Annotated in this window: 49 protein-coding genes and 3 tRNA genes (1 of these 52 cut by a window edge); 10 read left to right on the plus strand and 42 right to left on the minus strand. The window is 69.0% G+C overall.

The window, feature by feature from the left end:
• The 8 genes from AB8810_RS15195 to AB8810_RS15230 all read right to left on the minus strand — a co-directional run.
• Positions 1-969: the 5' portion of a DUF885 family protein gene (locus tag AB8810_RS15195; RefSeq protein ID WP_369914102.1), read on the minus strand. The gene continues 861 nt to the left of window position 1, outside the view; 969 of the gene's 1,830 nt are visible here — the first part of the coding sequence; the start codon lies at positions 967-969; its stop codon lies beyond the left edge, outside the window.
• 64 nt (positions 970-1,033) lie between these two features.
• A complete protein-coding gene (locus tag AB8810_RS15200) occupies positions 1,034-2,242 on the minus strand; it encodes a M24 family metallopeptidase (protein WP_369914103.1) in 1,209 nt (402 codons plus the stop codon).
• Complete coding sequence (locus tag AB8810_RS15205; RefSeq protein WP_369914104.1) at positions 2,239-3,831, minus strand: aldehyde dehydrogenase family protein; 1,593 nt, start codon at positions 3,829-3,831, stop codon at positions 2,239-2,241. Before AB8810_RS15205 ends, AB8810_RS15200 begins: the two co-directional genes overlap by 4 nt.
• A gap of 1 nt (position 3,832) precedes the next feature.
• The gene (locus tag AB8810_RS15210; protein WP_179563881.1) at positions 3,833-4,738 is read right to left on the minus strand and encodes a dihydrodipicolinate synthase family protein; all 906 of its coding nucleotides are present in this window, start codon (positions 4,736-4,738) and stop codon (positions 3,833-3,835) included.
• Between the two features lie 4 nt (positions 4,739-4,742).
• On the minus strand, positions 4,743-6,083 hold the full coding sequence (locus AB8810_RS15215; RefSeq protein WP_369914105.1) for an FAD-dependent oxidoreductase: 1,341 nt from the start codon (positions 6,081-6,083) through the stop codon (positions 4,743-4,745).
• On the minus strand, positions 6,076-6,312 hold the full coding sequence (locus tag AB8810_RS15220; protein WP_179565526.1) for a (2Fe-2S)-binding protein: 237 nt from the start codon (positions 6,310-6,312) through the stop codon (positions 6,076-6,078). Before AB8810_RS15220 ends, AB8810_RS15215 begins: the two co-directional genes overlap by 8 nt.
• Positions 6,313-6,320: 8 nt before the next feature.
• On the minus strand, positions 6,321-7,421 hold the full coding sequence (locus tag AB8810_RS15225; protein WP_191824685.1) for an FAD-binding oxidoreductase: 1,101 nt from the start codon (positions 7,419-7,421) through the stop codon (positions 6,321-6,323).
• On the minus strand, positions 7,418-8,359 hold the full coding sequence (locus AB8810_RS15230; RefSeq protein ID WP_179563878.1) for a 4-hydroxyproline epimerase: 942 nt from the start codon (positions 8,357-8,359) through the stop codon (positions 7,418-7,420). The genes AB8810_RS15225 and AB8810_RS15230 overlap by 4 nt, the downstream gene beginning before the upstream one ends.
• 177 nt (positions 8,360-8,536) lie before the next feature.
• Between AB8810_RS15230 and AB8810_RS15235 the strand changes: the two genes are divergently transcribed.
• From AB8810_RS15235 to AB8810_RS15250, 4 genes are all read left to right on the plus strand, one after another.
• A complete protein-coding gene (locus AB8810_RS15235) occupies positions 8,537-9,244 on the plus strand; it encodes an AraC family transcriptional regulator (protein ID WP_179563877.1) in 708 nt (235 codons plus the stop codon).
• Positions 9,245-9,420: 176 nt separating this feature from the next.
• Positions 9,421-10,782 carry a signal recognition particle-docking protein FtsY gene (gene ftsY / locus AB8810_RS15240; RefSeq protein ID WP_369914106.1) on the plus strand — a complete coding sequence of 454 codons (1,362 nt, stop codon included), beginning with the start codon at positions 9,421-9,423 and terminating at the stop codon, positions 10,780-10,782.
• 162 nt (positions 10,783-10,944) lie between these two features.
• Positions 10,945-12,006, plus strand: coding sequence for an A/G-specific adenine glycosylase (mutY, locus tag AB8810_RS15245; RefSeq protein ID WP_369914107.1), 1,062 nt, complete (start codon positions 10,945-10,947; stop codon positions 12,004-12,006).
• Between the two features lie 30 nt (positions 12,007-12,036).
• Positions 12,037-12,315 carry an oxidative damage protection protein gene (locus tag AB8810_RS15250; protein ID WP_369914108.1) on the plus strand — a complete coding sequence of 93 codons (279 nt, stop codon included), beginning with the start codon at positions 12,037-12,039 and terminating at the stop codon, positions 12,313-12,315.
• A 139-nt stretch (positions 12,316-12,454) separates the two neighbouring features.
• Here the strand turns inward: AB8810_RS15250 and AB8810_RS15255 are convergent, their stop codons facing one another.
• Entirely contained in the window at positions 12,455-12,913 is a 459-nt protein-coding gene (locus AB8810_RS15255) for a DUF6491 family protein (protein ID WP_369914109.1), read from the minus strand.
• Positions 12,914-13,088: 175 nt separating this feature from the next.
• Here AB8810_RS15255 and AB8810_RS15260 point away from each other — a divergent pair, with 175 nt between their 5' ends.
• Positions 13,089-14,861, plus strand: coding sequence for a von Willebrand factor type A domain-containing protein (locus tag AB8810_RS15260; RefSeq protein WP_369914110.1), 1,773 nt, complete (start codon positions 13,089-13,091; stop codon positions 14,859-14,861).
• An 81-nt stretch (positions 14,862-14,942) separates the two neighbouring features.
• Here AB8810_RS15260 and AB8810_RS15265 read toward each other — a convergent pair whose 3' ends face one another.
• Together AB8810_RS15265 and AB8810_RS15270 are read right to left on the minus strand one after the other, a co-directional pair.
• Positions 14,943-15,854 (minus strand): M48 family metallopeptidase, encoded by a 912-nt coding sequence (locus tag AB8810_RS15265; RefSeq protein WP_191824691.1) that lies wholly within the window; start codon positions 15,852-15,854, stop codon positions 14,943-14,945.
• Positions 15,855-15,936: 82 nt separating this feature from the next.
• Positions 15,937-17,829: an SUMF1/EgtB/PvdO family nonheme iron enzyme gene (locus AB8810_RS15270; protein ID WP_369914111.1), complete on the minus strand. Its 1,893-nt coding sequence runs from the start codon at positions 17,827-17,829 to the stop codon at positions 15,937-15,939.
• A 103-nt stretch (positions 17,830-17,932) separates the two neighbouring features.
• On the opposite strand from AB8810_RS15270, the gene rnd reads away from it, so the two are divergent.
• Complete coding sequence (rnd, locus tag AB8810_RS15275) at positions 17,933-19,018, plus strand: ribonuclease D (protein WP_191824693.1); 1,086 nt, start codon at positions 17,933-17,935, stop codon at positions 19,016-19,018.
• A 292-nt stretch (positions 19,019-19,310) separates the two neighbouring features.
• On the opposite strand, the gene AB8810_RS15280 is transcribed toward rnd, so the two are convergent.
• Entirely contained in the window at positions 19,311-19,715 is a 405-nt protein-coding gene (locus AB8810_RS15280) for an H-NS family nucleoid-associated regulatory protein (RefSeq protein ID WP_191824694.1), read from the minus strand.
• Positions 19,716-19,973: 258 nt separating this feature from the next.
• On the opposite strand from AB8810_RS15280, the gene AB8810_RS15285 reads away from it, so the two are divergent.
• Positions 19,974-20,049: transfer RNA gene (locus AB8810_RS15285), tRNA-Ala, on the plus strand.
• Between the two features lie 114 nt (positions 20,050-20,163).
• On the opposite strand, the gene AB8810_RS15290 is transcribed toward AB8810_RS15285, so the two are convergent.
• From AB8810_RS15290 to AB8810_RS15310, 5 genes are all read right to left on the minus strand, one after another.
• Entirely contained in the window at positions 20,164-20,331 is a 168-nt protein-coding gene (locus AB8810_RS15290) for a hypothetical protein (RefSeq protein ID WP_191824700.1), read from the minus strand.
• Positions 20,332-20,565: 234 nt separating this feature from the next.
• Positions 20,566-21,084: a chemotaxis protein CheW gene (locus AB8810_RS15295; RefSeq protein WP_179563866.1), complete on the minus strand. Its 519-nt coding sequence runs from the start codon at positions 21,082-21,084 to the stop codon at positions 20,566-20,568.
• A 10-nt stretch (positions 21,085-21,094) separates the two neighbouring features.
• The gene (locus AB8810_RS15300) at positions 21,095-22,753 is read right to left on the minus strand and encodes a methyl-accepting chemotaxis protein (RefSeq protein WP_369914112.1); all 1,659 of its coding nucleotides are present in this window, start codon (positions 22,751-22,753) and stop codon (positions 21,095-21,097) included.
• A 487-nt stretch (positions 22,754-23,240) separates the two neighbouring features.
• Positions 23,241-27,608, minus strand: a complete 4,368-nt coding sequence (locus AB8810_RS15305; RefSeq protein WP_369914113.1) for a DEAD/DEAH box helicase — start codon at positions 27,606-27,608, stop codon at positions 23,241-23,243.
• A 241-nt stretch (positions 27,609-27,849) separates the two neighbouring features.
• The gene (locus tag AB8810_RS15310; protein ID WP_191824703.1) at positions 27,850-28,161 is read right to left on the minus strand and encodes a hypothetical protein; all 312 of its coding nucleotides are present in this window, start codon (positions 28,159-28,161) and stop codon (positions 27,850-27,852) included.
• A gap of 31 nt (positions 28,162-28,192) precedes the next feature.
• Here AB8810_RS15310 and AB8810_RS15315 point away from each other — a divergent pair, with 31 nt between their 5' ends.
• Positions 28,193-28,507 (plus strand): DUF3175 domain-containing protein, encoded by a 315-nt coding sequence (locus tag AB8810_RS15315; RefSeq protein ID WP_179563862.1) that lies wholly within the window; start codon positions 28,193-28,195, stop codon positions 28,505-28,507.
• Between the two features lie 119 nt (positions 28,508-28,626).
• On the plus strand, positions 28,627-30,000 hold the full coding sequence (locus tag AB8810_RS15320) for an EAL domain-containing protein (protein WP_369914114.1): 1,374 nt from the start codon (positions 28,627-28,629) through the stop codon (positions 29,998-30,000).
• Positions 30,001-30,238: 238 nt separating this feature from the next.
• Here AB8810_RS15320 and pnp read toward each other — a convergent pair whose 3' ends face one another.
• The 25 genes from pnp to tpiA form a co-directional block, all read right to left on the minus strand.
• Positions 30,239-32,347, minus strand: coding sequence for a polyribonucleotide nucleotidyltransferase (gene pnp, locus AB8810_RS15325; RefSeq protein ID WP_179563860.1), 2,109 nt, complete (start codon positions 32,345-32,347; stop codon positions 30,239-30,241).
• 164 nt (positions 32,348-32,511) lie between these two features.
• Positions 32,512-32,772, minus strand: a complete 261-nt coding sequence (gene rpsO, locus AB8810_RS15330) for a 30S ribosomal protein S15 (RefSeq protein WP_003467392.1) — start codon at positions 32,770-32,772, stop codon at positions 32,512-32,514.
• Between the two features lie 215 nt (positions 32,773-32,987).
• Positions 32,988-33,914: a tRNA pseudouridine(55) synthase TruB gene (gene truB, locus AB8810_RS15335; protein ID WP_179563859.1), complete on the minus strand. Its 927-nt coding sequence runs from the start codon at positions 33,912-33,914 to the stop codon at positions 32,988-32,990.
• Positions 33,915-34,159: 245 nt separating this feature from the next.
• The gene (gene rbfA / locus AB8810_RS15340; protein ID WP_179563858.1) at positions 34,160-34,567 is read right to left on the minus strand and encodes a 30S ribosome-binding factor RbfA; all 408 of its coding nucleotides are present in this window, start codon (positions 34,565-34,567) and stop codon (positions 34,160-34,162) included.
• A gap of 113 nt (positions 34,568-34,680) precedes the next feature.
• Positions 34,681-37,389: a translation initiation factor IF-2 gene (infB, locus tag AB8810_RS15345; RefSeq protein ID WP_191824706.1), complete on the minus strand. Its 2,709-nt coding sequence runs from the start codon at positions 37,387-37,389 to the stop codon at positions 34,681-34,683.
• 92 nt (positions 37,390-37,481) lie between these two features.
• Positions 37,482-38,993 (minus strand): transcription termination factor NusA, encoded by a 1,512-nt coding sequence (nusA, locus tag AB8810_RS15350; protein ID WP_179563856.1) that lies wholly within the window; start codon positions 38,991-38,993, stop codon positions 37,482-37,484.
• Positions 38,990-39,637, minus strand: a complete 648-nt coding sequence (rimP, locus tag AB8810_RS15355; protein ID WP_369914115.1) for a ribosome maturation factor RimP — start codon at positions 39,635-39,637, stop codon at positions 38,990-38,992. The genes nusA and rimP overlap by 4 nt, the downstream gene beginning before the upstream one ends.
• Positions 39,638-39,842: 205 nt before the next feature.
• A tRNA-Met gene (locus AB8810_RS15360) sits at positions 39,843-39,919 on the minus strand.
• Positions 39,920-40,129: 210 nt separating this feature from the next.
• The gene (gene nuoN / locus AB8810_RS15365) at positions 40,130-41,605 is read right to left on the minus strand and encodes an NADH-quinone oxidoreductase subunit NuoN (RefSeq protein ID WP_191824842.1); all 1,476 of its coding nucleotides are present in this window, start codon (positions 41,603-41,605) and stop codon (positions 40,130-40,132) included.
• A 37-nt stretch (positions 41,606-41,642) separates the two neighbouring features.
• A complete protein-coding gene (locus tag AB8810_RS15370; RefSeq protein WP_179563854.1) occupies positions 41,643-43,145 on the minus strand; it encodes an NADH-quinone oxidoreductase subunit M in 1,503 nt (500 codons plus the stop codon).
• A 20-nt stretch (positions 43,146-43,165) separates the two neighbouring features.
• On the minus strand, positions 43,166-45,322 hold the full coding sequence (gene nuoL / locus AB8810_RS15375; RefSeq protein ID WP_369914116.1) for an NADH-quinone oxidoreductase subunit L: 2,157 nt from the start codon (positions 45,320-45,322) through the stop codon (positions 43,166-43,168).
• 7 nt (positions 45,323-45,329) lie between these two features.
• Complete coding sequence (nuoK, locus tag AB8810_RS15380; RefSeq protein WP_179563852.1) at positions 45,330-45,635, minus strand: NADH-quinone oxidoreductase subunit NuoK; 306 nt, start codon at positions 45,633-45,635, stop codon at positions 45,330-45,332.
• Positions 45,632-46,282 carry an NADH-quinone oxidoreductase subunit J gene (locus AB8810_RS15385; protein ID WP_179563851.1) on the minus strand — a complete coding sequence of 217 codons (651 nt, stop codon included), beginning with the start codon at positions 46,280-46,282 and terminating at the stop codon, positions 45,632-45,634. Before AB8810_RS15385 ends, nuoK begins: the two co-directional genes overlap by 4 nt.
• A 9-nt stretch (positions 46,283-46,291) precedes the next feature.
• Complete coding sequence (gene nuoI, locus AB8810_RS15390) at positions 46,292-46,780, minus strand: NADH-quinone oxidoreductase subunit NuoI (protein ID WP_003467418.1); 489 nt, start codon at positions 46,778-46,780, stop codon at positions 46,292-46,294.
• 3 nt (positions 46,781-46,783) lie between these two features.
• Complete coding sequence (gene nuoH / locus AB8810_RS15395; RefSeq protein ID WP_206257419.1) at positions 46,784-47,875, minus strand: NADH-quinone oxidoreductase subunit NuoH; 1,092 nt, start codon at positions 47,873-47,875, stop codon at positions 46,784-46,786.
• Positions 47,872-50,124: an NADH-quinone oxidoreductase subunit NuoG gene (gene nuoG / locus AB8810_RS15400; RefSeq protein ID WP_191824712.1), complete on the minus strand. Its 2,253-nt coding sequence runs from the start codon at positions 50,122-50,124 to the stop codon at positions 47,872-47,874. Before nuoG ends, nuoH begins: the two co-directional genes overlap by 4 nt.
• Positions 50,121-51,464, minus strand: a complete 1,344-nt coding sequence (gene nuoF, locus AB8810_RS15405) for an NADH-quinone oxidoreductase subunit NuoF (RefSeq protein ID WP_145700758.1) — start codon at positions 51,462-51,464, stop codon at positions 50,121-50,123. Before nuoF ends, nuoG begins: the two co-directional genes overlap by 4 nt.
• Positions 51,465-51,469: 5 nt before the next feature.
• Entirely contained in the window at positions 51,470-51,997 is a 528-nt protein-coding gene (gene nuoE, locus AB8810_RS15410) for an NADH-quinone oxidoreductase subunit NuoE (protein WP_179563848.1), read from the minus strand.
• The gene (locus AB8810_RS15415) at positions 51,994-53,301 is read right to left on the minus strand and encodes an NADH-quinone oxidoreductase subunit D (protein WP_145700762.1); all 1,308 of its coding nucleotides are present in this window, start codon (positions 53,299-53,301) and stop codon (positions 51,994-51,996) included. Before AB8810_RS15415 ends, nuoE begins: the two co-directional genes overlap by 4 nt.
• Positions 53,298-54,047 carry an NADH-quinone oxidoreductase subunit C gene (locus AB8810_RS15420; protein ID WP_369914117.1) on the minus strand — a complete coding sequence of 250 codons (750 nt, stop codon included), beginning with the start codon at positions 54,045-54,047 and terminating at the stop codon, positions 53,298-53,300. Before AB8810_RS15420 ends, AB8810_RS15415 begins: the two co-directional genes overlap by 4 nt.
• A 34-nt stretch (positions 54,048-54,081) precedes the next feature.
• Positions 54,082-54,636: an NADH-quinone oxidoreductase subunit B family protein gene (locus AB8810_RS15425; protein ID WP_003467428.1), complete on the minus strand. Its 555-nt coding sequence runs from the start codon at positions 54,634-54,636 to the stop codon at positions 54,082-54,084.
• The gene (locus AB8810_RS15430; protein ID WP_179563846.1) at positions 54,627-54,983 is read right to left on the minus strand and encodes an NADH-quinone oxidoreductase subunit A; all 357 of its coding nucleotides are present in this window, start codon (positions 54,981-54,983) and stop codon (positions 54,627-54,629) included. Before AB8810_RS15430 ends, AB8810_RS15425 begins: the two co-directional genes overlap by 10 nt.
• Positions 54,984-55,089: 106 nt before the next feature.
• A tRNA-Leu gene (locus AB8810_RS15435) sits at positions 55,090-55,174 on the minus strand.
• A 48-nt stretch (positions 55,175-55,222) separates the two neighbouring features.
• A complete protein-coding gene (gene secG / locus AB8810_RS15440; RefSeq protein ID WP_369914118.1) occupies positions 55,223-55,660 on the minus strand; it encodes a preprotein translocase subunit SecG in 438 nt (145 codons plus the stop codon).
• A gap of 65 nt (positions 55,661-55,725) precedes the next feature.
• The gene (tpiA, locus tag AB8810_RS15445) at positions 55,726-56,481 is read right to left on the minus strand and encodes a triose-phosphate isomerase (protein ID WP_179563844.1); all 756 of its coding nucleotides are present in this window, start codon (positions 56,479-56,481) and stop codon (positions 55,726-55,728) included.
• A 127-nt stretch (positions 56,482-56,608) separates the two neighbouring features.
• Between tpiA and AB8810_RS15450 the strand changes: the two genes are divergently transcribed.
• Positions 56,609-57,409, plus strand: a complete 801-nt coding sequence (locus tag AB8810_RS15450; protein WP_369914119.1) for an SDR family NAD(P)-dependent oxidoreductase — start codon at positions 56,609-56,611, stop codon at positions 57,407-57,409.
• Positions 57,410-57,525: the final 116 nt, after the last annotated feature.

Here is a 57,525-nt window from a genome sequence, read left to right on the forward strand (position 1 = left end):
CTGCTTGGCGATGGCGCTCATCTCGCCTTCGATGCGCGCCACTTCGGCCAGGCCGATCTGATGGATCTGCTCGGGCGACTTGTCGGTGGTGGTCTGGGTATGGATCGCGTAGCGGTAGCGGCGCTCGCCATCGGGCAGCGACCACAGTCCTTCCTGCGCGCGGCCCTGCGGCGCGTATTCGTCGGCGACGAAATCGGCCAGCTTGGCGTAGGCCGGACGCACCTGCTGGTCGATCGCCGCGAGCATCGCCTCGCGCAGGCGCGTGCGCTCGGCCGCCGGCACCGCGTCGGGGAAGCTCTTCAGCGGCAACGCGAACGGGCTGTCGGCGCCGGCCGGCGCGGCGATCGCGCGCACCTGCGCCGGGATCCGCTCGAGCAGGTATTTCGGCTGCACCAGCCCGTCCTTGGCGCCGGCGCGCGACAGCGCCACAACCTGGTCGAGCAAGACCGGGATCGCCTGCAGGCGCTTGATGTAGTCCTCGTAGTCCTTGACGCTGGCGAACGGGAACGCCTGCGCGTAACCCGGCAGCGCCAGCTGGATGCCGCCGACCGGCTCCAGCGGCATCTCGTCGTTCTTCAGCGCGATCGCTTCCAGCCGGTCGCGCAACTGGCGCAGCATCATCTGCAGGCTCAGCTGGTCCTGCGCCGACAGCGCCTTGCCGTCGATCGCCTCGAAACGCTTCAGGAAATCCGCGGTGGCCTGTCGTTCGGCCTGCAACGCCGCCGGCGAGTAATCGCTCCAGCGGTCGTTGTAACGGGTGTCGCCGATGATGCTGGCGAACTCGGGATGGTGCTCGAGCTGGTACTGCCACTGCGCGTCGAGCAAGGCGGCGAAGGCCTGGCCCGGCTGTTGCGCCGGTGTACCCGCCGCGGCCGCCGGCTGCGGCGAGGCGGGCGGCGTGGCCGGCTGGCAGGCGGCCAGCAACGCCGCGGCCAGCGCGCAGGGAAGCAACAGGCGGGCGAATCTCATCGACGGACTCCGGTAAGCGAATGGAACCTCTGCGGCGGCACCGTGCCGGCGGCCGCCGCCTGCATCAGGCGAACGGCCGATCGATCGCCGGCGACGGCGGCGTGAACCACTGCGCGCCGTGTTCGGTGACGTAGAAATGGTCCTCCAGGCGCACGCCGAACTCGCCCGGCACCACGATCATCGGCTCGTTGCTGCAGCACATGCCCGGCGCCAGCGCGAGCGCATTGCCGCGCACCAGGTACGGCGCCTCGTGGATGCTCATGCCGCAGCCATGGCCGGTGCGGTGCGGCAATCCCGGCAGGCGATAGTCCGGGCCCAGGCCGGCCGCCTGCAGCACCTCGCGCGCCGCCTGGTCCACCGCCGCGCAGCTCACGCCCGGACGCACCGCGGCGAACGCGGCCGCCTGCGCATCGTGTTCCAGCTGCCAGATGCGCCGCTGCTTCTCGCTCGGTTCGCCGAAGATGTAGGTGCGGGTGATGTCGGAGTGGTAGCCGTGCACGGTGCAGCCGGTGTCGATCAGCACCAGCTCGCCCGCACGCAGCGCCTGCACGCCAGGGATGCCGTGCGGATACGCAGTGGCGTGGCCGAACTGCACGATGCAGAAGGTGGAACCGTTGTCGGCGCCGAGCGCACGGTGCGCCTGGTCGATGAAGCGCACCAGTTCGGCGGTGGTGATGCCTTCGTGGATCAGCCCGGCGGCCAGCCGCTGCACCTGCAGGGTCATGTCGCAGGCCTGCTGCATCAGCGCCAGTTCCGCCGCCGACTTGCGCATGCGGCAACCATCGACGATCGGCGTCGCGTCGCGGATCGCGATCCGGTCCAGCACCGCGCTCAACCCGCTGTGCACGGCGAAGGCGATGCCGGGATCCAGCGCCAGCGCCTGCGCGCCGAGTTCGCTCAGCGCCTCGGCGACCAGCGCATGCGGATCCTCGTGCTCTTCCCACAGCCGCTTGCGCACCGGGATGCGCAGCACCGCGTCCAGCGAGCCTTCCTCGAACGCCGGGCAGATCAGCAGCGGATCGCCTTCGGCGGTCAGCAGCATCGCCACCAGCCGCTCGCTGGCGCCCCACGGCACGCCGGTGAAATAGCGCAGCGAGGCGCCGGCGCCGATCAGCAGCGCATCGGCGCCCTGCGCGCGCAGCAGTTCGCGCGCCCGCGCCAGCCGCTGCTGATATTCCTGCGGCTGGATCGGCGGCGCCTGCGCCGGCCATGGCGCCAGCTGCGCATGCGCCATGGCCAGGCTCAGCCCGCCGATCTGCGCGCTGGCGCTCATGCCGCGCGCTCCACGTCGGCGACGCTCCACTGGCCGTCGATCAGCCGCTGCACGCCGCCGGGATTGCGGTCGCGCAGCAGTTCCGGCAGCAGCGCATCGGGCAGGCCGTCGTAGCTGTGCAGCGCGGCGAAGCGGCGGATCGCGGCCGGCATGCCGACCGCGGTGAAGCCCGGATGGCCGGTGCTCGGGTACGGACCGCCGTGATTCATCGCCGCGCTGACCGCCACGCCGGTCGGCATCTTGTTGCAGATCAGGCGTCCCACCCGCGGCCGCAGCGCGGCGGCAATCGCGGCGAACAGCACGTCGTCGCTGCCGTCGGCCGCACGGTAGAGCGTCCCGGTGAGGTTGCCCTCCAGGCTGTGCGCCAGCGCGGTCATCTGCGCCAGGCCGTCGACACGCACCACCAGGCTGACCGGACCGAACGCCTCGGTCTGCAGCGCCTCGGGCTGGCGCAGGAAGGCCTGCGCTGAGACTTCCAGCAAGGTCGGCGCATGCCGATAGCCCGGCTCCGGCGCGGCGTCGCCGCCGGCCAGCACGCCGGCGCCGGCATTGCGCAGCGTGGCCACGCCGCGCTGCAGGTGCTCGAGCACGCCGCGCGAGAACAGCAGACTCGGCGCGGCACCGGCGAAGTGCGCGCTGGCCGCGGCGACGAACGCATCGCCGTCCTCGCCCTCGGGCACCACCACGATGCCGGGATTGGTGCAGAACTGGCCGCTGCCCATCGTGCACGAGGCGAAGAATTCCTGTGCCAGCGCGGTACCGCGCTCGGCCAGCACGCCCGGCAGCAGGAACACCGGATTGACGCTGGACAGCTCGACGTAGGCCGGCACCCCGGCACGGTCGGCCGCGGCCTTCAGCGCCAGTCCGCCGGCACGGCTGCCGGTGAAACCGATCGCGCCCAATCGCGGATCGCCGGCCAGTTCCAGGCCCAGCGTGTTGTCGAAGTGGTACAGCAACTGCACCGCCGCGGCCGGCAGGCCGTTGTCCAGCAGGGCCTGGTGCGCGAGCTGCGCCAGGCGCTGGCTGGTGGCCGGATGCGACGGATGCGCCTTGGCGATGACCGGATTGCGCGCGGCGATGGCCGAGGCGAAATCGCTGCCGGCCACCGCGTTGAACGCGAACGGAAAATTGTTCGGGCCGAACACCAGCACCGGCTTGTGCAGCGGCCCCAACTGCGCGCGCAGGCCGGCGGCGGTGTCGATCACCGGCTGCGTCCAGCTATGGCGGCGCACCGCCTGCGCGGCCTGGCGCAACTGCCCGCTGGCGCGCGGCAACTCCACCTTGGCCAGGCGCGGTTCGACCGGCAAGCCGGTCTCGGCATGCGCCAGCGCGACCAACTGCTCCACGTCGGCATCGATCGCCGCGGCGTAGCTGTCGAGGAACCCGGCGATGCGTTCGGGCGCCGCCGCGGCCAGCGCGTCGGCGACCAGCACCGCCGCGCTCAGCGCCGCTTCCAGATCGGCGGCGCCGCTGACCGGGAACTCCGGTCCGAACGCGTTCCCGTCGCGCGGGTCCTCGGCGCGGAAGCTGCCGCGCGCTTCCAGCGACGGCTGCCAATGGCCGGCAAGCAACAGCGGCTGCATGCTCATCTCAGAGCCCGGGGTGGGTGGCGATGGCGTGGTCGATCACCTTCAGCGCCGCTTCGCGCTCGGCGCCGTCGACGACCAGGCGCGGCGCGCGCACGCGCTCGCTGCCCAGGCCGACCTTCTCCTGCACCAGCTTGATCAGCTGCACGAACTTGGGCACGGTGTCCAGGCGCAGCAGCGGCAGGAACCAGTCGTACAGCGCCTTGGCCGCCGGGTAGCCGCCGTCGCGGGCCAGCTCGAACAGCTTCACCGACTCCTTCGGATACGCGTTGACCAGGCCGGCGATCCAGCCCTTGGCGCCCATGCTGAGGCCTTCGACGATCGCATCGTCCATGCCCACCAGCAGCACCAGGCGGTCGTTGAGCAACTCGCCCAGCGCGGCGAAGCGGCGCACGTCGCCGGAGGATTCCTTGACCGCTTGCAGGTTCGGGAATTCGGCGGCCAGCTCGGCGATCTGCGCCGGGCTGAAATCGGTCTTGTAGGCGACCGGGTTGTTGTACAGGATCACCGGCAGGTCGGTGGCGGCGATGACCGCACGCGCATGCGCGCCCATCTCGCGCCAGTCGGTGGAGTACACGTACGGCGGCAGCACCATGAGCCCGCCGCAGCCGACCTGCTTGGCCGCCTGCGCCAGGCGCACGGCCTCGTCGGTGGACAGCGCGGCGATGCCCGGCACCACCGGGATGCGGCCGTCCAGCGCCTGCACCAGGGTCTTCAGGATCGCGACCTTGTCGTCGAAGCTGAGCGTGGCGGCCTCGCCGAGCGAGCCCAGCGGCACGATCGCGGTGCAGCCGGCGTCGACCATGACCTGCGCATGCTTGGCCAGGAACGCGTGGTCGATGCTGCCGTCGGCGTTGAACGGAGTGGTGATGGCCGGCAGCACGCCGTACCAGAAAGAAGCCTTGCTCATGGGATTACACCTTGTCGAGGGTTGTGAGTGGAGGTTCGGGAAGAAGCGGATCGGGAAGCGATTGGGCGAGCGCGTCCAGGCGCACCGGAAACAGCGGCGGCCGGCGGCCGTCGTCGGAAAAATCGTCGTGCCGCGGCGCCAGCCCCAGCTCGGTCAGCGCACTGCCGCAGATGCGGCCCTGGCAGGCGCCCATGCCGCAGCGCGAGACCAGCTTGGCGTCGCGCAGGTCGGCATGGCCGCGCAGCGCCGACAGCGGCACGTCCTCGCAACGGCACACCAGCGTGTCCGCCGCGGCCAGCGTGTGGATGCGCGGGTCCAGCGCGAACTGGCGCTGCAGCAACGCGGCGAACGCGCGCGCGCGCCGCCGCTGCGGCTGCAATGCCTGCGCCGCGGCCGCCTGTCCCGCCGCCAGGTGCCCGGCGATGGCGCCTTCGACGCGCGCGCAATCGCGCCCGCCGATGCCCAGCGCCTCGCCGGCGGCGTACACGCCTTCGACGCTGGTACGCAACTGCGCGTCCACCGCCACGCACGGATGCGCGCCGCTGCGCGCCAGGCGGCAGCCGAGCAGTTGCGCCAGCTCCACGTTCGGCACCAGTCCGTAGCCGACCGCCAGCTGGTCGCACTCGAGGCGGCGGCGGCCGCGCGGGCCGTCGATCTCCACAGACCGCAGCTGGCTGTCGCCGTGCGCCGCCAGCACCACGCTGCCGCTGTGATAGCGCACGCCGGCCAGCTGCGCGCGCAGGCTCAGCGCCTGCAGCGCCTTGTCCGGCCAGCGCCACGGCAGCTGCGCGGCGAAACCGGCCAGCGCGCGCAGCGGCGCCTGTTCGACGATGCCCAGCACCTGCGCGCCGTGGCGGCGCAGCGTCGCCGCGCTGGCCAGCAGCAGCGGACCGCTGCCGGCGACCAGCACGCGCTTGCCGGCCAGCGGCCAGCCCTGCTTGGCCAGCGCCTGCGCGCCGCCGGCGCCGGTGACGCCAGGCAAGGTCCAGCCGGGGAACGGCAGCAGCAGTTCGCGCGCGCCGGTGGCCAGCACCAGCGCGTCGTAGCCGATCCAGCGCGCGCCCTGCGGGCCATCGGCCAGCAGCTGCCGGTCCTGCGCCATCAGCAACTGCGTCTGCGACAGAAATTCGATCTTGCTCGCCGCCAGCTGCGCCAGCACCCGCGCGGCCAGCTTCGGCGGCGCATGGGCCACGTCGTGGCGCCAGATCTGGCCGCCGGCGCGCGCCTGCAGATCGACCAGCGCCACGCGCCGGCCATGCCCGGCGGCGGCCAGCGCCGCCGCCAGTCCGGCCGGACCGGCACCGGCCACGACCACGTCGTACTGCAGCGCGCGCGGCTCAGCCATCGGTCCACACCTGCATGCCGTCGCGGACCGGAGTGATGCAGGCGCGCAACTGGCCGAGGCCGTCGATGCGCACCCGGCATTCGCTGCACACGCCCATGCCGCACAGCGGCGCGCGCGGCTGGCCGTTGCGCGAGCGGCGGAAATGCACCGCGACCTGCGCCACCGCCGCGGCCACGCTGCTGCCGTCCAGTACCTCGACGGCCTGACCGTTGATCTGCAGGCGCAGCATCGGCGCGCTCACGACAGCGCCCGCGCCGGCGCGAACGGCGCCGGGTCCAGCACGGGAGTGCGCTGCAAAATCAGATCCAGCAACAGCCGCGCGCTGCCCAGCGCGGTGGTCACGCCCAGCCCTTCGTGGCCGGCCGCGACCCACACGTCGGCACGCTCGGGCACCGCGCCCAGGTAGGGACGGCCGTCGGGCGTGGCCGGACGCAGCCCGGTCCACACCCGGATCGCCTGCAACTGGCGCAACGCCGGCAGGAACGCGAACGCGCGCTCGAGCATGCGTTGCAGCATCGGCATCGACACGCTGCGGTCGCTGGCATCGAATTCGCGCGAGGAACCGATCAGGATCTGCCCGGTCGGCCGCGGCTGCACGTTGAATGCCACGCTGCTGCCGTCGCTGCCGTGCGCGCTGTCGGCATAGCCCAGCTCCAGCAATTGGTGGCCGACGAAGCCCGGATAGCGGTCGGTGATGACCAGCTGGCCCTTGCGCGCGCGCATCGGCAGTTCCGGCAGCAACTCCGGCAACGCGCAGCCGGTGGCGACCAGCACCGGGCCGCTGAGGGTACTGCCGTCGTCCAGGCGCAGTCCGCCGGCGGCCAGCGCCAGCGCGCGGCGCCCGGCGAACAGCTGCGCACCGGCGGCGAGCGCACGCTCGACCAGATGCCGCGCCATCCGCGGCGGATACACCACCGCTTCGGCGGCCACGCGCATGCCGCCGGCCAGTCCCGGCGCCAGCGCCGGCTCCAGCCGGTACAGCGTCTCGGCATCGATCGCCTCGGCATGCACGCCGGCCGCGGCCAGGCGCTGGATCTTGGCCGGGATCGCCTCCAGCTCGCGCGCCTGCCGCGCCACCCACAGCGTGCCGCAGCGGCTGAACTCGGCCGCCGGCAACTGCGCGAATTCTTCCCACAGGCGCAGCGAATAGGACGACAGCGCCAGTTCCGCCGGATCGTCGTCCATCGCCACCAGATGACCCATCGCCGCGGCGGTGGAACCGCCGCCGATCGTGCCCGACTCGACGATCGCCACCCGCAGCCCGGCGGCGGCGGCCGCATCGGCGCAGGCCGCGCCGACGATGCCGGCGCCGACGACGATCAGGTCGAAACCGCTCATCCCGCGCCGATGCCCCAGGCGAACGGATCCTGCGCATCGATCAGCAGCTGCGCGCGGGCGGTGATGTGCGCCTGCCCGGTGATCCGCGGCAGCACGCCGCGGGTGCCGGGCACGTAGCTGCCTTCGAACAGGCTGCCGAGGATGCCCTCCTGGCGCCACACCTGGCCGGCGGCCAGCTTGCCGTCGGCGGCCAGGCACGCCAGCTTGGCGCTGGTGCCGGTGCCGCACGGCGAACGGTCGTAGGCCAGGCCCGGGCACAGCACGAAGTTGCGCGCGTCGGCGCCGGTGTCCGGCGCCGGGCCGTTGATCTCGATATGGTCGATCTCGCCGTCGTCGGCGCCGCGGATGCCGGCCGCCTCCAGCGCCAGCCGCAGCGCCTCGGTATACGCGGTCAGCGCGCGCTGGTTGCGCAGCTCCAGCGCGCACGGCGTCTGCTCGGTGATGAAGAACCAGTTGCCGCCCCAGGCCACGTCGCCGCGCACGCGGCCGTAGCCGGGCACCTGCACCTCGATGCCGGCGGCATGGCGGTAGCTTTCCACGTTGTCCACCGAAACCCGGCCGTCGCCGTGCAGCTCCACTCCCACCGTGCCCACCGGGGTCTCGATGCGGTGCGTGCCCGGCGCCAGCCGGCCCAGCTCGGCCAGCGTGCGCACCAGGCCGATGGTGCCGTGGCCGCACATGCCCAGGTAGCCGACGTTGTTGAAGAAGATCACCGCGGCGCAGGCGTCGGCCGCGATCGGCGGCAGCAGCAGCGCGCCGACCATGGTGTCCGAGCCGCGCGGTTCGCAGGCGATGGCGCTGCGCCAGCGATCGAAACGATCGCGGAACAGATCGCGCCGTTGCGCCAGCGGGCCGGTGCCCAGGTCGGGGAAGCCGGCGACGACGACACGGGTCGGTTCGCCGCCGGTATGCGAGTCGATCACATCGAGTGTATGCATAGGTCCATGCTCACATTCCGGGCCGCCGGCGGCTAGCAGCGTTTGCTTGTCATAAATGCGGAAATTCGCACAACCCCGGCGTCCCCGCAGGCCCGGTTTAGGCTAGGATCGGTGCTCAGGGGTGGGCATGCCGCGGCTTGCCTGCCGCCGCAGCCTACAACCGCCCGGTGAGTGCAGATGGATACTTTGATTTCCGCATTGGAGATGCAGACGCTGTTCGATGCGCTGCCGGACGTGGTGTTCTTCGTCAAGGACCGCGACGGCCGCTACACCCACGTCAACCTGACCCTGGTGCGGCGCCTGGGCAAGAAGTACCGGGCCGACCTGATCGGCAAATCGGCGCTGGAAGTGTTCCCGCTGCCGCTGGGCGGCAGCTACCTGATGCAGGACCGGCGCGTGCTGTGCGGCGAAATGATCGAGAACCAGCTGGAAGTGCACCTGTTCCCGAACCGCACCCCGGGCTGGTGCCTGACCTTCAAGCGCCCGCTGTGCGAGCAGAACGAAGTGATCGGCGTGGTCGGCATCTCCCGCGACCTGGGCCAGCCCGACAGCCGCCATTCGGCCTACGAACGCATCAGCCGCGCGATGGAGCACATGCAGACCCACTACGGCGACAACCTGCGCGTGCAGACCCTGGCCGACCTGGCGGAACTGTCGGTGGCGCAGTTGGAACGGCATTTCCGCCGCGTGTTCCAGCTGACCCCGCAACAGCTGCTGACCAAGATGCGCATCGAAGCGGCGATGCGCCTGCTGCACGGCGAGGACAGCATCGCCAGCATCGGCCAGGCCTGCGGCTTCGCCGACCAGAGCGCGTTCGCGCGCCAGTTCAAGGCCACCGTCGGCATGACCCCGCGCGACTACCGCTCGATGAAGGGCAAGCTCTGAGAGGCCGGGATTGGGGATTCGGGATTGGGGATTCGTAAGGGCGCTGCCTCTGCAGGAGGCAAAAATGCCGCCGTTGCGAATCCCCAATCCCGAATCCCCAATCCCCAATCCCGGCCCCACAGGGGCCTAACAGGCGCTAGTGGTAGCATTCCCGGTTTCCGGTACACGCGTTATCCATGGTCAGCCTATTCCGTCGCAACAAGCCCCAGGACCACGCTGGCGATAGCCGCAGCACCCAGCGCTACAGCATCGAGGAACTGGCCGCCGCCTTCCCCAAGCCGGCCGGCGCAGCGCCTGCCGCCGAGCCCGCCGCCGTTGCAGCGCCTGTCGCTGAGCAGGCACCGCCGCACGCGGCGCCAGCCGCAGCGCCGGTGGCGCGCGACAGCGGCCGTCCGAGCGCCGACGCCGCACCGCTGCCGCCCGCCCCGATCGCCGTGCCACACCCCGGCGCAACGCCGCTGCCGCCACAGGCGCCGACCGCGCCAGCGGAAGCGCGCGTTCCCGCCCCGGCCGTTCCCGCCGCGGCGACGCCCAGCGCGCCCATGCCCACGCCTGCGGCGAGCGCGCTCGCCGCAGGCGACGACCTGCAGCGCAGCGACGCCGCGCCGGCCGCACCTGCCGGCAAGCCGGGCTGGCGTGAACGCCTGCGCAACAGCGCCATCGCACGCAGCTTCGGCGGCCTGTTCTCGCGCAATCCCAAGCTCGACGACGACCTGCTCGACGAGATCGAGACCGCGCTGATCACCGCCGACGTCGGCGTGCCGGCCACCACCGCGCTGATCGAGAACCTGCGCAAGCGCATGAAGGCGCGCGAATTCGTCGATGCGCAGGCGCTGCTGCGCGCGCTGCGCGCCGACCTGATCGCGATCCTGCTGCCGGTCGCCAAACCGCTGCAGATCGACCGCACTGCCAAGCCGTTCGTGGTGCTCACCGTCGGCGTCAACGGCGTCGGCAAGACCACCACCATCGGCAAGCTGGCCAAGCGCTTCAAGGACGACGGGCACAGCCTGATGCTGGCCGCCGGCGACACCTTCCGCGCCGCCGCGGTGGCGCAGCTGCAGGCCTGGGGCGATCGCAACGGCGTCACCGTGATCGCGCAGGGCCAGAACGCCGACGCCGCCTCGGTCGCGTTCGACGCGCTGCAGGCCGGCAAGGCGCGCGGCACCGAGGTGCTGATCGCCGATACCGCCGGGCGCCTGCATACCCAGACCGGGCTGATGAACGAACTGGGCAAGATCCGCCGCGTGCTCGGCAAGCTCGATCCGGCCGCGCCGCACGAAGTGCTGATGGTCATCGACGGCACCACCGGCCAGAACGCGCTGTCGCAGCTGCGCCAGTTCCACGCCGCGGTCGGCGTCACCGGGCTCGTGGTGACCAAGCTCGACGGCACCGCCAAGGGCGGCGTGGTGTTCGCGCTGGCGCGCGAGTTCGGCATCCCGATCCGCTTCGCCGGCATCGGCGAGCGCCCGGAAGACCTGCGCGTGTTCGACGCCGAAGCCTTCGTCGACGCCCTGCTGCCGGAAGCGCTGGGCGCCTGACCCAAAGCCCCTCTCCCGTCGGGAGAGGGGTTGGGGTGAGGGTACGGCGAAGTCCGCTGCGCAGGCACTTGCGCTGTCCGAACCGCGCTGTGCTTCGCCCGTACCCTCATCCGCCCCTTCGGGGCACCTTCTCCCGAGGGGAGAAGGAAAGACAAAGCCAGCATGCGCCAGCCCCCAGACACCTTCGCCCCCCGCCTGCTCGCCTGGTTCGACCGCAGCGGCCGCCACGACCTGCCCTGGCAGCATCCGCGCAGCCCGTATCGCGTATGGCTGTCGGAAATCATGCTGCAGCAGACCCAGGTCGCGGTGGTGATCCCGTATTTCCTGCGCTTCCTGCAGCACTTTCCGACCCTGCCCGATCTGGCCGCGGCCGGCACCGATGCGGTGATGGCGCAATGGGCCGGGCTGGGCTACTACGCCCGCGCGCGCAACCTGCATGCCGCGGCCAAGCGCTGCGTGGAGCTGCACGATGGCGAACTGCCGCGCGATTTCGATGCGCTGCACGCGCTGCCCGGGATCGGCCGCAGCACCGCCGGCGCGATCCTGAGCCAGGCCTGGAACGACCGCTTCCCGATCCTGGACGGCAACGTCAAGCGCGTACTGACCCGCTACCACGGCATCGCCGGCTATCCGGGCCTGCCGGCGGTGGAGAAACCGCTGTGGGCGATCGCCCAGGCGCACGTGGCCGCGGTCGCCGACGGGCGCATGGCTGACTACACCCAGGCGCAGATGGATTTCGGCGCCACCCTGTGCACCCGCGCCAACCCGGCCTGCGTGCTGTGCCCGCTGCAGGACGACTGCGTGGCGCGCCGCGACGGCCTGGTCGAGGCATTGCCCACACCGAAACCGGGCAAGACCCTGCCCGAACGCGAAGCGCTGGCGCTGCTGCTGGAAAACGCCGCCGGCGAGCTGCTGCTGCAGCGGCGCCCGGCGAGCGGCATCTGGGCCTCGCTGTGGACGCTGCCGCAGGCCGAGAGCGAGAGCGCGCTGCGCGCCTGGTTCGAACGCGAGATCCGCGGCCGCGGCTTCGACGATGCCGAGCCGATGCCGCCGATCGTGCACACCTTCAGCCACTACCGCCTGCACCTGCAGCCGCTGCGCCTGCGCAAGGTCGCCTTGCGCGACGCGGTACGCGACAATGACGACCTGCGCTGGGTCGCGCGTGCCGACCTGTCCGCACTCGGCCTGCCCGCCCCGATCCGCAAACTGCTCGACGGCCTCTGATCGTCGCCCACCGCGCCACCAGGAACCGCCATGTCCCGCACCGTCTTCTGCCAGTACCAGCAACGCGACGCCGAAGGGCTCGACTACGTGCCGTATCCCGGCGAGATCGGCCAGCGCGTGTTCGCGCAGATCGGCAAGGCCGGCTGGCAGGCATGGCTGGCGCACCAGACCATGCTGATCAACGAGAACCGGCTGTCGCCGCGCGATCCCAAGCACCGCGCATTCCTGGAAACGGAACTGGAGAAATTCCTGTTCCAGGGCGGCGCGCCCAAGCCCGAAGGCTACGTGGAACCCGAACAGGAATCCTGAGCCCAGGCAAGCCACGCCCCCTGTAGGAGCGGCTTCAGCCGCGACAGAACCCATCCGCAAAGTCCGCCGCAGCCGCAGCCACTCCTACACGCTGCGCCCGCCCGCTTCCACACCAACCGCAACCCGCCTGACGCCGACGCTACTGCGCCGGCGCCGGCTGCTGCGCCCGCTCCTGCACCTTGGCCTCGCGCAACTCCTTTTCCGAGGTACGCAGCGCTTTCACGTCGAGCGGGCGAATGCTCTGGATGCGGCACGGCAGGCGGATCGCGCCCGGGCTGCCGCCGATCACCAGCACGTCGTCGAAACGCGCCGACACCCGGTCGCTGAAGTGGGTGATGGCGATGGTCGGCGCAAAGTCCAGATCGGGGCAGCGGCCGCTCAGCTCCAGCAGATAGGCCTGGTTGGGCCGCGTCCACACCGCCAGCGCGCTGTCGCCGAGCGCGGTCCAGCCGCTGATGCGGTTGTAGTACTGGAAGTCGCGCACCGGCGCGGCGGCATGCGCGTGGTACAGCGCCAGGCGCTCGTCGTCGCTGATCCGGTTGGTGGCGCAGCCGGCCAGCGCGGCCAGTCCGAGCAGTGACAGCAAGAGACGTTTCATGGCGAATGCTCCGGTGGCGATGCGCGAATGATGCACCCGCGCCATGCCGTGCCGCGTGCGTGCGCGCAGCGCGTTCAGCCACAAGGCAGCTGGCGGACCGAAGCCGCGGCGGGGGCCCAACCCCGTTGCCGGCCATCGCGCGTTTGCAGCCTCGGACCCACACCGAGCGCCCACCATGCAACTACGCCCGCACCGCACCGTCCTGCCGTCCCTGATCCTCGCCGCGCTGCTGGCAGGCTGCAGCACCACCAGCGACGATCGCGTCGCCGCACGCGCGCCTGCGGCGATCGATGCCGCCGCCGTGCCCGAGGCCTACATCCCGAGCGAACGCCTGGCCGAGCCCGCGCCGCCGCGGATGCTGGCCCCGCCATCCCCACCCGCGCCGCCGGCGCAGGCCGCAGCGTCGGTCGCGCCGTCGGTGGCCGGCAATACCGGCATCGACGTCTACATGCCTATGCCGCCGCTGGACCGCGAACGCTACGAACATCCAACCGACAACCCAGTGCACAGCGCGCGCGAACAGCCGCTGTCCACCTTTTCGATCGACGTGGACACCGGCAGCTACGCCAACGTGCGGCGCATGCTGCGCGATGGCCAGCGCCCGCCCGCCGATGCGGTGCGCGCCGAGGAATTCATCAACTACTTCGACTACGCGCACCCGGCGCCGCGCGACCGCGACACGCCGTTCCGGGTATCCACCGAACTGGCGCCCGCGCCGTGGAATCCGCAGCGGCAACTGCTGATGATCGGCATCAAGGGCTACGACGTCCCGCGCCAGGCATTGCCGCCGGCGAACCTGGTGTTCCTGATCGACACCTCCGGCTCGATGGAAAGCGCGGACAAGCTGCCCTTGCTCAAGCAGGCCTTCGCCATGCTGGTGCCGCAGCTGCGCGCGCAGGACCGCGTCTCAATCGTGGTCTACGCCGGCGCGGCCGGACTGGTACTGCCGCCGACGCCCGGCGACCGCCATGCCCAGATCCTCGCCGCGCTGCAACGGCTGCAGGCCGGCGGCAGCACCAACGGCGGCGACGGCATCCGCCTGGCCTATGCGACCGCGCGCAAGAGTTTCGTCGCCGGCGGCAGCAACCGGGTGATCCTGGCCACCGACGGCGACTTCAACGTCGGCACGGTCGACCGCGGCGCGCTGGAGACCCTGGTCGCCGACCAGCGCCGCAGCGGCGTGGCGCTGAGCACGCTCGGCTTCGGCCGCGGCAACTACAACGACGCGATGGCCGAACGCCTGGCCGACGTCGGCGACGGCAACCATGCCTACATCGATTCGGCGCGCGAGGCGCACAAGGTGCTGGTGCAGCAGATGCAGGCCACGCTGCTGACCATCGCCCGCGACGTCAAGATCCAGGTCGAGTTCAATCCGGCGCAGGTCGCCGAATACCGCCTGATCGGCTACGAGAACCGGTTGCTGGCGCGCGAGGATTTCGCCAACGACAAGGTCGATGCCGGCGAGATCGGCGCCGGCCACAGCGTCACCGCGCTGTACGAGATCACCCCGGTGGGCAGCGCGCCGCAGCGCCTGCCGGCCTTGCGCTATGCCGCACCGGCGCCGGCGGCGCAGACGCCGCTGCACGCCGGCGAACTGGCGCAGTTGCGGCTGCGCTACAAGCTGCCGGGGCAGGAGCGCAGCCGCCTGTTGCAGAGCACGATCGCGACCGCCGCGGCGACGGCGCAGCCAAGCGCGGATCTGCGTTTCGCTGCCGCGGTCGCCGCCTACGCCGACCTGCTGCGCGGCGGTACCCACATCGATGGCTGGGACTGGGCGCAGGTGGCCGACGCGGCGCGCGCGGCGACCGGCGAGGACCGCAGCGGCGACCGGCGCGAGTTCGTCGAATTGCTGGCGGTCGGTCAGCGCCTGGCCGCGCCACAAGTGGCGGATGCGGTGGATGCGGCAGACGCGGCCGCAGCGGCGGCAGCGCAGGTGTCCACGCGCTGAGCGCAGGCGCGCGCAGGCTGCGCACGTCCCGACATGCGCAGCCGCAGACGCCGGCTCAGTCGCCCGCGCCTGCCGCCACGTTCAACGCTGCGCGGTCTTCGCCGATTCGCAGAAGCGCTGCCGGTACTCCATCGCCTTGGGCATCAGCGCCTGCAGGTTCTGGATCCGCGTGCCCGGATTCGGGTGCGTGGACGAGAACTCGGGCGGCGCCTGGCCGCCACTGCTGGCGCTCATCCGCTCCCACAGCGGCACCGCCTCCTGCGGATCGAAGCAGGCCGCCGCGGCCAGCATCAGCCCGACCTCGTCGGCCTGGGTCTCGTGGCTGCGCGCGTACGGCAGCAGGTAGCCGTAGCCCATCGCCGCCATCGCCATCTGTTGCTGTTGCGGGTCCATGCCGCTGGCCGCGCCGGCCATCTGCCCGATCTGAGTCAGCTTCTGCTGCGCCATGCGTTGCGCACCGTGGCGCAGCAGCGCATGCGCGATCTCGTGGCCCATCACCACCGCCATCGCATCGGCGTTCTTGGCCACCGGCAACAGCCCGGTGTAGACCGCCATCTTGCCGCCGGGCAGGCAGAACGCATTGGCCTGCTCGGACTCGATCACGTTGACGTCCCAGTCGAAGCCGCGCGCATAGTGTTTGGCCTGCATGCCGTGCTCGGCGGCCAGCGCGTCCTCGACCACGTCGACCTTGGCGATCAGCCGCTGCGCGATCGCGCGCACCTGCTGCGCCACCTGCGATTGCGGATCGACCGGATGTTCCTGCGCCAGGATCTCCTGGTAAGCCTGCAGGCCCAGCGCCTTCTCGTCCTCGACCCCGAGCGCATTGTCGATCAGCACCTTCTCGCCGGTGTACGGATCCTCGCTGCGATTGGAGAACCAATAGAAGCCCGCGTACACGGCGAAACCCAGCAGCACCAGCCAGCGCACCCCGCCCAGCGGCCCGCGACGGCCTCCGCCCTGTTCCCCGCCCTGGCGGCCGAAGACGTTGCTCATGTCCAATCCCCTTGCTGGCTGGTGGGCGGCGACGGCGCCTGCCTGTGCCGCGCACTGTAACGACGTGCGGTGCGCGGCCGCGTCAAATTCCGCGCACCAGGCGAAAACCGACCCTGGCGCTGGTGGTGTCGGAGTCCTGCATCAAGCGCCAGGCGGCACGGGTCTGCTCCGGCGCGTTGGCCCAGTTGCCGCCGCGCACCACCCGCGAGCGGCAACCGGGGTTGTACCAGGCGGCGCCGTCGGCCGGCGCGCGGCGGTAGCTGGAATGCCAGCAATCGGCGACCCACTCGCTGAGGTTGCCGCCCATGTCGTGCAGGCCCCAGGCATTGGCCTTGAAGCTGGCGACCGGCGCCGGCCCCCAGAAACCGTCGGCATAGCCGACGAAGGCGTTGTTCCAGTGCCGGCCGCTGGGCGAGACGTCGCCGCCGCCGGTGAAGTTGCCGGCGCCGCGCGGCGGCGTGCCGGCGTTGCCCCACGGATAGCGGCCGCGGCCGCCGGCGCGCAGCGCGTATTCGAACTCGGCCTCGCTGGGCAGCCGGTAGTGGCGTCCGGTCTGCTGCGACAGCCACGCCGCGTAGGCTTCGGCATCGCGCACGCTGACGTGCATCACCGGGCTGTTCGGCGCGGCGCGCGCGCCGTTGTAACCGGACTGCCAGTCGGTGCCGCTGCGGCGCACGAAGTTGCCGCTGCGCTCGTCGTAGACGATCGAATGCCCGCGCCGGGTCGCCCGCGGCCGCGCGCCGCTGACCTCGACGAAGCGGCGGAACTCGGCCACGGTGACCTCGGTGATCGACATCGCGAAACCGCGGTCGAAGCGCACGTAGTGCAGCGGCTGCTCCGCCGGCATCGCGCCCGGCTCGGTCGCGCTGGCGCCCATGCGGAAGCCGCCGTGCGGCACCACGATCATCTGCGGCCCGCGCTCGCCGTTGCTCATGCCGTCGGTGAACACCTGGCCGGGGCGGAAGCTGCCGTAGTGGGTGGCCAGGTCGATGCGCTCGCGCAGCATCGCCGCCACCGGATCGCCCGGATCGGCGATGCGCAGCACCTCGCCCAGTTTCTCGCGCGCCGCCTTCAGTCCGGCCGGCGTGGCCAGGTCGCGCAGGCCGGCGTCGCGCAGCGCGGCGATGCGCGCGGTGCGCACGCCTTCCACCCGCGCACGCGCGTCGCGCACGGTGGCGGCGGCGTCGCGGATCCGCGCCGCGCGCGCCAGCCAGCTGCCGGCGGCGGCGAAATCGGACACCGTCGCGGCCGCCTCGGCGCGCCGGATCAGCGCGCTCTCCACCGCCGCCACGCCTTGCCGCGCACGCGCATCGTCCGCGTCCAACTGCAGCGCTTCGCGGAAGTTGGCGAGCGCGCCGTTGCCGTCCTCGCCGAGCCGGCCGGCGCGCAGATCGTCTTCGCCGGCGCGGTTGTAGGCCAGCACCCGCTGCGCGGTCTCCACCCGCTGCTGCAGGCGCCGCACCGCCGGATCGTCGGCATCCAGCGACAGCGCCACCATCGCGATGCGATCGGCGCGCTCGAGCGCCTGCTCCTGCTGCTCCGATACGCGCAGCAGGTCGCCGCCGAGTTGCAGCAGCCGGCGTCGCGCCTTGCGCAGGCCGTCGCGCGCGACCGGGTCCTGCGGCGCCAGCGCGCGGATCGCCAGGTACAGCGGGATCGCCGACTGCGCGTCCTCGAACAGGCGATCCTCGGCCAGCGCGCGCGCGGCGTCGCGGCGCGCCTGCGCCAGTTGCGCGCGCTCGAGCGTCGGCAGCGGCGGCTGCCAGCGCGCCACCGTCTCGGCGGCATCCTCGCCGCCGATGGTGACGCTGGGCGCCTGCACCGGCTTGCCGGCCGCCGCTGCCGCCGCCTGCGCCGGCCTGGCGGGCTGCGCCGGTGGCGCAGGTGCCGGCCCGCTGCAGCCGCACGCCAGCGCGACCAGCAGGGTCCAGGCGATCACAGGGCCGCTCGTACGCACGCTTCCTCCCAACGACATTGGCCTCCCGATGGCATCCGCGCCACCCCGTCCGTGCGGCCGGCGGGCCGACGTTAGGCTATTCTCGCCTGCCTGAGCAAACCCTGCATTCGACGGAAACCACGTGCCCTATTGGATCAAGCAACCCGCCGAGCTGGCCGAACGGCTGGCGCAGCGCCCGGCCAGGATCGGCCTGGATACCGAATTCGTTCGCGAACGCACCTACTGGCCGCAACTGGCACTGGTGCAGATGGCGGTGGCCGACGAGATCCTGCTGATCGACCCGCTGATTCCCGGCATGCCGCAGGCGCTGGCGCCATGGCTGTCGGACCCGTCCATCCTCAAGGTCATGCACAGCGCCAGCGAAGACCTGGTCGCGTTCAAGTGCGCCTGCGGTGCGCTGCCGCGGCCCCTGTTCGACACCCAGATCGGCGCCGGCCTGGCCGGCATCGGCGCCGGCATGGGCTACCAGAAGCTGGTGCTGGAGATCACAGGCGTGCACCTGGCCAAGGGCGAAACCCGCTCGGACTGGCTGCGCCGCCCGCTGTCGCCGGCGCAACTGGACTACGCCGCCGACGACGTGCGCCACCTGTTCGCGATCCACGACGCCTTGCAGCAGCGGCTGCAGACGCTGGACCGCAGCGCCTGGCTGCACGAGGACGGCGAGCGCCTGCTCGGCACCGTGGAGCACGACGAAGGCGAACGCTGGCCGCACCTGGGCATGCGCTCGGCGCAGTTCATGGACCGGCCCTCGCAGCAGCGCCTGCTGCGCCTGCTGCGCTGGCGCGACGTGCAGGCGCGGCACAGCGACAAGCCGCGCAGTTGGATCCTGGACAACGAACTGGCCGCCACCCTGGCGCGCTTCCCCCCGGCCGACCGCCAGGAGCTGCAGGCGCTGCTGGACAAGCACCCCAAGGCGCCGCGCAAGCTCGGCGACGCGCTGTGGCAGGCGCTGACCACGCCGCTGCCCGACGAGGCGGACGCGCCGCTGGCGCTGGCCTCCAGCGACGACAACAAGGCGGCCTTGAAGCGGCTGCAGGACGCGGTGTCCGCACGCAGCGCCGAACTCGGCCTGCCCGACGGCCTGCTCGCCTCGCGCAAGCACCTGGAAGCCCTGCTGGAAAGCGGCCAATGGCCGCAGCCGCTGGCCGGCTGGCGCCGGCGCGAACTGGAAGCGACGCTGCAGCCGCTGCTCGGCAGCGCGGGCTGAGGGATTCGAGGGTATTTGGTATTTGTAGGAGCGGCTTCAGCCGCGACGGGCGTTACCGATAACGTCTGTCGCGGCTGAAGCCGCTCCTACAGGGATCTGTCGCCCGCGAACAACGGCGCAAGGGTCACAGCGACGACCATGCCGCCGCCCGGCCCTCGGTCAATCCAGGCGCATCCCCTTCATCGAACGCTTCTCCACCACGGTTAATCCGTGGCAAAGCGCGGACGACGCCAAGGCCGCATAAAACCAGCGCGCATAAAAAAGGCCAGGAAGCCTGGCCTTTTTCGACCGATCAGTATTTGACCAGCGGGAACTTCAGATCCGGATGGCGCGCCTTCCATTCGTTGTAGGCGGCGGTACCTTCCCATGCGGCGAACGCCTTCGGCGTGCGGCCGCGGCCGGACCAGGTCTCACCGGTGTGCGGCAGCTGGTACTTCGGCTTGACCTCGCTGCGGCCGCCGGCGGACTTGGCGCTGGCCACCTTCGGGGCGGCGCTGGTCACGTAGGCCGCGATCTCGTTGCGCTGCTTGGCGCTGAAGAACTCGGCGAACTGCTCGAGCAGCGACAGGATGTTGGCGTGCGCGGCGCTGGTCTCGCCTTCGCGCGCCTGCTTCTCCTGCTCTTCCAGCTTGCGAATCTCTTCGTGCAGTTTGGCCTTGGCTTCTGCGATCTGCTGCAAGTTGCGAACTTCCGTCATTTTTCAAAGACCCGTGGATAAAAGATTTGGAACGGACGGAATATTTCATCCGGAACGACGAAATCGTCTGGCGAGGATTTCGGCTCACGATTATATCGGCTCTGCCCGGCGGCTGCCCGGATACGGCGCCTCATTTCCGCGTTCGGCGGCAGCCCCAACCGCGGCCGACCGGCAGCGATGCGAAGGCGCCGCGCCGGCGCCTCGCATCGCCCCTCTTGGCACGCATGCCCCGGGCCAGTTAGACTATGCGTCTGATGTGGGGCGGTAGCTCAGCTGGGAGAGCGTCGCGTTCGCAATGCGAAGGTCGAGGGTTCGATCCCCTTCCGCTCCACCACTTGTTCAGACGAAAAGCCTCGGAGTCGCCTCCGGGGCTTTTTTGTGTCTGCGCGCTGGCGGCACGCCGCGGCCGCCTCGCGGGCCGCGCCGATGGCGGCGCGCGAAGCGCGGCTCAGCCGGTCTTCTGGCCGTCGCCGGACTTGGGTCCGCGCTCGTGCGCTTCGCGCAACTTCTGGTCCTCCAGTCCGGGGCGCTGCTTGGCCACCTCGTCCTGCGCGCGGTCCTGCCGACCGTCCTGGATGCCCTGCTGCGCGTCGGGCTGCTTGTCGTTGTCTGCCATGGTCCGGATCTCGCGATGGCGGGCGGATGCCCTGTCGCGCAGACACTAGCGAGGCGGCCGTGATGCGCATATCACGGCAGCCGCCTGTCGATTCGGACGATGCCGCTTCTGGCCTGCGCAGCACCAGCTGCGGTGCCCGCGGCCGCAGCGCCTGCGTTGCGCAGGCACCGGGTACACACTGCCACGCCGCGTCGCCCAACCACCGCGCCGGTGCAGTGGCGCAGTTGCGCCGCCTCAGGCGGCGGCCGGCAACGCCACGTCGGCGATATCGTCCACGCGCAGCAGGCGCGCGCGATCCAGCAGGATCACCAGCCGGTCTTCCAGCTTGCCCATGCCCTGCAGCAACTCGTCGCGGATGCCGCTGCCGAACGACGGCGCCGCCTCGATCTGCTGCGCCGGGATGTCCAGCACCGCGCTGACCGCATCGACCAGCAGGCCGAATGCCTGGATCGTGCCGCCTTCCTCGGCGGTGACGATCACGATGCAGCTGCGCCGGGTGACGCGGCTGGGCGCGCGCCCCAACCGCAGTTGCAGGTCCACCACCGGCACCACCGCGCCGCGCAGGTTGATCACGCCGCGCACGCAGGCCGGCATGGTCGGTACCGGGGTCGGCGCACGGTATTCGATGATCTCGTGGATGCCGTCGATGTTCAGCCCGAACAGTTCCTGTTCCAGCTGGAAGGTCAGGAACTGCGACGGCGCCTCCTGCGTCTGCAGCGGCACGGCCGCTGCGTTGTCCAGATGCGTACCCATGGTCTGCTCCTCAGAAGCTGGCGAACTGGGATTCGTCCGGGCTCGCCATCGCGTAGGCCGGCTGCGGCGCGCGCGGGCGCACACGCTTGGGTTCGACGCGGCCGCTGATCGCCTTGGCGCTGGGCTTGTCGGCGACGCGCGGCGGCCGCGGCGCCTCGGCGTGACCCAGGCGGAAGAACGCCATCGACTGCTGCAGGTACTCGGCCTGCGAACTCATTTCCTCGGCGGTCGCGGCCAGCTCCTCGGACGCGGTGGCGTTCTGCTGCGTGGTCTGGCTCAGCTGCACCACCGCCGAGTTGATCTGCGCCACGCCGGAGGACTGCTCCTGCGACGCCGCGGCGATCTCCTGCACCAGGTCCGAGGTCTTCTTGATGCTGGGCACGATGGTCTCCAGCAGGCGTCCGGCCTTCTCCGCCAGCTCCACGCTGGAACCGGCGACCTCGCCGATCTCCTGCGCGGCCACCTGGCTGCGTTCGGCCAGCTTGCGCACTTCCGCGGCGACGACGGCGAAGCCCTTGCCATGCTCGCCGGCACGCGCCGCTTCGATCGCCGCGTTCAGCGCCAGCAGGTTGGTCTGGTAGGCGATGTCGTCGATGATGCCGATCTTCTGTGCGATCTGCTTCATCGCCGCCACCGTGGCGACCACCGCTTCGCCGCCTTCCACCGTTTCCTTGGCGGCCTGCGCGGCCATGCCGTCGGTGATGCGCGCGTTCTCGGTGTTCTGCCCGATCGAGGCGGTCATCTGCTCCAGCGAGGCGCTGGTTTCCTCCACGCCCGCGGCCTGCTCGGTCGACGCCTGGCTCAGCGACTGCGCGGTCGCGCTGACTTCTTCCGACGCGCCGGCCAGGGTCTGCGCGCTGGCGTTGACCTCACCGACCACCTGCTGCAGTTTCTCGACCATGCGCCGCATCGCCAGCAACAGCTGCCCGGCCTCGTCCTTGGAGCTGCTCTCGATTAGGATGCTCAGATCGCCATCGGCCAGCGCATTAGCGACATCTACCGCCTTGCCGATCGGCTTGGTGACGCTGCGGCTGATGAAAAAGCCCAGACCGATGCCAAGCAATACGCCGCCGGCGATGATCGCGGTGAGCGTCCTGGCGCCGCTGACGTGGATGGCGTTGGTGGCAGCGCTGGCCTCAGCCGCACGGGTTTCCTTGATGGCGGCCAGTTCGCTCATCAGCGTGTCGAGTTCGTCGGAGGCGCTGCGCACCGTGGCTGACAGCGCGATAAGTTCCGGATTGGGCTGCTGCAGCGGTTGCTGCGCCGCTTTTTCGATGAACTGGGCGCGATGCGTCAGGTACTGCTTCCATACCTCGTCGAAGCGCGCCAGCTTGGCCTTGGACTCGGGACTCTCGAACGAGGTACGCGCCTTGGCCACGTAGTCGATCACGTTCGCGGTGTATTTATCGATGCTGGCAAGATGCTTGGCGCGCTCTTCCTGGGTGGTGGCCAGTTGCAGGTTGGAACGCGCGCGGCCGGCATAGATCAGGTTGACGTTGGCTTCCTTGATGTTGGACAGGCCGAGCAGTTCGCGCTCGTACAGCACGGTGGCGTAGTCGTTGATGCGCCCGGAATTGCGGATGCCGATCGCGCCGATGCACGCGCCGATGGCCGCCACGATCAAGAACGCGCAGGTGAGCCTGACGCCGATTTTCATATTGCCCAACATGATGTCTTCCCCGATTGTTTGCTAACGACCGCGCCACGACGACGCGTCTGGATGTCCCTTCCCGTTGCACCTCGTGGATCGGGAACGATCGCAACGGCACATGCGGCATGCTTTATCGGCGCGGCGCTGCGTCGCCCGTTGCTTGAAGGCTATCGGCAGACCGGAAAGTCGCCTTTAATCGGCCGCACAACTGCGGAATTCAGCACACATGTGCACATTTGCGCTGCTTCGATGAATACGCGCCGAGCCTTTCCGCGCAGTGTTCATGCGCTGCAGCAGGAGGCTTGGGCCAGGCCCGACACGCATGCCGCACTTGTTCTGTGCGCCGTTTTTCGCCCGCGCACAGGTGACGAACAACTGGGATGAACACCTAAGTTATTTGTAGACAAGACGTGAAAACCGCACAACCGCGACGCCGCCGCGTTGTTATGTGAATGAGTTAGTGTTACGCGATACCGCTTCGTGGCGACATCCGTATTCCGCGTATTCAACGAAGGCTGGCGAGCATTTCGGCGATGGCATCGCGTGTGCCGGACGTCGCCGTCTCTGTTAACCGCTGCCGCGCCACGGCGCTGTCGGCCGCGCTCAGGTCCTGCAACGTTTCGAAACGCTCCGCTACCCACGTCGCCACCGGCACGCCATCGCGATACAGCACCCGCGCGCCGGGCACGCGTGGCACCCGGTTGCCCGGCAGCACGCTGCCGAGCAGGTTGGCCGGATCGGCCGCGGCCACGCACAGCCAGGCGCCATCGTGCGGCTGCCGCCGCACCTGGCGCAGCAGGCCGATCGCCTCGGGCAGCGCGAACTGCTCGCCGGACAGCCCGCTGATGAAACGCCCGCCGCGGATCTCGCCGCGCGCCTCCAGGCGCTGACAGACGCGCAGCAGCTCGCGCCACGGCGGCAGCCACGCCGCCTCGCGTTCGAGCAGGCGCCAGCAGATCACGCCGTAGCGGCGCAGCAGAGTCCGCGCCAGGTGCTCGAGCGCCTCGCCCCGCGCCGCTGCGTCGCCGGCATCCGCAGCAACGCGCAGCAACGCCCAGCGTCCCGCATCCTGGATGCCGTACAGCGGCACCCGGCGCCGGCGCCGGGCCAGCGCCGACGGCCGCTTCGATGCCGGCACCAGCAACGCGCGCAGGCCGGCGTAGCTGTCGCAGTGGATGCGGCCTGCGCCGACCAACTCGGCCAGCGCCTCTTCCAGTTCGGTGGACAGCAGCCGCGTCGCATCGGCGATCTCGTCGAAGAACGAGGCGCCGTGCGTCCCCAGGTAATCGGCGACCTTCTGCGCGCGCGAACCGAGCGTGCCCGGTTCGGCCGCCGCCGGCGCCAGACGCGACCACTGCGCGGCGCTACGCCGCGGCAGCAGCAGGATCGGCGTGCTGCGCAGCGAACCCGTGCCACCCGCACCGACCGCGCCAGTCGCTGCCGGGCGCAGGCGCGTCCACAGCGTGCGTCCGGCGCTGCACAGTTCGTCCAGCCAGGCCGGGGCATAGTCGCGCACCCGCGCCGGCAGCAGGTCGGCCTCCCACAGCGCCGCCGGCGCCTCAAAGCCCTCCAGTTGCGCCAGCACGCTGGCCAGCGCCTCCGCGCCGGCGACGCGGCCCTCGCCATCCAGGTGCTGCCAGCGGAACAGGAAGCGCGCGTAGTCGCGCGGCGCCACCGGTTCGATCTCGCGGCGCAGCCGGCCCAGCGTGTAGCGGTGGATGCGCGCCAGCAGATGGCGCTCGCACCACTCGTCGTCGCCGGCTTCAGGAGTGAAGCGGCCGGGCAGGATGTAGCCGTCCTGCTGCAACGCCAGCAGCGCCGCCTGCACCTCGCGCAGCGGCATCTGCAGCGGCGCCGCCAGCGCCGCCGCGGTCACCGGACCCAGGGCCGCCAGGCGCGAGCGCAGCAGTTCGCGCAGTGCGTGGTCGCGTTGCCAGTCGTCGATCGCGTAGCCCTCCGGCACGGCGATGCGCGGCTGCGCGGCGGCCTGCGGATACAGCGGCGCGATCAGCGCCAGCGACTCGGCCGCGACCCACAGCGCGACGCCGTCGCCGCCGTTGCCCTGCAGGCGGGTGGCACGCGCGTCGGCGGCCAGCTCGGCCAGCCAGTTCGGCCAGGCCGCGTGTGCGGCGGCCTCGCTGTCGGTCAGCACGCCGAGCGCGACCAGCGCCTCGTGCATCTCGTCGCGGCTGCGCGGCTGCGGCCAGGCTTCCTCGCGCACCGCGGCGATCGCGTCCGGATCGAGCCGGCCGAGGTCGTCGGCGCTGTCCGGATCCTGGTAGCGGCGGCTGTGCACGGCCTGGGTACGGCGCTCTTCCAGCGGCGCATCGTCGAGGAACGCGTACGGCCGCGCGTCCAGCGCCTCGGCCGCCAACGGCGACGGCGCCGCCAGATCGCGCGCCAGCACGCGCACGCTGCCGTCCTCGATGCCGCGCAGCAGCTGCAGCCAGCCGTCGCTGTCCATCGCCTCGTGCAGGCAGTCGTGCAGGGTCTGCGCGACCAGCGGGTGTTCGGGGATCTCGCGCTCGCCGACCAGGTTCTCGGCGCAGGCGACCTGGTCCGGGAACACCGTGGCGAGCAGATCCTCGGACTTCATCCGCTGCAGCTGCGGGGCGACCTTGCGCCCGCCGGTGAAGCGCGGCAAGGCCAGCGCGTTGGTGGCGTTCCAGCGCCAGCGCACGCCGAACAGCGGCGCGTCCAGCAACGCCTGCACCAGCACCTCCAGCGCCGACGACGCATGCAGGTAGCGTGCGACCTCTTCCAGCGCGAAACTGTGCCGGGTCGACAGCGACAGCACGATCGCGTCCTCGGTGGCCGCCGCCTGCAGTTCGAAATTGAAGGTGCGGCAGAAGCGCTTGCGCAGGGCCAGGCCCCAGGCACGATTGATGCGGCTGCCATGCACGCTGTGAATCACCAACTGGGTGCCGCCGCTGTCGTCGAAGAAGCGCTCCAGCACGATGCAGCGCTGCGTGGGCAGCGCGCCCAGCGCGGTGCGGGCGCGGCCCAGATAGTCCACCAGTTGCTGCGCGGCGGCGGCGTCCAGCGCCAGCTCCTGGTGCAGCCAGGCCAACGCCTGCGCCGCACCGCCCTGCTCCAGGCACCGCTCCAGCTGCGCGCGCAGCCGCGACACCCCGGCCGACAGTTCGTCGCTGCGCCCCGGCGCTTCGCCGAGCCAGAACGGGATGTTCGGCGGCGCGCCGCGCGCGTCTTCCACCCGCACCCGCCCCGGCTCCACGCGCAGGATGCGATAGCTGGCGTTGCCGAGCTGGAACACGTCGCCGCTGAGACTCTCCACCGCGAAGTCTTCGTTGACCGTGCCGATGGTCTCGGCCTGCGGCTCCAGCAACACGCTGTAGTCGCCGGTCTCGGGAATGGTGCCGCCCGAGGTCAGCGCCGCCATGCGCGCGCCGCGGCGCTCGCGCACGCGGCGATGCACCGCGTCGCGATGCAGGTAGCCGGCGCGCGGGCCGAGCCGCGTGCTGAAGCCTTCGCTCAGCATCCGCAGCACCGTGTCGAAGCGCTCGCGCGGCAGCGTCTCGTACGGCCATGCGCCGCGCACCAGCGCGTACAGCGCGTCCTCGTCCCATTCCTGGCAGGCCACCTCGGCAACCAGTTGCTGCGCCAGCACGTCCAGCGGCGCGTCGAGGATGCGCAGCGCATCCAGTTCGCCGCGGCGCACGCAGTCGAGCAGCGCCGCGCATTCGACCAGGTCGTCGCGCGACTGCGGGAACAGCCGCGCCTTCGGCGTGCCGCCGACGGCATGCCCGGAACGCCCGGCGCGCTGCAGGAAACTGGCGATCGAGCGCGGCGAGCCGAGCTGGCACACCAGGTCCACGTCGCCGATGTCCAGGCCCAGTTCCAGCGAAGCGGTGGCGACCAGCACCTGCAACTGGCCGGCCTTGAGCCGCTGCTCGGCGAGCAGCCGCGCCTCGCGCGCCAGGCTGCCGTGGTGCGCCGCCACCGCCTCGTTGCCGAGCAGCTCGCCCAGGTGCCGCGCGGTGCGTTCGGCCATGCGCCGGGTGTTGACGAACACCAGCGTGGTGCGATGCGCGCGCACCAGTTCGGCCAGGCGCGCGTACACCTGCTGCCACTGGTCGTTGGACATGGTCACGCTGAGCGGCGTCGGCGGCAGCTCCAGCGCCAGATCACGGGCCCGCGCGTAGCCGATGTCGACGACCGCGCAATCCGGTTGTCCTGCGTGCACCGCAGCGCTGCCGACCAGAAAGCGCGCGACCGCATCGATCGGCTTCTGCGTCGCCGACAGGCCGATGCGCAGCGGCGGCGTCGCGCACAACTGCTGCAGCCGCTGCAGCGACAGCGCCAGGTGGCTGCCGCGCTTGTTCGCGGCCAGCGCGTGGATCTCGTCGACGATCACCGTGCGCACGTGGCGCAGCGCGTCGCGCCCGGACACCGAACCGAGCAGCACGTACAGCGACTCGGGCGTGGTCACCAGCACGTGCGGCGGGCGCCGCCGCGCCTGCGCGCGCTCGCGCTGCGGGGTGTCGCCGGTGCGCACCGCGGTGCGGATCTCCACATCGGGCAGGCCCAGCACGGCCAGCTCGGCGCGGATACCGGCCAGCGGCGCCTCGAGATTGAGCTGGATATCGTTTGAAAGCGCTTTCAGCGGCGACACGTACAGCACCTGGGTGCGATCGGCGAGTCCGCCATCGCGCAGGCCTTCACGCAGCAGCGCATCGAGCGCGGCGAGGAACGCGGTCAGGGTCTTGCCGGAGCCGGTGGGCGCCGCCACCAAGGTATGCCGCCCGTCCTGGATCGCCGGCCATGCGGCCAGCTGCGCCGGCGTCGGCGCGGCAAAACAGCGCTCGAACCAGCGGGCGACGGCAGGATGGAAGCGTGCTTGCACGAGCGACATGCGGTCTCCTGCGGCGCGCGATTGCGATCGGATGCACTGCGCGCGAAAGGTGGAATGTCTCGATTGTCCTCGGTGCGACAACCGCGTCAATGACGCATGCGCAAGATGGTGACGTTACCAGCCCCGATCAAGCGAGCATGCGCGGCGCAGCTGTTTTCAAGGGATTTTTCGGTTAATCGTTCAGTGAAAAGCGCACTGTCTACCACGAGCACCGAGATGCGCGGTTATGTTGTCGATGACGTCACGCCTGCGCCTCTAGCGTCAACGCAACGGACGTGAAATTCGCTTCGGGGAGCCTTGCATGCAGCATGGCAGCATGATCGAACAACCGCGTCGATGCCGGCGCAGCCACGCAGGCGCGGCGCATGCCTGCGCGCGCGATGGCATTGCGCAACGCAGGTGGTCCGCGATGGCCGCCACGCGCGACAGCATCGCAACGCGCGTGTGCGGTATCGGCGTGCATCGCGGCAGCGTCCGCACCGACGACGATGGTTTCTTCGCTCCACCCATTTGCTCGCCATCGGCGGCATGGCGATTCCGCGTCGACTTCCACTCTTCACTTCCCTAGCCAAGGAGCATCACCAATGGCACACAGCAGCTCGAATGTTTCCACCGCCCACTGGGTGCAGCGCGTCAACGAGAGCAGCGATGCGCTGGACCTCACGCCCAGCGTGTTCGAACGCGACGACCCGGTGTCCATCGCCCGTTCGCTCAAGCACTCCGCCGACCAGAGCGCGCGGCGCCGCACCGGTCCCTACCGCTCGGCGATGTCGATGCTGACCTTCTACATCAACCGCGCCGGCAAGCAGCTGCCGGCCCAGCGCCGCGAGGTGCTGGAACAGGCCAAGGACGAACTGCGCAGCCTGTACGGCAAGCCGCGCAAGGGCGCCACCGGCTGAGCGCCGCGACGCGGCATGCGGCGGCGCGGCGTGATGCGCACGGCAGTTCCGTGCTTCGCTAGCGCAACCCCGGCGCGTTCCGATTGCCCTGCGCCGAACCATAGGCGCATGATCGCGACATGACCAGGGAACCCGACATTTCGGACTGGGTCCAACGCCCCGCCGATACCGCTGCCGAGCGCGGCCCCGTTGCCTCGGCGATGAGCGAGGATGCGCTGCTGCTGTCGCGGATCATCCTCGCCCAGGGCGAGATCGCCGCCGCCGGCAGCGACCCGCTGCAAGTGGTCGATGTGGTGACCCGCCGCGCGCAGGAGCTGACCCGCTCCACCGGCGCGGTGGTGGAAATGTGCGACGGCAACGACATGCTGTACTGGTCGGCCAGCGGCATCGCCGAACGACACCTGGGCCTGCGCCTGCCCAGCGATGGCAGCCTGTCCGGCCTGTGCATGCGCAGCGGCCAGGTGCTGCAGTGCGACGATTCGGAAGAAGACCCGCGGGTCAATCTGGTCGCCTGCCGCAAGGTCGGCCTGCGCTCGATGCTGGTGGTGCCGCTGCGCTACGGCGACCGCGGCATCGGCGTACTGAAGGTGATGTCGCCGTACCGCTGCAGCTATACCCCGCAGGACGTACGCACGCTGGAAATGCTGGCGACCCTGGTCGGCGCGACGCTGGCGCTGGCGATGGACCGCGCCGCGCTGCAGACCGATATCGCGCGTCGCCAGAACGCGGAGAAGCACGCGTTCCGCGAGAAGGCGGCGATCGCCACGCGCATCCGCGAGGTGGTCGCCAACGAGCGCCTGCAGATCGTGACCCAGCCGGTGCTGGCGCTGTCCACGCAGCGCATCGTCGGCGTTGAGGCCCTGTCGCGGTTCCCGTCCAATCCCGGCCTGGCGCCGTTGCGCTGGTTCGACGACGCGAGCAGGGTCGGGCTGGCGCTGGAACTGGAGCTGGCCGCGGCGCGCAAGGCGCTGCAGGTGCTGCCGCAGCTGCCGGCCCCGCTGTACCTGGCGATCAACGTCTCCGCGCAGACCCTGCTGCACCCGCAGCTGGAGGCGCTGCTGCACGGCCACGACCTGTCGCGGGTGGTGCTGGAGATCACCGAGCAATTGCAGGCGCCGGACTATCCGCGCCTGTCCGAGCATATCGGCGCGCTGCAGCGGCAGGGCCTGCGCATCGCGCTGGACGACGCCGGCACCGGCTTCGCCAGCCTGCGCCACCTGCTGCACCTGTCGCCGGACATCATCAAGCTGGACCTGACCCTGACCCGCGGCATCGACGCCGAACCGCGGCGCCAGCGGCTGGCGCTGGCGATCCTGTCCTTCGCCGCCGAGACCGACGCCAGCGTGATCGTCGAAGGCATCGAGACCGAGAGCGAACTGGCCACGCTGCAGGCGCTGGGCGCGCGCTACGGGCAAGGCTACCAACTGGCGCACCCGGGGCCGCTGTCGGCGCACCTGGCGCGCTATCCGGTGATCGGCGACGAGGCGGACTGAGCGCTTGGTTAGTACTTTGGATTGCTCCTGTAGGAGCGGCTTCAGCCGCGACCTGGCATTGCCGGGAAAGCTCCTGTCGCGGCTGAAGCCGCTCCTACAAGGGATCGCGGGGAGATCGCGAGGATCGCGGCCTGCCGCATTCCGGCCGCTCACCGAACGCATCGCGCGCAAACGCCGCGCATGAAAAAAGCGGGCCGAAGCCCGCTTTTTCCTTGCTGCAGCGTTGGACGCCGACGGCTTACTCGGCCGTCACGCCCTCGCCTTCTTCCACGGCCTTCATCGACAGGCGGATACGGCCCTGCTTGTCGACTTCCAGCACCTTGACCTTGACCAGATCGCCTTCCTTCAACACGTCGCTGACCTTCTCGACGCGGTCGCTGGAGATCTGCGACACGTGCACCAGGCCGTCCTTGCCCGGCAGGATGGTGACGAACGCACCGAAGTCCATGATCTTGGCGACCTTGCCTTCGTAGATGCGGCCCGGCTCCACGTCCGAGGTGATCTGCTCGATGCGCGCCTTGGCGGCCTGCGCAGCGATCGCGTTGACCGAGGCGATGACGATGGTGCCGTCGTCCTGGATGTCGATCTGGGTGCCGGTTTCCTTGGTGATCGCCTGGATGGTCGAGCCGCCCTTGCCGATCACTTCGCGGATCTTGTCCGGGTGGATCTTGATCGTCAGCAGGCGCGGCGCGTAGTCGCTCAGTTCCGAACGCGGGCTGGTCAGCGCGCTGGCCATCTCGCCGAGGATGTGCAGGCGGCCGGCCTTGGCCTGCGCCAGGGCCTGCTTCATGATCTCTTCGGTGATGCCTTCGATCTTGATGTCCATCTGCAGCGCGGACACGCCTTCGGCGGTACCGGCGACCTTGAAGTCCATGTCGCCCAGGTGATCTTCGTCACCCAGGATGTCCGACAGCACCACGAAGTCGTCGCCTTCCTTGACCAGGCCCATCGCGATGCCCGCGACCGGTGCCTTCACCGGCACGCCGGCGTCCATCAGCGCCAGCGAGCTGCCGCACACCGAGGCCATCGACGAAGAACCGTTGGACTCGGTGATTTCCGACACCACGCGGATCGTGTACGGGAACTCTTCCATGCTCGGCATCACTGCCAGCACGCCGCGCTTGGCGAGGCGGCCGTGACCGATCTCGCGCCGCTTCGGCGCACCGAAGCGACCGCACTCGCCCACCGAGTAGGGGGGGAAGTTGTAATGGAACAGGAAGTTTTCCTTGTATTCGCCGCTGACCGCGTCGATCACCTGGCCGTCGCGGGCGGTGCCCAGCGTGGTGATGACGATCGCCTGGGTCTCGCCGCGGGTGAACAGCGCCGAGCCATGGGTGCGCGGCAACACGCCGGCCTTGACGCTGATCGGACGCACCGTGTCCAGCGCACGGCCGTCGATGCGCACCTTGGTGCTCAGCACCGAGCCGCGCATGGTCTGGTATTCCAGCTCGCCAAATTCCTTGGACAGGTCGGCAGCGACCCAGCCTTCGACGGTGGCGCGCGGCGCCAGCTGCGCCAGCACGTCCTTCTTGATCGCCGAGATCGCGTCGCGACGCTGCAGCTTGTCGCGCACCTGGAACGCCGACGCCAGCTGATCGCCGACCGCTTCCTTCAGCGCCGCGATCATGCCTTCGTTCTTCGCCGGGGCGACCCAGTCGGACGGCTTGGTGCCGGCTTCGACGGTCAGCTCGTTGATGATGTTGATGACCTTCTGCATCTCGCGATGGCCGAAGGTGACCGCGCCCAGCATCACTTCTTCCGACAGCAGCGCCGCTTCGGACTCGACCATCAGCACCGCGTTGGCGGTACCGGCCACGACCAGCTCCAGCTGCGAATCCTTCAGCTCGGTGATGGTCGGGTTGAGGATGTATTCGCCGTTCTTGTAGCCGACCTTGGCGGCGCCGATCGGGCCGTTGAACGGGGTGCCGGCCAGCGACAGCGCGGCCGAGGCGCCGATCAGCGCGGCGATGTCGCCGTCGATGTCCGGGTTCATCGACATCACCGTGGCGATGATCTGCACTTCGTTCTTGTAGTCCTCCGGGAACAGCGGACGGATCGGACGGTCGATCAGACGCGAAATCAGCGTCTCCTTCTCGGTCGCACGACCCTCGCGCTTGAAGAAGCCGCCGGGGATGCGGCCGCCGGCGTAGAACTTCTCCTGATAGTCGACCGTCAGCGGGAAGAAGTCCTGACCTTCGCGCGCGCTCTTGGCGGCGACGGCGGTGACCAGCAGTACGGTGTCGTCCATCTTGACGATGACGGCGCCGCCGGCCTGGCGGGCGATCTCGCCGGTTTCGAGGGTGACGGTGTGCTTGCCGTACTGGAAGGTTTTGGTGATTTTTGCCACGGGGTTTCCTTGGATGATGCTGTCTTCGAATGGACCGCTGACGGCCCATGCCGCTGGCGGGTGGCCGGGAGGATCCGGCCGGCGGCGCGGAGCATTCCCCGGGCCACGGTACTACCCAAAACAAAACCGCGGCGCATCACTGCGCCGCGGTAGGGTTCGTTGACTCAGCGACGCAGGCCGAGCTTCTCGATCAGCGCCTTGTAGCGCTCGCCATCCTTCTTCTTCAGATAGTCGAGCAGGCTGCGGCGGCGGTTGACCATCTGCAGCAGGCCGCGGCGGCTGTGGTGGTCCTTCTTGTGGGTCTTGAAGTGGCCGGTCAGCAGCTCGATGCGCGCGGTCAGCAGGGCGACCTGCACTTCCGGGGAGCCGGTGTCGGCGGCGCCGCGCTTGTTTTCTTCGATGACTTTCTGGGTGTCGATGGACATGGTGTGTTTTCTCTGAGATGCGGGGCCGGCAGAAACGTGCTGATGAGACGCACCGCCTGGCTCGCCGATTGCGAAGGATTGCGCCGGAGCGCAGGGTTGCCGTAAAGGCCGCCGAATTGTACCGGCCCCAGCCCGGACGAACAAGGTGTTAACGCCGCGTCACGGCCAGGCCGGCCGCATCGCGGCCCGCGCCGGGCTCCTCGGCAGGTCGCGAATCAGAGGTTGAACATGCGCTGCGGCGCCAGCAGCCCGCCGGCATCGACCTGGCCCAGCCCCAGCGGCAGACCGTCCTCGCCGAACACCGCGACCGCGCCCGGCGCCCAGGCCGCATCGCGCAGGCGCTGGCCCATGCGGAAACGCTGCGCCGCAGCATGGTCCAGGCGCAACGGCGGGAAGTCGACCAGGCCGGCGGCCAGCGGCAGCAGCAGCGCCTCCAGCGCCTGCGGCTCTTGCGCGGCCAGTTGCTGCAGCTGTTCCAGGGTCACCATCTGCGGCTGCCGGAACGGCTCCACCCACAAGCGCCGCAGCCCGGCGATATGCGCGCCGCAGCCCAGCGCCTCGCCCAGGTCGCGGGCCAGGCTGCGGATATAGGTGCCGGAACCGCAGGCCACATGCAGGCGCAGCCGCTCGCTCTCGTGGGCGAGCACGTCGATGGCGTGGACCTCGACCTCGCGCTCCGGCGCCTCGATCGCCTCGCCGCGGCGCGCCTTCGCGTACAGCGGCTCGCCGCCCTGCTTCAGCGCCGAATAGATCGGCGCGCGCTGGCGGATGCGTCCGCGCAGCGGCGCCAGCGCCGCCTGCAGGGTCGCCGCATCGATCGCCGGCACCGGCCGGGTGCGCAGCACCGCGCCGTCGGCATCGTCGCTGTCGGTGCTCACGCCGAGCACGATCTCCGCTTCGTAGGCCTTGGCCGACCCCAGCAGCAGCCCGGCCAGCTTGGTCGCCTCGCCGAAGCACAGCGGCAGCAGGCCGGTGGCCAGCGGATCCAGGCTGCCGGTATGGCCGCCCTTCTCGGCACGGAACAGCCGCCGCGCCGCCTGCAGCGCCGCGTTGGAACTCATGCCGGCCGGCTTGTCGAGCAGCACGATGCCGTCGAGGCGGCGGAAGGAGATGCGGGGCAGTCGGGGGCCGAAGACGGGCATGGCGTTGGAAGCTGGGGGATTCGGGATTCGGGATTCGGGATTCGGGATTAGGAAATCGGGAATCGGGAATCGGGAATCGAACGGTAAGGCCTGCGATCGTCGCAGGCCACAAGGAAAAGCAGGCCGATGCAGAAGGATCTGCCGGCCGCGCAGACAAGGCTGCGGAGCACGGGCCGCCGCAAACATGGGTGGCCTGCAGTGCGCCCGACGCGCGGTGCCGATGCAATCGCACCGGCGGCAACGACTCAGGCTTTCGGCGGGACCGCGTCGCCGTCGCTGTCGCCCTCGGCGTCTTCCGACTGCTGCAATTCGGGCATGTCGCGCAGCAGGTTGTCGATGCGCTCGCCGCGATCGACCGAATCGTCGTAGTGGAAATGCAGTTCGGGCACGTGGCGCAGCTTCATCGCCCGCGCCAGCTCGCTACGCAGTTGCGGCGCCAGCTCTTTCAGGCCCTTGACCGCCTCTACGGAGCGCTCGGGCAGCAACGCGGTGACGAACACCTTGGCATGGGCCAGGTCGCGGGTGACCTCGACGTCGGAAACGCTGACCGACGGCAGGCCGTGATCGCGCACGGCCGAATGCACGATCGTGCCCAGGTCGCGGCGGATCTGCGCAGACACGCGATCGGTACGGTGGAAGGATTTTGTTGCCATGGTCCGGAATCTCTCTGTTCGGAGCGCGGGACCGGGAATGGGCGGGAACGAGCGACGCGCACCAGGCCGCCACTTTTCCCAATCCCGATTCCCGAATCCCGACTCCCGGCTTCTTACAGCGTGCGCTGCACTTCGATGCGCTCGAAGCACTCGATCTGGTCGCCCGGCTTGACGTCGTTGTAGGCCTTCACGCCGATACCGCACTCGGTGCCGTTGCGCACCTCGTCGACGTTCTCCTTGAAGCGACGCAGCGATTCCAGCTCGCCCTCGAACACCACGGTGTTGTCGCGCAGCACGCGGATCGGCTTGTTGCGCTTGACCACGCCCTCCACGACCATGCAGCCGGCGACCGCGCCGAACTTGGAGCTGCGGAACACGTCGCGCACCTGGGCGGTACCGATGATCTCTTCGCGGATTTCCACGCCGAGCAGACCGGAGGCCACCTGCTTCACCTGGTCGATCACGTCATAGATGATCGAGAAGTAGCGCAGGTCCACGCCGTTGGTTTCGATAATGCGCCGCGCCGAAGCGTCCGCACGCACGTTGAAGCCGATCACCGTGGCCTTGGAGGCCAGCGCCGAGTTCGCATCGGACTCGGTGATGCCGCCGACGCCGGAGTGGATCACGTTGATCCGGATCTGCTCGTTGGACAGCGCCACCAGCGACTGCTTCAGCGCTTCCACCGAACCCTGCACGTCGGCCTTGATCACCAGGTTCAGCGACAGCTGGCCTTCGCCCTTGCCGAGCTGCGACATGATGTCTTCCATGCGGCTGCCCGCCGAGGACACCAGGCGCGACTCGCGGCGCTTGGCCTCGCGCTGCTGCGCCACGTCCTTGGCCAGGCGCTCGTCGTCGACCACGACGAAGTCGTCGCCGGCATCCGGCACGCCGGACAGACCGAGCACCTGCACCGGGATCGACGGACCCGCCTCGGCCGGCTGGCCGCCGGTCTCGTCGAACAGCGCACGCACGCGGCCGTACTGCACGCCGCACACCAGGTAGTCGCCGCGCTTCAGGCTGCCCTGCTGCACCAGCACCGTCGCCACCGGGCCGCGGCCCTTGTCCAGCGAGGATTCGATCACCACGCCGCTGGCGCGGCCATCGAACACCGCCTTCAGTTCCAGCACTTCGGCCTGCAGCGAGATCGCGTCGAGCAGCGTGTCGATGCCCGCGCCGGTCTTGGCCGAGACTTCGACGAACTGGGTGTCGCCACCGAATTCTTCGGCGACCACGTCCTGCGAGAGCAGTTCGTTCTTGACCCGCAGCGGGTCGGCGCCGGACTTGTCGATCTTGTTGACCGCCACGATCAGCGGCACGCCGGCCGCTTTGGCGTGCTTGACCGCCTCGATCGTCTGCGGCATCACGCCGTCGTCGGCCGCCACCACCAGCACCACGATGTCGGTCAGCTTGGCGCCGCGCGCGCGCATCGAGGTGAAGGCCGCATGGCCCGGGGTATCCAGGAAGCTGATGACGCCGCGATCGGTTTCGACGTGATACGCGCCGATGTGCTGGGTGATGCCGCCGGCTTCGCCCGAGGCGACCTTGGTGCGGCGGATGTAATCCAGCAGCGAGGTCTTGCCGTGATCGACGTGACCCATGATGGTGACCACCGGCGGACGCGAGCGCTTCTCGCCCTGCTCGTCCTCGGTGTGCGCCAGCAGCGCGTCCTCGGCGTCGGCACTGCCCGCACGCACCGGCTTGTGGCCGAGCTCTTCGGTGATCAGCGCCGCGGTGTCGTGGTCGATGGACTGGGTGATGGTGGCCATCACGCCCATCTTGAACAGCGCCTTGACCACGTCGCCGCCCTTCAGCGCGAGCTTCTGCGCCAGGTCGGCCACGGTGATGGTCTCGCCGATCGCCACTTCGCGCACCACCGGTGCGGTCGGACGCTCGAAGCCATGCGCGCCGCCGCCGCTGCGCGAGGGCTCGGGCTGGCGACGGCCGCCGCTGTTGCCGCCGCGCGGCTTGCCGCGCACGTTGGAACGGCGCGCGCGATCGGCCGCGGACAGGTGCAACTGGCCGGCGAAGCGGCTGGTGCTGTCGTCGTCCTCGACGCCGGCGACCATCACGTGCGAGCCACGGGTCTTGTGCTTGTTGCCGGCGTTGCGGTCGTCGCTGCGCGGCGCGGCCGGCTTCGGCGGATGGTGCGGCGCGCTGGCCGGACGCGGCGCACGCGGCGCAGCGGCGGCACCAGTGCCGGCACCGGTATTCGGGGTCGCAGCGGACGCAGGCGCAGCCGCGGCCGCCGGCGGCGCCGACTCGGCTTCCAGCGCGGCCTGCGCGGCCTTGCGCTCGGCTTCCACGCGGTCGCGCGCATCCTGCTCGGCCTGGCGCTTGCGCTCGATTTCCTCGGCGCGCGCACGGTCCTGCTCGGCGAGCTTCTGCTGTTCGGCCAGGTTGCGCTGCTTGGAGGCTTCCAGCTTGCGCAGGATCTCGGCGCGCTCGTCATCCACCCGTCCGCCCGACGACATGCCCGCGCGCTCGGCAGCGAGGTCTTCGGCGGTCTTGACGTAGGTACGCTTCTGCCGGACCTCAACGTTGACCGTGGTCTTGCTGCGACCGGCGCTGACCGTCACTTCCTGCAGCTTGCGCCGGTTCAGGGTGATCTTCTTCGGCGCGGCCTGGGCTTCTTCCTCGACCGGCTTGTCGGTCTTGCCGTGGGTACGGCGCAGGAAGCCGAGCAGCTTCATCTTTTCGGTACTGGTCACGACCTGGTCGGGACCGCTGAACTTCATTCCGGCCTCGGCCAGTTGAACCAGCAGTTTATCGACCGGCGTATTCACCAGTTCGGCCAGCTTGCGGATGGTGGTTTGCTGCGACATTCGGATCCTATGATCTGGTTGGCGCCCCCTCGCGTGCGAAGGTAGCGCGGATTCTAAGCCCTGATCGGTTCAGGGCGGCATTCATCGCTGACTCATTCGCCGCGTTCCAATCGGGCGATCTCCTCGGCACGGGCTGCCAGGATGAGCGCAGCGGCGCGCTCCTGGTCCACATCCTCGATGCCGAATTCGAGGATTTCGTCCGCAGCCAGATCCGACAGGTCCTCGCTGGTCCGCACGCCATGGCTGGCCAGCGCGTAGGCGGTGGCCTCGTCCATGCCTTCCAGCGACAGCAAATCCGCCGCCGGCACGCCGCTGTCGTCGCTTTCCTCGGCGGCCAGCGCCTCGTTGAGCAGCGCATCGCGCGCGCGGGCCCGCAGCTCCTCGACGATGTCCTCGTCGAAGCCTTCCACCGCCAGCAGCTCGCCGACCGGCACGTAGGCGATTTCCTCGACCGAGTTGAAGCCCTCGGCGACCAGGATCGCGGCGATTTCCTCGTCCACTTCCAGCTTTTCCATGAACAGCTGGCGGGCGACGGTCTGCTCGGCCTCGGACTTGGCCGCGACCTGCTCGGCGGTCATCACGTTGAGCTGCCACCCGGTCAGGCGGCTGGCCAGACGCACGTTCTGGCCGCCCTTGCCGATCGCCTGGGCCAGCCGGTCTTCGGCCACCGCCAGGTCCATCGAGTGCTTTTCCTCATCGACGATGATCGACTGCACCTCGGCCGGCGCCATCGCGTTGATGACGAAATTGGCCGGGTTGTCGTTCCACAACACGATGTCCACGCGCTCGCCGTTGAGCTCGTTGGACACCGCCTGCACGCGCGAACCGCGCATGCCGATGCAGGCGCCGATCGGGTCCGTGCGGGTGTCGTGCGCCAGCACCGCGATCTTGGCGCGGTCGCCCGGATCGCGCGCGCAGGCCTTGATCTCGACCAGGCCCTGGCCCACTTCCGGCACTTCCAGCTTGAACAGCTCGATCATGAATTCCGGCGCGGCGCGGCTGATGAACAGCTGCGGGCCGCGCGGCTCCGAGCGCACTTCGGCCAGGTAGCCGCGGACGCGGTCGCCGGCGCGCAGCACGTCGCGCGGGATGCCCTTGTCCTTGGGAATGAAGGCCTCGGCGTTGCCGCCCAGATCGACATAGATGTTGCCGCGCTCGGCGCGCTTGACCACGCCGGTGACCAGCTCGCCGATGCGGTCCTTCCACGCGTCCACCACCTGCTGGCGCTCGGCCTCGCGCACGCGCTGCACGATCACCTGCTTGGCGGCCTGCGCGGCGATGCGCCCGAAATCCGGGTTCTCGATCTGCTCTTCGATGTAGTCGCCGACGTCCACGCCTTCGGCTTCGTCGACCGCGTCCATCAGGCGGATCTGCCGGTCCGGCGATTCCATCACCACGTCGTCGGCCACCACTTCCCAGCGGCGGTAGGTTTCGTAATTGCCGTCCTTGTGATCGATGGTGACGCGCGTCAGCACGTCCTGATCGGGGTAGCGCTTCTTCGCCGCCGAGGCCAAGGCGGCCTCGATCGCGTCGAAGATCACTTCGCGCGGCACGCCTTTTTCGTTGGCCACTGCGTCGACTACCAGCAACAGTTCCTTGCTCATTCTTTCGCTCCGCGCGCAGCCTTGTCGGCTGCCGGTTCGTTGGATGGTTTCTTATTGGGTTTTGCGGTCTTGCCGGCCGGCTTGGGGCGCTTGGCCGGCGGCTTTGGGGTGCTACCCGGCTGCTTGGGCGTCTTGCCCGGCTTGGTCGGGGCCAGGCCCAGCGCCGCCCAGTCGGGCAGGATCCGCGCCTTGTCGATATTGTCGAAGTCCACCGCCAGTTCGGCGTCGTCGACCTCGAACACGATGCGGCCGGCGTCCGCGTCCACCTGGGCGATGCGCCCCTGCAGGCGCCGACGGCCCTGCTGCGGCAGCTTCAACACCACCTTGGCCGACTCGCCCTGGTGGCGCGCGAACTGCGCGGCGGTGAACAGCGGACGGTCCACGCCGGGCGAGGACACTTCCAGCGTGTAGTTGCCGCTGATCGGATCTTCCACGTCCAGCTGCGCCGACACTTCGCGGCTGACCCGCTCGCAATCGTCGATGTTGACGATGCGCTCGGGCTGTTCGGCCAGCGGCACGTCGATATACAGGCGCAGCGTGGCGCCGCCCGGGGCCGGCAGGTATTCCGCCCCCAGCAGTTCCAGACCCAACGCGTCCACGGTCGGGCCCAGCAGATTCGCGATTTCGTTTGCCTTGTCGCTCACAGCCTGCCTTGCATTTGAATGAATGAAATCGGTCCTGGCGGTTTTCCCGGACCCCGGAAACGACAAAGGGCCCGTTGGGCCCCTTGTCCGGTACGACTCCGGTAAAGCTGGATTCCGGTTGCAAAGACGGGAACATGCGTCTTCGCGAAGCCCAAATTTCCCTACCGCAGGCAACCGGTGAACTGGTTGCCGCTGTAGACAAATATGGTAGCGGGGGCAGGATTTGAACCTGCGACCTTCGGGTTATGAGCCCGACGAGCTGCCAGACTGCTCCACCCCGCAGCAGAAGCGGAATTATGAAGAACCAGCGCGGTTATTGCAAGCCCTGATTTTCATCCGACCCGGTGGCGATGCCGCCGGTCTTCGAGCGACATGATAACCGCACGCGACCGATAACGGAATACCGATAGCATCGCTCGATGCACAAACGACAACGCCGCCAGGACGGCGGCGTTGTCGCAAACAGCTTGAAAACAGCGCTTTGGCGCGCGATCAGGCCAGATGCGCGAACGCGCGCTGGCACCACGCCATCAGCGGGCTCCAGGCCAGGCCCAGCGCCAGCAAGCCGATCGCATTGACGCCGAGCACCACGCCGAGCACGCGGTCGTCGTTGGCCGGCAACGGCTCGCCGACCGGCTCGTCGAAATACATCACCTTGATCACGCGCAGGTAGTAGAACGCGCCGATCACCGCGCACAGCACCGACAGGATGGCCAGGCCGGTCCACCACAGGTTGTCGGTCGGCACCGCGACCACCGCGCCGAGCACCGCCAGCTTGGCCCAGAAGCCCAGGAACGGCGGCACGCCGGCCAGCGAGGCCATGATGCACAGCACCAGCAGCGCCATCCACGGGTTGCGCGCGTTCAGGCCCTTGAAGTCGTCGATGTGCTCGGCCTCGAAGCCCTTGCGCGACATCGCGATGATCGCGCCGAACGAGGCGGTGGACATCACCGCGTAGCAGATCGCATAGAACAGCGCCGCCGCATAGCCGCGCTCGCCGCCGCCGGCCACGCCGAGCAGCAGGAAGCCGATGTGCGAGACGGTCGAATACGCCAGCATGCGCTTGAGGTTGCTCTGCGCCAGCGCCATCAGGTTGCCGACCAGCAGCGACAGCGCCGCCAGGCCGCCGATCACCCAGTGCCACTGCTCGGCCAGCGGGCCGACGCCCACTTCCAGCAGCCGGTAGGCCATGCCGAACGCGGCCAGCTTCGAGGCCGAGCTGATGAACAGCGCGATCGGTGCCGGCGCGCCCTGGTACACGTCGGGCAGCCACATGTGGAACGGCGCGGCGCCGAGCTTGAACGCCACGCCGGCGATCATGAAGATGGTTCCGGTCAGCAGCAGCGTGCGCTCGTGGGTCGAACCGATCGCCTCGTGGATGCCGGTCAGGCTCAGCGTGCCGGTGGCGCCGTAGATCAGCGACATGCCGTACAGCAGCAGGCCCGAGGCCAGCGAGCCGAGCACGATGTACTTCATCGCCGCTTCGGTGGCCATGCCGTTGTCGCGGTTCGACGCGACCAGCGCGTACGAGCACAGCGCCAGCAGTTCCAGGCCCAGGTAGACCATCAGCAGGCTGCCGGCCGAGACCAGGATCATCATGCCGACCGTGGCGAACAGCACCAGCACCGGAATCTCGCCCTGGTACAGCTTGCGCTCGCGCAGGTAGCTCCAGCCGTAGATCAGGGTCAGCGCGCTGAGGCCGACGATCACCGTCTTCATCACGTCGGCGGCGGCGTCGCGCACGAACATGCCGTTGAACACCTCGCCCTGCCCGCCCACGCCGGCGAGCAGCATCGCGAACACCGCGACCAGGATCGCCACCGAGACGATATGGGTCCAGGCCTTGTTGCGCTCGCTGACGAACAGATCGAGCATCAGCAGGGCGAAGGCGCCGCCGGTCAGCACCAGCTCGGGGAGCAGGGGCGGCAGGTCGACGGCGGTCAGGGGCAGTAGCGCAGGGGTGGTCATCATCAAATCTCTGGAATCATTTCGCTCGACGGCCCGATTACAGCTTGCTGGTGGCGATCTGCGCCGCCAGCTTTGCGATCGAGGGTTCCATCAGGTCGGTCAGCGGCTTCGGATACAGGCCCAGGACCAGCACGCCCACCGCAAACACGCCCAGCACCAGCGCCTCGCGGCCGTTGATGTCCTTCAGCTCGGCCACGTGCGCGTTGGCCACTTCGCCGAAGAACACGCGCCGGTACAGCCACAGGGTATAGGCGGCGGTGATCACCAGGGTCGTGCCCGCACCGACGGCCAGCAGCGGATGGGTCTGGAAGCTGGCCATGAGCACCATGAACTCGCCGACGAACCCGCTGGTTCCCGGCAGGCCGGCATTGGCCATGAAGAACAGCATCGAGAACGCGGCGAACCACGGCATCACGTTGGCCACGCCGCCGTAGTCGGCGATGCGGCGGGTATGCATGCGGTCGTAGAGCACGCCGACGCAGGAGAACATCGCGCCGGACACGAAGCCGTGCGAGATCATCTGCACCATCGCGCCCTGCAGGCCCAGGCGCGCCGCATCGGTGCTGCCGAAGCCGACCAGGGCGAAGGCGATGAAGGTGCCGAGGGTGACGAAGCCCATGTGCGCGATCGACGAATAGGCGATCAGCTTCTTCATGTCGTCCTGCACCAGCGCGACCAGGCCGACGTAGATCACCGCGATCAGCGACAGTGCGATCACCAGCCAGGCCCACTCGTTGCTGGCGTCGGGCAGGATCGGCAGATTGAAGCGCAGGAAGCCGTAGCCGCCGATCTTCAGCGCGATCGCCGCCAGGATCACCGAACCGGCGGTCGGCGCCTCGACGTGCGCGTCCGGCAGCCAGGTGTGCACCGGGAACATCGGCACCTTGACCGCGAACGCGATCAGGAACGCGAAGAACAACCAGGTCTGTTCCTTGGAGGTCAGCGACAGCTGGTACAGGTCGGCGAGCTGGAAGCTGCCGCCCTTCAGGTACAGGTAGATCAACCCGACCAGCATCAGCACCGAGCCGAGGAAGGTGTACAGGAAGAACTTGACCGCGGCGTAGATGCGGCGCGGGCCGCCCCAGATGCCGATGATCAGGAACATCGGGATCAGCATCGCCTCGAAGAACACATAGAACAGCATCGCGTCGGTAGCGGCGAAGATGCCGACGGTGACGCCTTCCAGGATCAGGAACGCGGCCACGTACTGGTTGACCCGCTTCTCGATCGAGGTCCAGGCGCCGATCAGCGCCAGCACCGTGACCAGCGTGGTCAGCACGATCAGCGCGATCGCGATGCCATCGACACCGAGGTTGTAGCCGATGTCGTAGGCCGGGATCCACGCATGGGTTTCGACGAACTGCAGCGCGTCGCTGGCGTAGTCGAAACCGGTGAGCAGCGGCAGGCTGAGGGCGAAGGTCAGCAACGCGACCAGCAGCGACGCCCAGCGCGCCGCCTTGGCGTCGCGCAACGCGAGGATCAGCGCGCCGCCGAGGATCGGCAGCCAGATCAGGAGAGTCAGTAGGGGCCAGTTCGACACGTGTTCTTATTCCGTACAGGTCAACGCCAGAAATGCATCAGCACGCCCAACAGGGCAATGAGACCGATGATCATCGCGAAGGCGTAGTGATAGAGGAAACCGGATTGCGTGCGACGCAGCAGGTTGGCCGCCAGGTCGATCACGCGCGCGGTGCCGTTGACCATGACGCCGTCCACGACATGCGTGTCCACCGCACGCGACACCTTGCCGAGGCGCAGGCCGCCACCGGCGAAGCCGTCGATCCAGAGCTTGTCCAAACCGTACTTGTTCTCGAGGATCCACACCGGCAGCGAGAACGTCTTGCGCGCCTTCGCCGCCAGCTCGGGCTTCCACAGGTACAGGATCCAGGCCAGGGCGAAGCCGGCCAGGGTCAGGAAGAACGGCGGCTGGGTCAGGCCGTGCAACGCGAACGCGACCGGGCCGTGGAACTCCTCGGCCAGCGCGCCGACGCTGTCGCGCGCCGGGTTGTAGAAGTCGATGATGCCGCTGAAGAAACCGACCGCCTGGCCCTTGATCGCCACCGCGGCATGGTGCCCCGCCCAATCGGTGCCGAACAGCATTGGGCCGATGGTGAAGAAGCCGATCGCGATCGACGGGATCGCCAGCAGCACCAGCGGCACCGTCACCACCCACGGCGACTCGTGCGGCTCGTGCGCGCCATGGTGGCCGTGGTCGTCGTGACCATGGTCGTCATGCGCATGCGCGTCGTGCGCGTCGGCATGCGCGCTGTCGTGGTGCGCGTGCGCGTCGTGCGCATGCGCATCGCGGAAGCGTTCCTTGCCGTGGAAGGTCAGGAACAGCAGGCGGAAGCTGTAGAAGCTGGTGATCAGCACGCCGCCGAGTACCGCCCAGTAGCCGTAGGTCGCGATCCAGTTGTGCGACTCGTGCGCATGGTGCGCGGCCGCCTCGATGATCGTGTCCTTGGAGTAGAAGCCGGCGAAGAACGGGGTACCGACCAGGGCCAGGGTGCCGATCACGCTGGTCCAGTAGGTGACCGGCATGTACTTGCGCAGGCCGCCCATCTTGCGCATGTCCTGCTCGTGGTGCATGCCGACGATCACCGAGCCGGCGGCCAGGAACAGCAGCGCCTTGAAGAAGGCGTGGGTCATCAGGTGGAACACCGCTGCCGAGTACGCCGACACGCCCAGCGCCACGGTCATGTAGCCCAGCTGCGACAGCGTCGAGTAGGCGACCACGCGCTTGATGTCGTTCTGCACGATGCCGATCAGGCCGGTGAAGAACGCGGTGGTGGCGCCGATGAACAGCACGAAGTTCAGCGCGGTTTCCGACAGCTCAAACAGCGGCGACATGCGCGCCACCATGAAGATGCCGGCGGTGACCATGGTCGCGGCGTGGATCAGCGCCGAGATCGGGGTCGGGCCTTCCATCGAGTCGGGCAGCCACACGTGCAGCGGCACCTGCGCCGACTTGCCCATCGCGCCGATGAACAGGCAGATGCAGATGATCGTCGCCACGTTCCACGGGTGGCCCTGGAACAGCTGCACCTGGGCCAGGCCGCCGGCCGTCTCGCTGCCGAGCACCGCCGTGGCGTTGGCGAACACGCTGGCGTAGTCGAGCGTGCCGAACCACAGCAGCACGCCAGCGATGCCGAGGATGAAGCCGAAGTCGCCGACGCGGTTGACCAGGAACGCCTTCATGTTGGCGAACACCGCGCTCGGCCGCTTGAACCAGAATCCGATCAGCAGGTACGACACCAGGCCCACCGCTTCCCAGCCGAAGAACAGCTGCAGGAAGTTGTTGCTCATCACCAGGCTCAGCATCGAGAAGGTGAACAGCGAGATGTAGCTGAAGAAGCGCTGGTAGCCGGGATCCTCCGCCATGTAGCCGATGGTGTAGATGTGCACCAGCAGCGATACGAAGGTCACCACCACCATCATCATCGCGGTCAGCCGATCGACCATGAAGCCGACGTGGGCCGAGTAGTGGCCGACCTCGAAGAAGGTGTACAGGTTCTGGTTGAACGGCGACGCGCCCTGCCCGACCAGCTGGTACAGCGTCCAGCACGACAGCGCACAGCTGATCGCCACGCCGAGGATGGTGACGGACTGGGCGCCCTTGCGGCCGACCTGGCGACCGAACAGGCCGGCGACGATGCTGCCGACCAGCGGCGCAAGCACCACCGCGATCAGCAGACTCTTGGAGAGAGTGATTTCCATCTACGGGTCAGCCCTTCAGCGAATCGACTTCGGCCACGTTGATCGTGTGGCGGGTACGGAACAGCGTCACCAGGATGGCGAGGCCGATGGCGGCCTCGGCCGCGGCCACGGTCAGGATGAAGAACACGAACAGCTGGCCGGCGGCGTCGCCGAGTTCACGCGAGAACGCGACGAAGTTGATGTTGACCGACAGCAGCATCAGCTCGATCGACATCAGCAGCACGATGACGTTCTTGCGGTTGAGGAAGATGCCGGCCAGGCTGATGCAGAACAGCACCGCGCCGAGCGCCAGCATGTGGCCTAGGGTGATCATGGCTGGCCCTCCTGCGGCGCCGGAGCCGGGGTGTGCAGCGTGGGCGTTTCGGCATCCATCTTGACGATGCGCAAGCGGTCGCCGGCCTTGACCCGCGCCTGCTCGCCCGGGTTCTGGGTCTTGATGCCGGTGCGCTTGCGCAGGGTCAGCATCACCGCCGCCACCACCGCCACGGTCAGGATGATCGCGGCGAATTCGAACGGCAGCAGGAACTGGGTGAACAGGGTCTTGGCCAGCCAGGTGATGTTGGAGGTGTCGGCGGCCTGCGCAGCGGCGTTGTCGGCCGGGAACGGGGTGGCGGTGCGCGCCTTGACCCCGATCAGGGTGACCATCTGCACCAGCATCGCCACCGCCACCACCAGCCCGACCGGCAGGTAACGCACCCAGCCCTGGCGCAGCCGCGCGGTATCGATGTCGAGCATCATCACCACGAACAGGAACAGCACCATCACCGCGCCGACATAGACCAGCACCAGCGTCACGCCGAGGAACTCGGCGCCCACCAGCAGCCACACGCAGGCGATGGAGAAGAAGGTCAGGATCAGGCACAGCACCGCGTACACGGAGTTGCGCACGCTGATCACCGCGCCGGCGGAGACCGCGGCGATGGTGGCGAAGATCCAGAAAGCGATATTTACCCAATCCATTTCGGGACCTCAGCGGAAGGCGGCGTCGGCGGCGCGGCGCTCGGCGATCTCGGCTTCGAGCCGGTCTCCGATCGCCAGCAGCTGCGGCTTGGTGACGATGTTCTCGCCGCGGTTCTCGAAGTGGTACTCGAGCACGTGGGTTTCCACGATCGAGTCCACCGGACAGCTTTCCTCGCAGAAACCGCAGTAGATGCACTTGAACAGGTCGATGTCGTAGCGCGTGGTGCGGCGGGTGCCGTCCTCGCGCTTGGCCGAATCGATGGTGATCGCCAGCGCCGGGCACACCGCCTCGCACAGCTTGCAGGCGATGCAGCGTTCCTCGCCGTTGGGATAGCGGCGCAGCGCGTGCAGGCCGCGGAAGCGCACCGACTGCGGGAACTTCTCCATCGGGTACAGCACGGTGTACTTGGGACGGAACGTGTACTTCAGGGTCAGCCACAGGCCGCCGAGCAGCTCGAGCAGCAGCAGGCTCTTGAAGTAATGGGTGACTTTATTCATCGCTTACACGCCCTTGTGGATCACGCCGTAGAACACCATCAATGCCGTCACCGCGATCCACACGATCGTCAGCGGGATGAACACCTTCCAGCCCAGACGCATGATCTGGTCGTAGCGGTAGCGCGGGAAGCTGGCGCGGAACCAGATGTAGGCGCTGGCGAAGAACAACACCTTCATCAGCAGCCACGGCCAGCCGCCGGTCCAGATCCAGTTGACCCACGGCGAGATGTCCGCCGTGACCCAGCCCTGGAGCGGGCTCAGCCAGCCGCCCAGGAAGAAGATCGAGACCAAGAAGCTGACCAGGATCATGTTGGCGTATTCGGCCAGGAAGAACAGCGCGAACGCGCCGCCCGAATACTCGACCATGTGCCCGGCGACGATTTCCGACTCGCCCTCGACCACGTCGAACGGCGCACGGTTGGTCTCGGCCACGCCGGACACCCAGTACACGATGAACAGCGGGAACAACGGCACCAGGAACCAGTCGAAGAAGCCGGAGTTGCCGGCCTGCGCCGCCACGATCGTGCTCAGGTTGAGGCTGCCGGCGGCGATCATCACCCCGACCAGGGCGAAGCCCATCGCGATCTCGTAGCTGACCACCTGCGCGGCCGAGCGCATCGCGCCCAGGAACGCGTACTTGGAGTTGGACGCCCAGCCGGCCAGGATGATGCCGTACACGCCCAGCGAGGTCATCGCCAGCAGGTACAGCAGACCGGCGTTGGCATTGGACAGCACCAGTTTGGCGTCGAACGGCACCACCGCCCAGGCCGCGAACGCCGGCGCCAGGGTGATCAGCGGCGCGATCACGAACATCGCCTTGTGCGAGCTGCTGGGCTGGATGATTTCCTTGAACAGCAGCTTGAACACGTCGGCGAAGGCCTGGAAGATGCCCATGCCCACGTACATCGGTCCGTGGCGCACGTGCATCCAGCCGATCAGCTTGCGCTCCCAGACCACGTAGAACGCCACCGAGATGATCACCGGCATGGCGATCAGCAGGATCTTCAGCACGATCCACAGGACCACGCCGATCGCGCCCAGGCCGACGAACCACTGGTGCAGCGGATCGACCACGTTCAACAGCATCTCGTTCATGCAGCCACCACCGTTACCCGGCCGGCACCGATCGGCGCCGTCGCACCATGGCCGGATTCGATCCAGGCCACCCCTGCCGCAACCCGCGGATCCAGCACCACCGGCAGCGTCGCGTTGCCGACGGCGTTGCCGACCTTGACCACCTGCCCGGCGGCCACGCCCAGTTGCGCGGCATGCTCGGGATGCAGGCGGATCGCCGGCGCGTCGTTGAGCGGATGCGCCTGCAGCGCGGGCGCACGGCGCACCACCGCATCGGTGCGGTAGATCGCCGGCGTCGCCGCCACTTCGATGCCCTCGCCCGCCGCCGCGCCCTGCGCCGAACCGCGCAGGCTCACGCTGCGCGGCTGCACGCCGGCACGCAGGCCGGCCAGGTCGGTGAAGTCGAAGCCGGCCAGCTGCAATTCGCCGCCGAGCGCACGCAGCACCCGCCAGCCTTCGCGCGCCTGGTCCGGCAGCTTGCCGGCGGCACGCGCCAACTGCTCGACGCCGTCCAGGTTGGTCAGCGTCGCGTCGATTTCCGGCAGCGCGCCGATCGGCAGGATCACATCGGCGACATCGCGGGTGGAGGCGCAGGCGAACTGGCTGAACGCCACCACCTTGGCCGCGCCCAGCGCGGCGCGCGCGGCGCCGGCATCGGCGAAGTCCAGGCCCGGCTCGATGCCGTAGAGCACATAGGCGCTGCGCGGCTCGGCGAACATGCCGGCCACGTCGCGCGCGCTCGGCAGCACGCCGAGCTTGGCCAGGCCCACCGCATTGGCGCCCTGCGGCACGCGGCACAGCGCCGCGCCGGTGGCAGCGGCGAAGTCGCGCGCGGCGGCGCGCAGCGCGGCGGCCTGCGGATGGTTCTCGACCAGCGCGCCGACGATCAGCACCGCACGCCCGGCCGCGCCCTGCACCGCCTCGCGCAGCGCCGCATCGGCGAGCGCGGCGGCGAAACCGGACGGGGCCACGATCTGCTTGCCGGCCTGGTCGAAGGCGAAATCGAAATCGACCGGGTTGATCGAGTACACGCGCGCCTGGCGCTGCATCCGCGCCTTGCGGATGCGGGCGTGCAGCAGCGGCAGCTCATGCCGCAGGTTGCTGCCCAGCACCACGATCACGTCGGCCTGCTCGATCTGCGCCAGCGGCACCGCGAACGGCTCGGCCACGGCGGCATCGGAGAAATCGCGGTTGCCGATGCGGTGGTCCAGGTTGCCGCTGCCCAGGCCGTCGGCCAGGCGCGCCAGCAAGGCGCCTTCCTCGTTGGAGGTGGCCGGGTGCGCGAGCACGCCCAGCGCATCGCCGCGGTTGCTGTTCAGGATGTCGGCGGCGGCGGCCAGGCCATCGGCCCAGGACACTTCCTGCCACTGGCCGTCGATCTTGCGCAGCGGCCGGGTGGCGCGGTCGGCCGCGTACAGGCCCTGGTGCGAATAGCGGTCGCGGTCGGACAGCCAGCACTCGTTGACCGCCTCGTTGTCGCGCGGCACGGTGCGCAGCACTTCGCCGCGGCGCACGTGCAGGAACAGGTTGGAGCCCATCGCGTCGTGGTAGCCGAGCGATTCGCGCGCGGTCAGTTCCCACGGACGCGCCCGGAACTGGAACACCTTGTTGGTCAGCGCGCCGACCGGGCACACGTCGATGACGTTGCCCGACAGCTCGGTGGTCAGCGGCTTGCCGTCGTAGGTGCCGATCTGCAGGTTCTCGCCGCGGTACATGCCACCCAGCTCGTAGGTGCCGGCGATGTCCGCGGTGAAGCGCACGCAGCGCGTGCACTGGATGCAGCGGGTCATCTCGGTGGCGACCAGCGGACCGATGTCCTCGTCGGCCACCACGCGCTTGCGCTCGTTGAAGCGGCTGACCGAGCGGCCGTAGCCCAGCGACACGTCCTGCAGCTCGCACTCGCCGCCCTGATCGCAGATCGGGCAATCCAGCGGGTGGTTGATCAGCAGGAATTCCATCACGCTGCGCTGGTACTTGAGCGCCTTCTCGCTGCGCGTGGCGACCTTCATGCCGTCCATCACCGGCGTCGCGCAGGCCGGCGACGGCTTCGGCGACTTCTCCACATCGACCAGGCACATGCGGCAGTTGGCCGCGATCGGCAGCTTCTCGTGGTAGCAGAAGCGCGGGATCGGAATGCCGGCCTTGTCGGCCGCCTGGATGATCATCGAGCCCTTGGGCACGACCAGGGACTGGCCGTCGATCTCGACGGTCACATGTCCCTCCGGCACCACGGCCGGGGTCACGCCAGGATTGTTGGGTTGCGCGCTCATGCGGCGGCTGCCTCCACCTTCTTGCCGTCAACCATCGAATGACCGTTGACGATGTAGTACTCGAATTCGTCCCAGAACTGGCGCAGGAAGCCCTGGATGGGCCATGCCGCCGCTTCACCGAACGCGCAGATGGTGTGGCCTTCGATCTGGCCGGCCACCGTCCTCAACTGGTGCAGGTCTTCCATCGTGGCCTTGCCGGCGACGATGCGCTCAAGCACGCGGTGCATCCAGCCGGTGCCCTCGCGGCACGGGGTGCACTGGCCGCAGGATTCCTTGTGGAAGAACTGCGAGATGCGGCAGGCGAACTTGACGCAGCACACGCTGTCGTCGAGCACCACGATGGCGCCCGAGCCCAGGCCGGTGCCCAGTGCGCGCAGGGTGTCGTAGTCCATCTGCAGGCCCTTGAGCTGCTCGGCCTTCAGCACCGGCATCGACACGCCGCCCGGCACCGCGCCCTTCAGCGTGCGGCCCGGCTTGAGGCCGCCGGCCATCTCCAGCAGTTCGTCGAAGGTGGTGCCCAGCGGCACCTCGAAGTTACCGCCCTTCTGCACGCAGCCGGACACCGAGAAGATCTTCGGCCCGCCGTTCTTGGTCTTGCTCAGGCCCAGGAACCATTCCGGCCCATTGCGGATGATCGCCGGCACCGAAGCGTAGGTCTCGGTGTTGTTGATCGTCGACGGCTTGCCGTACAGGCCGAAGTTGGCCGGGAATGGCGGCTTGTAGCGCGGCTGGCCCTTCTTGCCTTCCAGCGACTCCATCAGCGCGGTCTCTTCGCCGCAGATGTAGGCGCCGGCGCCGAGCGCGCCGTAGATGTCGATGTCCACGCCGCTGCCGAGCACGTTCTTGCCCAGCCAGCCGTTGGAATAGGCGTCCGCCAGGGCCTGCTCGAAGTGCTCGAACGGCTCGTGGTGGAACTCGCCGCGCAGGTAGTTGTAGCCGACCGTGCTGCCGGTGGCGTAGCAGGCGATGGCCATGCCCTCCACCACCGAATGCGGGTTGTAGCGCAGGATGTCGCGGTCCTTGCAGGTGCCCGGCTCGGACTCGTCCGAGTTGCACAGGATGTATTTCTGCGGCGCGCCCTTGGGCATGAACGACCACTTCAGGCCGGTCGGGAAACCGGCGCCGCCGCGGCCGCGCAGGTTCGACTGCTTGACCATCTCGATCACCTGCTCCGGCGCGATCTTCTCTTCGAGGATCTTGCGCAGGGCGGCGTAGCCACCGGTCTTCAGGTAGCTCTCGTACGACCACGGGGTGTCGTAGTGCAGCGTGGTGTACACCACCTGGTGCGGCAGCGGCGCAGGGCCGACCGGACCGGTGGGAGCGTGGGGATGCTGTGCCATTGCCGTTACTCCAACCCGTCCAGCAGCGCGTCGACCTTGTCCTTGGTCAAGTGCTCGTGATAGTGGCCGTTGATCACCATCATCGGCGCGCCGGCGCAGCCGGCAAGGCATTCTTCTTCGCGCTTGAGGTAGACGCGGCCATCGGCGGTGGACTGGCCCAGCTTGCAGCCGAGCTTCTTCTCCGCATGCGCGACCAGGTCCTCGGCGCCGTTGAGCCAGCAGCTGATGTTGGTGCAGAAGGCGACGTTGTTGCGGCCGACCTTCTCGGTCTCGAACATCGAGTAGAAGCTGGCGACCTCGTAGGCCCACACCGGCGGCAGCTCCAGGTACTTGGCCACGCCGACGATCAGTTCGTCGGTCAACCAGCCCTGGTTCTGCTCCTGCGCGGCGTGCAGGCCCTGCAGCACCGCCGAACGCTTGCGGTCAGGCGGGAACTTGGCCAGCCAGTGATCGATGTGCGCGCGCGTCTTGTCGCTCAGCACCAGCATCGGATCGACGTCGCGCGCCGCTTCGAAATTACCTGTCGCCTTCATCGGTCGACCTCACCAAACACCAGATCATAGGTACCAATCATCGCCACCACGTCGGCCAGCATGTGCCCGCGCACGATCGCGTCCATCGAGGACAGATGGGCGAAGCCCGGCGCGCGCAGGTGCACGCGGAACGGCTTGTTGGCGCCGTCGGACGCCAGGTAGCAGCCGAACTCGCCCTTCGGCGCCTCGACCGCGCAATAGGTCTCGCCGGCCGGCACGCAATAGCCTTCGCTGAACAGCTTGAAGTGATGGATCAAGGCTTCCATGTCGTCCTTCATTTCCGCCCGCTTGGGCGGGGCGACCTTGAAGTTCTCGACCATCACCGGGCCCGGATTGGCCTTCAGCCACTTCACGCACTGCTGGATGATGCGGTTGGATTCGCGCATCTCGGCCACGCGCACCAGATAGCGGTCGTAGCAGTCGCCGTTGGTGCCGACCGGGATGTCGAAATCCACCGCGTCGTACTTGGCGTAGGGCTGCTTCTTGCGCAGGTCCCACTCGATGCCCGAGCCGCGCAGCATCACCCCGGTCATGCTCCAGCCGTAGGCCTGCTCCGGCGTGACCACGCCGATGCCGACGGTGCGCTGCTTCCAGATGCGGTTGTCGGTGAGCAGGGTCTCGTATTCGTCGACCCGGCCCGGGAAGGTGTTGGTGAAGTCTTCCAGGAAGTCGAGCAGCGAGCCTTCGCGCGCGGCGTTGAGCCGCTTCAGCGCATTGCCCTTGTGCCAGCGCGATTCCTTGTACTTGGGCATGCGGTCCGGCAGGTCGCGATAGACGCCGCCGGGCCGGTAGTAGGTCGCGTGCATGCGCGCGCCGGAGACCGCCTCGTAGCAGTCCATCAGCTCTTCGCGCTCGCGGAACGCGTACAGCATCACCGCCATCGCGCCCAGATCCAGGCCGTTGGAGCCGACCCACATCAGGTGGTTCAGGATGCGGGTGATCTCGTCGAACATGGTGCGGATGTACTGCGCGCGCTCCGGCGCCTCGATCCCCATCAGGGTCTCGATCGCGCGCACATAGGCGTGTTCGTTGCACATCATCGACACGTAGTCGAGGCGGTCCATGTAGCCGATCGACTGGTTGAACGGCTTGGATTCGGCCAGCTTCTCGGTGCCACGGTGCAGCAGGCCGATATGCGGATCGGCGCGGACCACGGTCTCGCCGTCCATTTCCAGGATCAGGCGCAGCACGCCATGCGCGGCCGGATGCTGCGGGCCGAAGTTCATGGTGTAGTTGCGGATCTCCTGCCTGGCTTCGGCGGGATTGCTGGCGAAGGCGTCGTGCGCCTGGTGGTACTCGCTCACTTGGCGGGCTCCTTGAATGCTTCGCCCGCGGCGGTCTGGTAGCGCGCATCGTCGCGGATCACGCGCGGCACGCCGACGCGCGGCTCGACCGAGGTCACCGGCTCGTAGACCACGCGCTGCTTCTCTTCGTCGTAGCGCACTTCGACGTTGCCGATCAGCGGGAAATCCTTGCGGAACGGATGGCCGACGAAACCGTAGTCGGTGAGGATGCGGCGCAGGTCCGGGTGGCCGGCAAAGACCACGCCGAACAGGTCGAACGCCTCGCGCTCGAACCAGTTCGCGCCGGGCCAGATGTCGGTGACCGAGGCCACCACCGGCAGATCCTCGTTCGGCGCATAGCAGCGCACGCGCAGGCGCTGGTTGTGGCGATAGGAGATCAGCTGCGCGAGCACCGCATAACGCTGCTGCGGCACCGGCAGCGGCTGGATGTCGCCGGCGGTCTCGCCGCTGGGGAACTCGCCCCAGGCGAAACGGCCCACGCCCTTGCCTTCGACGCCGCGGCTGAAGCCCTGCGACGACACGTCGGCGGTATCCCACTCGTCGCTGCCGTAGCCCAGGTAGTCCACGCCGCACAGGTCGGACAACTGTTCGAAACCGAACTCGTCGCGCAGCGCCAGGCAGGTGGCGTGCCAGGCGTCGGCCGGCACTTCCAGGGTGACTTCGCCACGCGGGAGGACCACGAACACCTGGCTGCCGGGGAAACGGGCGCCGAGTCGGTCGCTAAAGGAAGATGCTTGCTCTGCCATGGGGGCTTGGCGTGCTCTTAAGAAGTAAGAGGAATCAGCGCGCGATGGTCTGGGTTCGCCAGATCTTCTTCTGCAGCTGCAAGATGCCGTAGACCAGCGCTTCGGCGGTCGGCGGGCAGCCCGGGACGTAGATGTCCACCGGCACGATGCGGTCGCAACCGCGCACCACCGAATACGAATAGTGGTAGTAGCCGCCGCCGTTGGCGCAGCTGCCCATCGAGATCACCCACTTCGGGTCCGGCATCTGGTCGTAGACCTTGCGCAGCGCCGGGGCCATCTTGTTGACCAGGGTGCCGGCGACGATCATCACGTCGGACTGGCGCGGCGACGGGCGGAACACCACGCCGTAGCGATCCAGGTCCAGGCGCGCGGCGCCGGCGTGCATCATCTCCACCGCGCAGCAGGCCAGACCGAAGGTCATCGGCCACATCGAGCCGGTGCGCGCCCAGTTCAGCAGCGCATCGACGCTGGTGGTCACGTAGCCCTTCTCGAGCAACGGGTTCTCGCCTTCGGGACGCAGGATGTCGTCCACCCGCCCTTCCGGGATCGGGTTGGTCATCAGGCGATCCAGGGTCTGAATCACTCCCATTCCAGCGCTCCCTTCTTCCACACGTAGATAAAACCGAGGAACAGCATGCCGACGAACAGGCCCATGGTGACCAGGGAGCGAGCGCCCAGGTCCATGAACACCTGCGTCCACGGCACGATGAAGATGATTTCCAGATCGAAGACGATGAACTGGATCGCGATCAGGTAGTAGCGCACGTCGAACTTCATGCGCGCGTCCTCGAAAGCCTCGAAGCCGCACTCGTAGGGCGAGAGCTTCTTCGCGTCGGGACGCCGGGGACCGAGGAACCGCCCCACCAGCATCAGCGCGACGCCGATTCCGGTGGCCACGATCAGAAACAGTAGGGTGGGCAAATATTCGGCCAGCACTCGCAATTCTCTCTTGCCTGTGCCCGCGCGCGTGCCGCGCAGGCATGGGATAGACGATCTTCCGGCAAGAACATGACGTTCCTGCCCAGAAACCGTAGCCAAACAATGGTGCCCAAGAGGGGACTCGAACCCCTACGACCTAAGTCGCTACCACCTCAAGGTAGTGCGTCTACCAATTCCGCCACCTGGGCTTGCGTATCGCGCGCAGCATCCCGCCGCGCAACATATTGTAACCGTCTTCAGTCTTTCTGCGATGGGGCAGGCGACTTTTGTTGTGCATTTTCCGGCACCTGCTGCGCGGGCACCGCAGCGGCAGGTGCGGCGGCGGCCGGCGCGGTCGAGGCCGGGGCCTGCGGGATCTGCAGCTCGCCGGCCGGCGCCGCCGGCGACGGGGTCGCGGCCTGCGACATCACGCCGAGGTTGGCCTCCGCGGCCGGGCGCGCGCTGTGGCCGGCATACCAGGCCATGAACAGGCTGATGCCGAAGAACACCACCGCCAGCCACTTGGTCGACTTGGACAGGAAGTTGGACGCGCCGCGCGATCCGAACACGGTGCCGGACGCACCCGCGCCGAAGCCCGACCCCGCCGCCGCGCCGGAACCGCGCTGCATCAGGATCAGCGCGATCATCGCGATCGCCACCAGCACGTAGACCACATTGAGGATGACCATCAGCATTTCGAAATCCGTCCGGACAGTTGCGACTTGAGTAGCGAGCGGCCGCCAGCACGGCGACCGTTCGGTTAACGGGCGGCCGCCGCTCGCGCGATGGCCAGGAAATCCTGGGCGACCAGCGAAGCGCCGCCGACCAGCCCGCCATCGACGTCCGGCTGCGCGAACAGCTCGGCGGCGTTGTCGGGCTTGACGCTGCCCCCATACAGGAGCGGCAGCGAATCAGCGATTCTAGCATCGTGGGCGGCGACTTCGCCACGGATGAAGGCGTGTACCGCCTGCGCCTGGGCCGGGCTGGCGGTGCGCCCGGTGCCGATCGCCCACACCGGCTCGTAGGCGACCACGGCCTGGGCGAAGCCCTGCGCGCCGACCAGCGCCAGCACCGGCGCCAGCTGCGCGGCGATGACCGATTCAGTCTGGCCGGCCTCGCGCTGCTCCAGGGTCTCGCCCACGCACAGGATCGGGATCAGCCCGGCATGCAGCGCCGCGGCGAACTTGCGCGCGACCAGCTCGCTGTTCTCGTGATGGTACTGGCGCCGCTCCGAATGTCCGACCAGGCCGTACTCGGCCCCGACATCGACCAGCATCGCCGCCGACACCTCGCCGGTGTAGGCGCCCTTCTCGTTGCTGCTCACGTCCTGCGCGCCGAAGCGCAACGCATGGTCCTCGAAATCCTCGATCAGGTCGCCCAGGTAAGGCAGCGGCGGCAGGATCACCACCTCCACGCCGTCGGCGGGCAGGCCTGCGGCCACCTCATGCACCAGCGCGGTGGCGAAATGGCGGTTGCCGTGCAGCTTCCAGTTTCCGGCTACGATCTTGCGTCGCATCGGCGCGTTCTCCCGCGAAAAAGTGCCGAAAGGATAGCCGATGCGCGGTGAGGCCCGGCACCGCCGCCGCGCTTCGCCGCGTCCGCTGCCGCCCTGCCCCATCCTCTGCCGCCTCTGCGAGACCGCCATGCCCCAGCCTTCCGGCCATGCCCTGATCACCGGCGCCTCCAGCGGCATCGGCCGCGAGATCGCCCGCGAATACGCGCGCCGCGGCGTGCCGTTGATCCTCAGCGCGCGGCGCGAGGCGCTGCTGCAGGCGCTGGCCGAGGAATTGCGCGCGCAGGTGCCGGTGCAGATCGTGGTCGCCGACCTGGCCGACCCGGCGGCACCGGCCGCGCTGGTGGCCGAACTGGAACGGCGCGGCCTGGCGGTGCGGATCCTGGTCAACAACGCCGGCTACGGCGTGCCGGGACGCTTTCCCGACAGCGACTGGGCCACCCACGCCGCGTTCCTGCAGGTGATGGTCGGCGCGGTCTGCGAGCTGATCTGGCGCCTGTTGCCGGCGCTGCGCGCCAGCGGCCACGGCCGCATCCTCAACGTCGCCTCGTTCGCCGCGCTGGTGCCCGGCGCCGACGGGCAGACCCTGTACGCGGCGGCGAAGAGCTTCATGCTGCGCTTCAGCGAATCGCTGGCGCTGGAAAATGCCGACCGCGGCGTCAACGTCTGCGCGCTGTGCCCGGGTTTCACCTGGTCCGAATTCCACGACGTGACCGGCACCCGCGAACAGATGGACAAGCTGCCGCGCTGGGCCTGGCTGCAGGCCGCCGCGGTCGCGCGCGCCGGCATCGACGGCGCCGAGCGCGGCCACGTGCGGGTGGTGCCGGGCGCGTTCTACCGCGCGCTGCTGGGCCTGGTCGCATTGCTGCCGAACGCGCTGCTGCTGAAAGCGATGCGGCGCGGCTCGCAGCGGATCAGGCCGTTGGATTGAAGCCGGGAATGGGGAACCGGGAATCGGGAATGGAGAGAGCGCAGGGTTCCGAAGACCTGAAACAAGGCCGGCCACGGAGACCCGCTTTTACGATTCCCGATTCCCCATTCCCGACT

The organism is Xanthomonas sp. NCPPB 3005, assembly GCF_041228095.2.
Taxonomy (GTDB): Bacteria; Pseudomonadota; Gammaproteobacteria; order Xanthomonadales; family Xanthomonadaceae; genus Xanthomonas_A; species Xanthomonas_A bonasiae.

Bases quoted from the DNA above. Each gene is read 5' to 3' on its own strand.
- nuoN (WP_191824842.1), bottom strand. From the start codon at position 41,605: ATGACCACCCCTGCGCTACTGCCCCTGACCGCCGTCGACCTGCCGCCC.
- nuoF (WP_145700758.1), bottom strand. From the start codon at position 51,464: ATGGCACAGCATCCCCACGCTCCCACCGGTCCGGTCGGCCCTGCGCCG.
- AB8810_RS15250 (WP_369914108.1), top strand. From the start codon at position 12,037: ATGTCCCGCACCGTCTTCTGCCAGTACCAGCAACGCGACGCCGAAGGG.
- AB8810_RS15305 (WP_369914113.1), bottom strand. From the start codon at position 27,608: ATGTCGCTCGTGCAAGCACGCTTCCATCCTGCCGTCGCCCGCTGGTTC.
- nuoI (WP_003467418.1), bottom strand. From the start codon at position 46,780: ATGAATAAAGTCACCCATTACTTCAAGAGCCTGCTGCTGCTCGAGCTG.
- AB8810_RS15300 (WP_369914112.1), bottom strand. From the start codon at position 22,753: ATGTTGGGCAATATGAAAATCGGCGTCAGGCTCACCTGCGCGTTCTTG.
- AB8810_RS15260 (WP_369914110.1), top strand. From the start codon at position 13,089: ATGCAACTACGCCCGCACCGCACCGTCCTGCCGTCCCTGATCCTCGCC.
- AB8810_RS15420 (WP_369914117.1), bottom strand. From the start codon at position 54,047: ATGGCAGAGCAAGCATCTTCCTTTAGCGACCGACTCGGCGCCCGTTTC.
- AB8810_RS15425 (WP_003467428.1), bottom strand. From the start codon at position 54,636: ATGGGAGTGATTCAGACCCTGGATCGCCTGATGACCAACCCGATCCCG.
- infB (WP_191824706.1), bottom strand. From the start codon at position 37,389: ATGTCGCAGCAAACCACCATCCGCAAGCTGGCCGAACTGGTGAATACG.
- AB8810_RS15230 (WP_179563878.1), bottom strand. From the start codon at position 8,359: ATGCATACACTCGATGTGATCGACTCGCATACCGGCGGCGAACCGACC.
- nuoE (WP_179563848.1), bottom strand. From the start codon at position 51,997: ATGAAGGCGACAGGTAATTTCGAAGCGGCGCGCGACGTCGATCCGATG.
- nuoG (WP_191824712.1), bottom strand. From the start codon at position 50,124: ATGAGCGCGCAACCCAACAATCCTGGCGTGACCCCGGCCGTGGTGCCG.
- nusA (WP_179563856.1), bottom strand. From the start codon at position 38,993: ATGAGCAAGGAACTGTTGCTGGTAGTCGACGCAGTGGCCAACGAAAAA.
- rpsO (WP_003467392.1), bottom strand. From the start codon at position 32,772: ATGTCCATCGACACCCAGAAAGTCATCGAAGAAAACAAGCGCGGCGCC.
- nuoH (WP_206257419.1), bottom strand. From the start codon at position 47,875: ATGAACGAGATGCTGTTGAACGTGGTCGATCCGCTGCACCAGTGGTTC.
- AB8810_RS15265 (WP_191824691.1), bottom strand. From the start codon at position 15,854: ATGAGCAACGTCTTCGGCCGCCAGGGCGGGGAACAGGGCGGAGGCCGT.
- tpiA (WP_179563844.1), bottom strand. From the start codon at position 56,481: ATGCGACGCAAGATCGTAGCCGGAAACTGGAAGCTGCACGGCAACCGC.
- AB8810_RS15280 (WP_191824694.1), bottom strand. From the start codon at position 19,715: ATGACGGAAGTTCGCAACTTGCAGCAGATCGCAGAAGCCAAGGCCAAA.
- AB8810_RS15320 (WP_369914114.1), top strand. From the start codon at position 28,627: ATGACCAGGGAACCCGACATTTCGGACTGGGTCCAACGCCCCGCCGAT.
- AB8810_RS15385 (WP_179563851.1), bottom strand. From the start codon at position 46,282: ATGGATTGGGTAAATATCGCTTTCTGGATCTTCGCCACCATCGCCGCG.
- ftsY (WP_369914106.1), top strand. From the start codon at position 9,421: ATGGTCAGCCTATTCCGTCGCAACAAGCCCCAGGACCACGCTGGCGAT.
- AB8810_RS15270 (WP_369914111.1), bottom strand. From the start codon at position 17,829: ATGTCGTTGGGAGGAAGCGTGCGTACGAGCGGCCCTGTGATCGCCTGG.
- rbfA (WP_179563858.1), bottom strand. From the start codon at position 34,567: ATGGCAACAAAATCCTTCCACCGTACCGATCGCGTGTCTGCGCAGATC.
- AB8810_RS15225 (WP_191824685.1), bottom strand. From the start codon at position 7,421: ATGAGCGGTTTCGACCTGATCGTCGTCGGCGCCGGCATCGTCGGCGCG.
- AB8810_RS15200 (WP_369914103.1), bottom strand. From the start codon at position 2,242: ATGAGCGCCAGCGCGCAGATCGGCGGGCTGAGCCTGGCCATGGCGCAT.
- AB8810_RS15295 (WP_179563866.1), bottom strand. From the start codon at position 21,084: ATGGGTACGCATCTGGACAACGCAGCGGCCGTGCCGCTGCAGACGCAG.
- AB8810_RS15205 (WP_369914104.1), bottom strand. From the start codon at position 3,831: ATGAGCATGCAGCCGCTGTTGCTTGCCGGCCATTGGCAGCCGTCGCTG.
- truB (WP_179563859.1), bottom strand. From the start codon at position 33,914: ATGCCCGTCTTCGGCCCCCGACTGCCCCGCATCTCCTTCCGCCGCCTC.
- AB8810_RS15255 (WP_369914109.1), bottom strand. From the start codon at position 12,913: ATGAAACGTCTCTTGCTGTCACTGCTCGGACTGGCCGCGCTGGCCGGC.
- nuoL (WP_369914116.1), bottom strand. From the start codon at position 45,322: ATGGAAATCACTCTCTCCAAGAGTCTGCTGATCGCGGTGGTGCTTGCG.
- AB8810_RS15290 (WP_191824700.1), bottom strand. From the start codon at position 20,331: ATGGCAGACAACGACAAGCAGCCCGACGCGCAGCAGGGCATCCAGGAC.
- nuoK (WP_179563852.1), bottom strand. From the start codon at position 45,635: ATGATCACCCTAGGCCACATGCTGGCGCTCGGCGCGGTGCTGTTCTGC.
- AB8810_RS15315 (WP_179563862.1), top strand. From the start codon at position 28,193: ATGGCACACAGCAGCTCGAATGTTTCCACCGCCCACTGGGTGCAGCGC.
- AB8810_RS15235 (WP_179563877.1), top strand. From the start codon at position 8,537: ATGGATACTTTGATTTCCGCATTGGAGATGCAGACGCTGTTCGATGCG.
- AB8810_RS15220 (WP_179565526.1), bottom strand. From the start codon at position 6,312: ATGCTGCGCCTGCAGATCAACGGTCAGGCCGTCGAGGTACTGGACGGC.
- secG (WP_369914118.1), bottom strand. From the start codon at position 55,660: ATGCTGATGGTCATCCTCAATGTGGTCTACGTGCTGGTGGCGATCGCG.
- AB8810_RS15215 (WP_369914105.1), bottom strand. From the start codon at position 6,083: ATGGCTGAGCCGCGCGCGCTGCAGTACGACGTGGTCGTGGCCGGTGCC.
- AB8810_RS15450 (WP_369914119.1), top strand. From the start codon at position 56,609: ATGCCCCAGCCTTCCGGCCATGCCCTGATCACCGGCGCCTCCAGCGGC.
- mutY (WP_369914107.1), top strand. From the start codon at position 10,945: ATGCGCCAGCCCCCAGACACCTTCGCCCCCCGCCTGCTCGCCTGGTTC.
- AB8810_RS15210 (WP_179563881.1), bottom strand. From the start codon at position 4,738: ATGAGCAAGGCTTCTTTCTGGTACGGCGTGCTGCCGGCCATCACCACT.